This is a genomic window from Citrobacter sp. CK191 (assembly GCF_030333435.1).
GTDB lineage: Bacteria > Pseudomonadota > Gammaproteobacteria > Enterobacterales > Enterobacteriaceae > Citrobacter_B > Citrobacter_B koseri.
Map to the genome: position 1 here is coordinate 396853 of NZ_JAOWFX010000033.1, position 55727 is coordinate 452579.

The window sequence follows — 55727 nt, forward strand, 5'->3', positions numbered from 1 at the left end:
GTGCGTTATCTCAATCCACAAACCAAAGTGGCGGATAAATGCGACTTTTGCGCCGAATCTCGCCTGGCAAAGGGGTTCCCGCCGATTTGCGTGAATGCTTGCCCGGAGCACGCATTGATTTTTGGTCGTGAAGACAGCCCGGAAATTCAGACCTGGCTGAAGGAGAACAAATTCTATCAACACCAACTCGCAGGCGCCGGAAAACCGCATCTGTATCGCCGGTTCGGTCAACATTTGATTAAAAAGGAAAATGTATGAACGCGTCGCAGAATGCTGAACAGTTCCATGTCCAACTGGCGAACTATGTCCCCGTGTTTTCTCCCGAATACTGGCCTGTCTGGTTAGTCATCGCCGGACTGATGCTGGTAGCGATGTGGCTGGTGTTGGGGCTGCATGCCATGCTGCGGTTTCGCGCCGCCAACAAAGCCGCGGCCGGTCACGGTGAAAAGGTTTACCTGTACTCAAAAGCGGTGAGATTGTGGCACTGGTCGAACGCGCTACTGTTTGTGCTCCTGCTCGGCAGTGGGCTGATCAATCATTTCTCGCTGGTTGGCGCGTCGGTGATGAAGAGTCTGCTGACGGTGCATGAGATCTGCGGTTTTCTGCTGCTGGCGTGTTGGCTGGGTTTTGTTTTGATCAACATGCTGGGCGGCAACGGACACCATTATATTATTCGCCGCGAGGGCTGGATTGGCCGGGCGATGAAGCAGACCCGCTTCTATCTGTTCGGCATTATGCAGGGTGAGGAACATCCGTTTCCCGCCACCACACAGTCTAAATTCAACCCGTTACAGCAGGCCGCTTATCTCGGGGTGATGTACGGCCTGGTGCCGCTGTTGCTGATAACCGGACTACTGTCGCTTTATCCGCAGGCGGCGGGCGATCTGTTCCCCGGCGTGCGTTACTGGCTGTTGCAGGCGCATTTCGCGCTGGCGATCGTTAGTCTCTTTTTTATCTTCGGTCATCTTTACCTTTGCACGACAGGTCGTACGCCCGGTGAGACCTTCCGCTGCATGGTTGATGGCTATCATCGGCACTAACGGATGATCATTACGCGAGAGGATTTACGTACCTGGCGAGTCGGGCCCGTCATCTATCGTTGGTTTGTCCGTCGCTTTCCGAATGGCGGCAGCTACGCCGACGTGCATCGGGCGCTGAGCAGTGAAGGCTATCTCGACTGGGCAAATAGCCTGGTGGAATATGCCTGGTCGCGCTGGCTGGATGAGGAGAGCTTTGCGCGTCAGGATATCAGCGCGATGGACAGCCTGGTGAGTGCGCAATCGCACCACGGTAATAGCGAACACATTGCCTGCGCGGACGATAACGTTCATCTGGGATGTGCGGGCGATAACGTCAAAATTGCCAGCGTGGGGTACGCTTCGCAGATTGCCAGCGCGGGGTACTGCGCGCGCATTGGCAGCGCAGGCTACAACACGCATATAGGTTGTTCCGGCGATCGCGCGCGGGTGGCGGTGGCAGGGAACTCAACCCGCGTAAGCTGCGCCGGTGACGGGAGTCGTATTGCCAGCGCGGGAATGCGGGTGCGCATCAGCACGCTGGGTGACAGGAGCAATATTGCCAGCAATGGCGATCTGGCGCAGGTTGTCAGCTTTGGCGCCAATGCCAGAATTGCCAACAGCGGAGAGAATGTCCATCTCGTTACCAGCGGTGACAATGCGGTCATCGCCAGCACCGGGCACGTTGACTCCCTGATACTGGGGCCCGGCGGCTGTGCTGCGCTGGCGTATCACGATGGCGAACGTACCCGTTTCGCCGTTGCCATTGAAGGCGAGAACAACATACGCGCCGGGGTAAAATATCGCCTCAACGAACAACATCAGTTTGTTGAGTGTTGAGCCGTTTATCGGATAGCGAATCGTCGACGGGTGAATCTCTCCAGGCCAAAACAGAGCAGGTAATAGACCAGTCCGGTAAAGATAAAAATGGCCGCCGGGTAAATCTGTACCCGGTTATTCACCTGACCGGCGACGGTAGTTAGTTCAGGAACATTGACGATAAACGCCAGCGACGTGTCTTTCAGCAGGCCGATAAAAATGCCGGTCAATGACGGCATTACATTGCGTAGCACTTGGGGAAGCAGAATGAGCCATAATGCCTGAAACGGGCGAAATCCCTGCACTACCGAGGCGTCGTACTGCCCGGCAGGAAGCGCGTTTATGCCGGCATAAACGGAGTGCATCACCGATGCCGCAGTAAACCAGGCCAGCGCCAGCGTGACGGTAACGGCGCCGGGAAGATCGCTTCCGGTAAGCATTGGCAGCAAATACCACATCCAGAAGATCACGAAGATCAGCGGAATGCCGCGAATAAATTCTGCCCAGAGAAACAGCCCATTACGGATAACGCCCGGAAATCGCCAGGCAAGACAGGCGAGAACCACCCCGCCGGGAAGCGCCAGCACGCCAGCACCCAGCGCCATCAACAATGTGAGGAGCACGCCGCCGGGTTGACCATCAGCAGCGCGTCCCCACAGCAGGTAATCCAGATTGTCGGTAATGACCGAAATATTAGCGATCATGGTGTGGACTCCTGATGCTGAAAATACGCGTTTTGGGTTTCACTCTTTTGGCCGGGGCGGGGTTTAGCCGCGCCAGTAGCAGACCCAATACAATGCCGGTCAGCAAATAGAGCGCGGTGCCGACGGCAAAGGCTTCCAGAGCATGGGCGTTATAGCTTTCAATTTGTCGCACCTGATAGGTCAGTTCGGCAAAGCCGATACCGCTGGCAAGCGATGAGAGTTTCATCAGATTAAGGTATTGTCCCACGATGGGTTGCCAGGCGTTTGCCAGCCCCTGGGGGAGCAGAATATGGCGGAGGGTCGTCCATGCGGAAAAACCTTGCGATACAGCGGCCTCTCGCTGCCCGGCGGATACCGCCTGCAACCCCGAGGCGATCTCCTCAACCAGGAAGGCCGATGTGAATACCCCCAGCCCCCATGCGGAGCAGAGAAATTCTGGCGTCAGCCACCAGACATCGCCAGGCAGGATCGACCAAAAATGATCGGTATTAACGAAATCAATCACGTCACGGGGCAGAAAATTCCACGCTGCGAAGTACCAGAACATCAACTGCACAAGCAGAGGCGTATTGCGAAACAGCGAGACCCAGGCGGCGACCAGACGGCGACCGAATGCGTTGCCGGAGAGACGTAGCGCGAGCAGGATAATCGCCAGCAGTGTCGATAGCAAAACGCCTGCCAGCGTGACCCAGAGCGTGGTCAAAAAACCCGAGATGACCCATTGCAGAGGTTGCCCGCTCAGCACCCCCTGCCAGTCCAGAGTAAGCATTATAACGATGACTCCTGGTGTAACGGATCGAGCACTTTCTTCAGGAAGCGCTGGGTTCTGGGGTGCTGCGGACGGGTAAAAAATGCTTCAGGCGAGGCGACTTCCAGAATATCGCCGCCATCGATAAACACGACACGGTCGGCAATTTCGCGAGCGAAGTGCATCTCGTGCGTAACGACGATCATGGTGATCCCGCTGTGGGCAAGATTCTTCATGACCTGTAAGACTTCGCCGATCATTTCCGGGTCCAGCGCGGATGTTGGCTCATCAAAAAGGATAATTTGCGGAGAGGAGGCCAGCGCGCGGGCAATGGCGACGCGCTGCTGCTGTCCACCAGAGAGCTGGGCGGCAAATGCGTCGGCTTTTTCAGCCAGACCCACCTGATCCAGCAATTCGCGGGCTCGCTGTTTGGCGGCCTCTTTATTCCAGCCATGCACATATTCCAGCGCCAGCGTAATGTTCTGCTGCGCCGTCAGATGGGCGTAAAGGTTGAATTGCTGGAATACGAATCCAATGCGGCTGCGTAACTGGCGCAGCGCTGCGCCCTTGAGCTGACCAATGGGCTTATCATCGATAAAAATATCGCCGCCGCTTAATGACTCAAGCTGGTTGATGAGTCGAATAAGCGTGGATTTTCCCGAACCGGATGGCCCAAGGATGGTAACGACTTCTCCGGGTTCCACCGTCAGATTGACACCGTTTAATACCCGGTGCCCGTCGTACTGTTTGATCACATCGCGCAGTTCAACGCGCGCCTGACGCAAATGCGTAAAATCCGCAGCCGAAGCTGCGGAGCGGGTAAACAAACCTGAGAGCATATTACTTCGCTTCTATTTTAAAGGCGCGCGGCTGTGGATTTTTGGTTTCGGGGCCGAACCAGACGTCATAGATTTTGGCCGCCTGTCCGGTGGACTCGAGCTTCAGCAGTTCATCGTTCACCGCCTTTAACAACGCGGGTTCGCCTTTTTTCACCCCGACGCCGATTTCCTCTTTACTCAGCAGGTCGGGTAGGATTTTAAAGTTGGCTTTGTCCGGCGCCCCGCTTAACAGGCCCGCCAGAATGGTGCTGTCCTGGGTGATCGCCTGAACGTTGCCATTACGCAGCGCAGTCAGCGCCAGCGGGATATCATCATAGGCCAGCACGCGGGATTGCGGGAAACGCTGGTGCAGCGCCTGTTCCCCCGTTGTTCCTTTCACCGCGCCAATTCGCGCGCGGCTGTACTCATCCAGCTTGTCGGGGGAGGTCGCCGGAACCAGGAATTGTTGCCCGGTGACAAAATAGGGAACGGAAAAGTCGATAACCTGGGCGCGCTCCGGGGTGATGGTAATATCCGCGACGATCAGATCGGCCTTACCCGATTGCAGTAACGGGATACGGTTGGCTGGGTTGGTGGCGACCAGTTCTAGTTTGACTCCCAACGATTTGGCCAGCGCTTCAGCAAAATCAACGTCGTAACCAACGATTTTATGCGTTTGCGGATCGACGGAGCCAAACGGCGGGTTCGCATCGAACGTGGCCACTTTCACTACGCCGGCGGCTTTAATATCCGCCAGTTGATCGGCCTGGGCGGGTAATGCGGCAATACCGGATGCGAATAGCGCACTTAATGCCAGTAATGTTTTTTTAGTGCTGTGAATTGTCGTTGCCATCATCTTCTTTGATATCCCTGTAGAGACGCTAAATAATTCATGTCGCGGTCAAAAAGGCCGCTGCATTCGCGACATGATTGGGTTTGTCTTTTTACGCTCCCACAACTCGCCGTCGTCACCAAATAAGAAAAGATTCTTATCTATATACAAAAAGATATTAGTAAAACAGATGTTAATAGTCGGTGAATTAAAATGGGATGGTCTAATGCAATAAATGCACAAGGATGGCAGGATTTCGTATTTCATTTTTTCACGCGAATGCGCTGCAATAAAACGCATCCAGCATACAGACAGAGGGGCGGAGAAGATGAATGGGTTTAAACGTCTTTGGCATACTGTGGTGAAGGCACGTCCACAGACCCGACAGTACGATGCGGAGCCTCATCTTCAGCGTATTGTTGAGTCTGTTCTTCCTGTCGCCAGCCTGTATGGCGTGGATATCGCCAACATTGATCCGGAGTGGTTCCGTGATAAAACAGAACGCTGAACATCGACAAACGCGCGAGGCATACTGGAACGAAATCTGCGCGCTTTCTGCGGCTTAATCCTGAATAAAAAAACCGGCATCACGCCGGTTCTGTCGTTATATTTTGCAGGCATCGCCGCAGTCATCATCCGCAATAACCGCCCGGGCTTTTTTATCTGCGTCTTCCAGACGTTCAGCGTTACGCTCTTGCGCTTCCTCCAGTCCGTCAAAGACCAGATTGTCGAGATCAATATCCATCAATCACCTGTTTAGTTCAGTGTTTGCCAGCTTTCCAGTATAGGGCAAAATCTGTGATTGATGCACCTTGCGCTATTGGCGATCGGTGCGGTTGCCAGCAGGGAAAGCGGAAATCCCGCCATCCCTGCCAATAGGTTACTGCTCGGTGAGTTCCATATCCGCGATAAAGGGGAGATGATCGCTTGCCGACGACCAGGTGAAAGCAGGGGAGTTATGCGGAATTTCTATTTTCTTCACATCCCATTTTTGCCCCTTGAAAGTGAAGATGTGGTCAATATCAATCGCCGGGTTAACCGCAGGCCATGTACGATAATCCGTCCCCTGTTTCTCAACCGGATTAAAGAAATAGCCAATTTCTTTTAACGGCTGTTCGTCACGGGTAGAGTTGAAATCGCCAGCCAGAATTTTTATTGAAGAGGCGATATCTTTAAAATCGGATGACGCATCGCCAATACTGACATCCAGCAGATGGCGGACTTGCTCAATTCGCATGGTGGGATCTTTTTGCCAGTCAAGGTGGGTAACCATGACCAGTACCGGCGTATCGAAACCTGGAACCGCAATTTGCGCCAGTAATGCTACCCGTTGTTCTGCATCGCCTGAGGGTAAATTGATAACCTGAGTATGCTGAATTTTGTATTTCGATAAAATGCCGAGCCCGTATTCACCACCATCAAAATCCAGCGCCTTACCAAAGGCATAGTGATAGTTATTTGCATCAGCGATCGTTTTCAATTGATCAATCTTTTGGCTTCTTGCGGTTTTATTATCAACCTCTGGAACCGCAATGATATCGGCTGCAATTTTTTTGATAGCGGCATTAAGCGACGTGAAATCAGCTACATTTTCGGACGCTTCATTTTTGCCGATGTTATAGGTCGCAATTCTTAAATGAGGCTTGTTGTTTTCATAAATCTTATCCGGGACACCGCCTTTCTGAACGGCGAGAATTTCATTACCGGCAAGTTTTTCACTGGCTATAGCGTGTGTGGAAAGGCAGCTTAGCGCGAGGAATGTCAGTGTAAAGATGTTTTTCATAACGAATAGAGGCCTTGTTTATTTGCTGTTGTCGCCACTATAACGCGCATAAAAATAGGTTACTGTGAGACTTTGCACAAACTTATATTGTTTTGCGAAATAAGTGATTAAAGTACATTCACCAGAATTTTAAATGTGAATGAAGGCCGTAACGGTTTACTTGACCCGCAGAGCCTTTCGGGTAACTGTATGTAATGTTGCAAAAATCTGAATTTCACCTGTAAAAAAAGGAATAACGAAGAGATGTATGGCCGTGAGTATCGAAACGGGCGTCGTCGCATGGCACCGTTTTTAGCAATCTCTTGCATTACTCTGCTGTATGGCGCGAAAGGGTATGCCAGGCCGGATATGGAGCCGCTGGGACCGAATATCGCCGATCGGGGTTCCGCGTTTTACCATTTCAGGGTTGAAAATTTCGACTCCGCCGACGGAAAAAGGCACTACAAGGTCTGGACCGGCGTTCCTGATAAAACGCCGCCAGCGTCGGGTTATCCGGTTCTGTATATGCTGGATGGCAATGCGGTGATGGATCGCCTGACGGAGGACTTGCTGAAACAACTGGCGGAAAAAACGCCCCCCGTTATTGTCGCCATCGGCTACCAGACCCACTTACCCTTTGATCTGAACGGCAGAGCCTATGATTATACGCCCGCGCTGGAAGTGAAAAGCGGGGCGGAGGGGCGCTATCGTCGACCGGGTGGCGGCAGTGGGGACTTCCGTCGACTGCTGGAGACGCGTATCGCGCCGCAAACGGAACAAGGGATCAACATCGATCCTGAACGACGCGGCGTATGGGGACACTCCTACGGCGGCTTATTCGTCCTTGATTCGTGGCTGTCGTCGTCATTTTTTCAGTTTTACTACAGCGCCAGCCCATCGCTGGGAAGAGACAATTCCTCGTTGTTAACCCGGTTAACCACAATGGATGCCGCGAAAAATTGCCATAAGCGTTTATTTTTCATGGAAGGTTCCGCTTCACCGGGGAAAAATGCGCAGACTCCGGTTTCCGATATCCTGAATAAAACCCGCGACGCCGTTTCCGCCCTGCAAAAAGACGGGCTTGCGGTTGCCTGGTGGAATTACCCGGGATTGACGCACGGGCCGATGTTCACCGCCTCTTTTCAGAGCGCGTTACTGAATATGAGCGCGGAGGAGACTCCCGGGGCAGCGCGCTGCGATTAACCGGGCAGTGAGTGAAGAGGGCGGCGGGAAGCCGCCCTTAGCCATTACGCTATGATGCGAGTCTGGTGGTCGTCAGAAGTGTAGCCCCACCTGCATGTAGTAGGTGCGGCCAGGTTCGTTATAGGTGTTCGCACCGGCTCCCCACAGATACGCGCCCGTGGTGGCGTTACCGGTAGTCTGGGCATTTCCTTCACGGAAGTGGCGCTTGTCGAACAGGTTATCGATCCCTGCGGTTACATCCACATATTTCGTCACCGCGTAAGTCGCACTCATGCCCACCAGCGCATAAGGCGATACCTGTCGGGTTTCGCTGCCCGAAGTGGGGTTCCCTTGATAAGTGTATTTTTTCGGTTTCTGGCGGCCATACCACGTCAGCGTACCCTGCACCGACAGATCGTTAGCGGCCTGCCACTCCAGCGTTGAGTTGATGGTGTATTTGGGAATAACCGACAGGTAATCTCCGCTCTTCTTATTCTTGTTCTCGATGATATAGGTGAAGTTATTTTTCATCTTCAGCGTATCGGCGAGCGGGAAATTGAACGTCCCTTCCAGCCCCTGAACGACGGCTTTTGGCACGTTTTCCCATTGATAAATATTTGCGGAGGTGGCTTTGCCCGCAACCGAGTCACCGGCTGCAATCTTGTCATGGTAGTCGTTGCGATACCAGGTCAGCCCGGCCTGCACTTCATCATGATTATATTCAATCCCTACCTCTTTATTGACGCTGGTTTCTGCTTTCAGGTCGCGGTTGCCTTGCAGATAGCAGGCGCCGCCGCCGTAGCATCCCTGGCCTTTACTGAACAACAGGTAATTGGGGTTGGTCTGATACAAATTTGGTGCTTTCCATGCGCGGGCAATACCCAGTTTCAACGTGAAGTCGCCGCCCAGTTCCTGGGAGAGGTTCAGTGACGGACTCCAGTTACTGCCGCTAATACTCTGGTGGTTGAAGCGAACGGCAGGAGTCAGACGAGTGCTGTCCGTCAGTTCAAGGTTATCTTCCGCAAAGATGCCGTAAATATCCGCTGAGCTGTATTTGCTGCGCCCGATATCGGCAATCCCCGGAACCGAGCCCCCGCCGGTGGTGGATTCGGTATTCGACGACGGATCTTTCATCGCCTGGTGGTTAAATTCCGCGCCAAAGGTCAGCGTCTGGCTAACCCACAGGTCAAGCGGAATATTCACTTCCGAGTGCAGGTTGGTGTCATACAACGAAATGGTCGAGAACCCTTCATTTGACGGGCTGAAAATCCCCGAGATGCCGCCAGAGAGGCCTTCATTGAGGCGGGTATTACGCGTTTTTTCAAACTGCACATAGTTATTGGTGGTGACGCCGCTGTCCCAGGCGCCAGTATATTTCAGGCTGAGCGTCTGGCGGTAGAGAACGTTTGTTTCTTTGCCATAATATTTTTTTACCAGCGCGTTGCTGTTGGTGTTTTGCGTATCACCGGCATACAGGTTGCCGTGGCGACTGTAGCCGGCCCCTAGTTCCAGCGCCTGCATCGGCATAAATTCCCAGCGCAGAGCTGAATTGATGTCTTTATTGATAAAACCTTCACGGCCAGCGGGGTAGCTACCGGCATAAGAACCGATACGCGGGGTCGTGTGGTTTTCGTTGATATCCTGGGCATCAGCCTGCGTTTTATTCCAGTTACCGTAGACTCGCAGGGTCAGATTATCCGCCAGCGCGCCGCTTAAACTGCCGTTATAGCGTTTGGTGCTGCCTTCGGATTTGTGCTGTGGAAAGTTGTAATAGGTATTTAAACTGCCGTGCCATTCGTCCGTCGCCGGTTTGGTGATGATATTGACGACCCCGCCCATTGCGCCACTGCCGTACATCGCGGCGGCCGGGCCACGGATGACCTCAATGCGCTCGATCATTTCTGGCGGCACCCAGTTGGTGTCGCCACGGGTATCGCGCTCATCGCTCCAGCCATAGCGCACCGAGTTGCGGCTGGAGACAGGCATACCGTCAATCAGAATCAGAGTGTTCTCCGGCCCCATGCCGCGGATATCAATCTGGCGGTTATTCCCGCGTTGTCCGCTGTTAGAGTTCCCGGTGAGATTGACGCCCGGCATGGTGCGAATGATCTCAGCGACGTCGCGCTGTATCGGCCGTTTTTTAATGGCTTCGCTGTCAATGATAGAGACGCCGGGGGCCTGGAGCGTCTGTTCTTTGGCCGTCACGACCATGGTTTCGCCGCTGTTTATTTCTTTGTCGCGGGCAGCCTGTTTCTCAGGTGGGTTACTGGCGTTTGTTTGTTCTGCTTTCTGGTTTGCCGCTGTTTTGATGTCGTCAGCCTGTACCGCAGGAATTGCCAGACTCCCTGCAATAAGCGAACTCAAAAGCGATAATTTATATGCCTTTTTTATCATGATATTAATCACTTGCCATTGTTAAAAGAGAAATTGCGTGAAATAATTTATTAGCAATATTTCTCATTTGCAATGCAATAATGATTATCATTTACATTTTTAGGCGTGCGAGCGCGCTGCCATTAGCGGCAATTTTAGGTTATTAAATAGAATAAAATCAGTAAGATAATTAATATCAGGGCAGCAGGCGTGAAGGGACAGTTGCGGTTGTTGGTCTGTACAATGGTCAAACCATGAATTCAGGAAAGATTTGTGGGAACAGTGTGCTGTGTGGATAAAGAATGGTGCGTCTGAATGGACTCGAACCATCGACCCCCACCATGTCAAGGTGGTGCTCTAACCAACTGAGCTACAGACGCAGGATGGTGCGTTCAATTGGACTCGAACCAACGACCCCCACCATGTCAAGGTGGTGCTCTAACCAACTGAGCTATGAACGCAATGTTGCAGGTGACAACGGGGATGAATATTAGCGGCAGAGCCGGAATGAGGCAAGAGGGAAAACGTAATTTTCTTCCTGATTTCACTCGATTGCAGAGGAAACGCGCAAAATGTCGAGAGAATAGCCGCCGTTCGGCGGCTATTGCTGATTTATCGCGCAGCGCGCTGCAAAATAATCGCTGATGACTGGCGTTGCAGGTATCGCATACGCAGCATCATCATAATAGCCGCAGACGTCAGGCCGATAATAAAGCCCATCCAGAACCCGGCCGGTCCCATGCGATCCACCACCAGATCGGTCAGCGCGAGGATATAACCGCTCGGTAATCCCAGCACCCAGTAAGCTGTAAAGGTAATAAAGAAAATCGACCGCGTATCTTTATAACCACGCAAAATACCGCTGCCGATAACCTGGATCGAATCGGAAATTTGATACACCGCCGCCAGCAGCATCAGTTGCGCGGCGAGCGTGACCACTTCAGGATTGTCGTTATAGAGCAGGGCGATAGGCTCACGTAACGTCACGGTAAAAATTGCGGTGATAACGGCCATGCAAACCCCGACGCCCAGTCCGGTTCTGGCGGCTGTCTGGGCATCCAGCGTTGAGCCCTGGCCAAGTCGATAGCCCACGCGGATGGTAACCGCAGCCGCCAGCGACATCGGCAATACGAACATCAGCGAACTGAAGTTCAGGGCAATCTGGTGGCCTGCGACATCCACAATACCCAGCGGTGAAACCAACAGCGCCACCACGGCAAACAGGGTGACTTCAAAAAACAGCGCCAGGGCGATCGGCAAACCTAGCTGTACCAGACGTTTCACGACCGCCGTATCCGGCTTGCTGAATCCGCGCTCGTTGCGGATATCGCGCATTGAACGCGCACGTTTCACATACGAGGCCATCGCGATAAACATCACCCAATAGACCGCCGCCGTGGCAACGCCGCAGCCCACGCCGCCGAGTTCCGGCATACCGAAGTGGCCATAGATGAATATATAGTTCACCGGAATGTTGACCAGCAGGCCAAGGAAGCCCATGACCATGCCGGGTTTGGTTTTTGCCAGACCTTCGCACTGGTTACGCGCAACCTGAAAGAACAGGTATCCCGGCGCGCCCCACAGGAGCGCGCGAAGATAGCCCACGGCTTTATCCGCCAGCGCAGGATCAATGTTATGCATAGAACGGATAATGTATCCGGCATTCCATAGCACAAACATAATGAGAACGGACACACAGCCCGCCAGCCAGAAGCCTTGTCGCACCTGGTGAGCGATGCGTTCGCGGCGGCCAGAGCCGTTGAGCTGCGCGATAACCGGGGTCAGAGCCAGTAACAGCCCATGACCAAACAGAATGGCGGGCAGCCAGATAGATGTGCCGATAGCGACGGCAGCCATATCCGTGGCGCTGTACCCGCCAGCCATCACGGTATCGACGAATCCCATCGCGGTTTGGGCGATTTGCGCAAGAATCACCGGTATTGCCAGAGCTAATAACTGACGCGCTTCACTGATATACTTCTGCACGTATACACCTATTATTTGTTGTTATTTGAGAGACTAAAAAAGCCGCCTTAAATGGCAGCAAGAAGAAAATGCAGGGGAAATTTCAGTCTATTGTAGCGAGGAATACGTAATTCTCCAGTGAAAAAACAGGTGCTTTTAGCGCTTTGCTGGCAACCTGATTTTCCACCTGCTATTGTGCTGGGCAGAGATGTATTAACTGATTTCAGGAGTTGCAGGTATGTTTACAGGTATTGTGCAGGGCACCGCGAAACTGGTGTCGATTGATGAAAAACCGAATTTCCGCACGCATGTCGTGGAATTACCTGAACACATGCTGGACGCGCTGGAGACTGGCGCATCGGTGGCGCACAACGGCTGTTGCCTGACCGTCACTGAAATAAACGGTAATCAGATCAGCTTTGACCTGATGAAAGAGACGTTACGCATTACCAATCTTGGCGATCTGAGCGTCGGCGATCTCGTTAACGTGGAGCGTGCGGCGAAATTCAGCGATGAGATTGGCGGGCATTTAATGTCGGGTCACATTATGACCACGGCTGAAATTTCGAAAATTCTGACCTCTGAGAATAATCGTCAGGTCTGGTTTAAAGTTCAGGACCCGCAGCTGATGAAATATATCCTGTATAAGGGATTCATCGGCATCGATGGCATCAGTCTGACGGTAGGGGAAGTGACGCCAACGCGCTTTTGCGTTCATCTGATCCCGGAGACGCTGGAACGCACCACGCTGGGTAAGAAAAAACTGGGCGCTCGCGTCAATATCGAAATTGATCCGCAAACCCAGGCGGTTGTTGACACCGTCGAGCGCGTGCTGGCGGCACGGGAAAGCGCGGCGAATCTGCATGCAGGCGACGCGTAACCCGACGTAAAAACCCCCGCAGCGCGGGGGTTATCAGGATTAGCGGGGAATACGCAGGCCGTGTTCGACGCCGCGAGAAAAAACCACCTGCCATAGCTGTATATCACGGGCGCGAAACGCCCCGGCGCATGCATTCAGATAATAACTGAACATGCGTTTAAACCGTTCGGTGTAATTATCTGCAATTTCCGGCCAGCCGTTGATAAAGCGAGAATACCAGGCCATCAGGGTGGTGTCGTAATCTGCGCCAAAGTTGTGCCAGTCTTCCATCACGAAATGCGATTCGCTGGCATTCGCAATCTGGCGAACAGACGGCAGGCACCCGTTCGGGAAAATATACTTATTGATCCACGGGTCGACATTATTATCCGTCTTTTTGGAACCGATAGTGTGGAGCAGGAAAATACCGTCCGGTTTCAAATTACGGTCGACCACTTCAAAATAGGTTTTATAGTTCTTCGGCCCGACGTGTTCAAACATACCAACGGACACAATGCGATCAAACTGATCGTTAAGGTCGCGGTAATCCTGTAGCCGAATAGAAACGTCCAGACCTGCGCAACGTTCCTGGGCCATCTTTTGCTGCTCGGCGGAAATCGTGACGCCAACGACGCTGACGTCATAATTGGACGCCATAAACTGGGACAAGCCACCCCAGCCGCATCCGATATCCAGCACGCGCATACCCGGCTGCAACTGTAGTTTTTCACAAATGAGCTTCAGCTTCGCTTGCTGGGCGGATTCCAGTGTGTCGGCATCTTTCCAGTAAGCGCAGGAATATTGCATATACGGGTCGAGCATGCGGGAGAAAAGATCGTTGCCGAGATCGTAATGTTCTTTCCCGACTATCCAGGCGCGTTTTTTACTTTGTAAGTTGAACAGGCGTGCGCCCGCGATACGCAGCGTATCTTTGAAATGGTGGGGGAGTTGGTTTTCGAGCCCGGCTCGTAAGACTTTACTAAAAAACATGTCCAGTCGGTCGCATTCCCACCAGCCATCCATATAACTTTCACCTAACCCCAGCGATCCTTCCTGTAATACACGTTTGAAAAAATCGGGGTTTTTAACACGAATATCCGCTGGGGCAGTGCCATTGATGGCGATACCCGCACGGCCCAGCAATTCGTTGGTGATACGATACCAGTCATCATCTGGTACGCTGACTTCTTCTATACACGATGAACTCATAGCTTCTCCATCACTTGGTCGGTGATCAGAACCTTAAAACAGCGTAGACGCTTTTTGGGCTTTGTGAGAAATCTCACGGAATAATTCCGCGAGTCTATTATCCGACGTAGAACAGAGGAAGGGAGGAACCCTTACCGAAAAGGCCATCCGTGGTGAAACGGGAACGCTCCGGTTCCCGTTAACGCATAATAATTATCGTAATATTAACAACCGAAATTTAGTATAGGCCTCAAAATTCGATGATACAACCGAAAATTGTTAGCGAGCTAATTACCTGTTGTTGAACATTTTTAGTGAGATTCGCTGTGCGCAACTTCGGTGTTTGCTGCGCGCGCGGCCGGTTCCTGCGCCTGAAGTTGCAGCCAGTATCCCAGCGCCGCCAGAGCCACCGTCGACAGCATTACGCTGGTGGTGGTAAGCAGCGGCGTACTGATCAGCCACGAAACGACCAGGCTTGCCAGGAAACACAGACCCAGTTGCAGCGTGTTCTGTAAGGCTGCTGCGCGTCCGGTCGCTTGTGGGAAGGGGCGCAGCGCCTGGGCGACCACGATAGGGTAGATCGCACCGTTCGCGATAGCCATCACACAGAATGGAATCAGGATCTCCGTCAGCGAAACATGGCTGATGAAGCTGGCGCCCCAGGTGGCGACCACGCTCAGCGCATAGAGAACCAGTAACCAGGGCAACAGCTGTTGACCCTGCCATTTTTGCAGCGCCGCGCGGCAACCGTAACCGCCCACCAGGAACGCGATGGTCTGCGGTACATAGCTCAGGCCAATCACCGCCGGGCTATAGCCCATTTCGCTGAGGATAAACGGGGAACCCGTCAGCCAGGCAAAAAAGCTGGCGGAGCAGGCGGCGTAAATCAGGACGTTGCCGCGATAAGTTTGTGAACGCAGCAGGCTGGCGAAGGTCAGTTTTTCCTGGCTGTGGTCATGTGCTTTTGTTGTTGGCTTTAAGCGTAAGGCGGGCAGCATCAATATCAGCGTAATGATGAACAGCGTGGCAAAAATGGCCTGCCAGGAAAAATGCGTCAGGATCCAACTGCCGAGTAAAGGCGCAAGGGCGGGCGATAAACCGACCAGCGGCATAATGGTGGCGAAGATGCGATTAATTTTTTGCGTTGGATAATAATCCGTCACCAGCGCCTGCCAGATCACCGTAGCGGCACAAACTCCCACCGCCTGAATAAAACGCAGTACCAGCAGCCCGGTAGCGCTTTCGACCCACATCATCCCCAGACTGCCCAGCGCAAAGATGGAGAGACCCAGCAGCAAAATGGGTTTACGCCCGTAACGGTCTGACAGCGGCCCCCACAGCAGTTGCGCGACGGCGAAACCGGCCAGGAACAGACTGAGGCTGGCGCTGACAGCCGCCGCCGGTGTTTGCAGGTCGGCCTGAATTGCCGCGAACGCAGGCAGATACATATCTGTTGCCAGAAAGCCCAGCACGCTGAGACCCGCCAGCCAGACTAAAAAACCTTTTCCGGGTTGCATAATTGTTTCTCTTTTCCAGAAGTAAGACATTGCCGCTGAGTGTAGGGAGTGAAATTCTGCTTGTGAAACGCTAATATTTGGCTACTGGATTCAAAATTTTTGCAGGCAGAATATGTGGTCAGAATATTCACTCGAAGTGGTTGATGCCGTTGCCCGTAATGGCAGTTTTAGTTCTGCGGCGCAGGAGTTGCACCGCGTGCCTTCTGCGGTGAGCTACACCGTCCGTCAACTGGAGGAGTGGCTGGCGGTGCCGCTTTTCGAACGACGCCATCGGGACGTTGAACTGACCCCCGCCGGGGCATGGTTTTTAAAGGAAGGGCGCTCTGTTATCAAAAAAATGCAGATCACCCGGCAGCAGTGCCAGCAGATAGCCAACGGCTGGCGGGGGCAACTGGCGATTGCGGTCGACAATATTGTTAAGCCGGAGCGCACCCGGCAGATGATTGTTGATTTTTATCGTCATTTTGATGATGTGGAATTGCTGGTCTTTCAGGAGGTATTTAACGGCGTCTGGGATGCGCTGTCGGACGGGCGCGTGGAGCTGGCTATCGGCGCGACGCAGGCCATTCCGGTTGGGGGACGCTACACCTTTCGCGATATGGGGATGCTGAGCTGGAGCTGCGTGGTCGCCCGCCATCATCCGCTGGCGTCAATGGCTGGCCCGCTCAGTGACGACACGTTGCGCAACTGGCCGTCGCTGGTCCGGGAGGATACCTCGCGTACGCTTCCGAAGCGCATCACCTGGCTGCTGGATAACCAAAAACGCGTGGTGGTGCCGGACTGGGAATCTTCAGCGACCTGCCTTTCCGCGGGACTGTGTGTGGGAATGGTGCCGACCCACTTTGCTAAGCCGTGGATCGACAGCGGGAAATGGGTGGCGCTACAGCTTGAGAATCCGTTTCCTGATGCGGCGTGCTGTCTGACGTGGCAGCAGAACGACACGTCGCCCGCGCTGGCCTGGTTACTGGACTATCTGGGCGACAGCGAAACACTGAATAAAGAGTGGTTACGGGAGCCGGAAGAGGCTCCCGCAGAAGGGGATTAACGGCGATAGTCGCGGAACGGGCCATCGGTGACAGAGCGACGCTCAATCAGACGCGGATGCACCTCAATGGACTGCGATTCTTCGCGTTTGTTGACGATACGGTCAAGCAGCATATTGAAGGCCGTTTCACCCAGAGAATCTTTCGGCTGGTGAATCGTCGTCAGCGCAGGCGTAAAGTAACGCGCGTTGCGCACGTTGTCGTAGCCGATGACCGAGATATCCTGCGGTACGCGCAGCCCCATCTCGTCAGCGGCGCACAACGCGCCCATCGCCATAATGTCGCCACCGCAGAATACGGCCGTCGGGCGGTGAGACTGGGAGATCATTTGCTGCATCGCGCGGTAGCCTGATTCCGGCTCGAAATCACCCTGAACGATCCAGTTTTCTGGTACGTTTATCAGCGCTTCTTCCATCGCTTTCATAAAGCCAGCCAGACGACCTGCGCCGGTGTTGCGTTCCATTGGGCCGGGGATCACGCCAATTTCACGGTGGCCGCGTTCAACCAGATAACGACCGGCCATATAGCCACCTGCAAAGGCGTTATCAATGACCGTATCGGTAAAGTCCGCTTTGGCTTCGCCCCAGTCCATCACCACCATCGGGATATGGCGATACTCTTCAAGCATAGAGAGCAGGGACTCAGGGTATTCGGAACACATGACCAGCAGGCCATCCACGCGTTTTTGCGCCATCATGGAGAGGTACGCGCGCTGCTTTTCCAGGTTGTTCCAGGCGTTGCCCAGAATCAGCGTATATCCTTTCTGGAAACAGTTCTTTTCAACGGCTTCGATAATTTCAGCAAAATAGGCGGCTTCGCTGCTGGTCGCCAGCAAACCAATCGATTTGGTGTGGTTAACCTTCAGGCTGCGGGCAACCGCGCTGGGAGAGTAGTGCAGTTCTTTAATGGCTGCCCATACCGCGTTGCGCGTCTCTTCCGCAACGAAGCGCGTTTTGTTAATTACGTGTGATACGGTTGTAGTGGAAACGTTTGCTCGCTTCGCCACATCTTTAATTGTTGCCATTACATCTCACTCCAGACCATATCCTGAACTCCTGAAAATACTGTAAGTAAACGTTTGCCTTTACACACCTTGATCGCAACGTCAGGGTTGCGGCACGCCGGGAAAACGACACGGAACATCAGGAAGGGGGCAATGGCCGGTACGCTAATCAAGTAAGCGTGGAATTTTGTCTGATCTTGACGAAAAGGGGAAGAGTTAAAAGCGCTTATCAATATAAATCATGGGAGATTTTTGCATTCAAGTGTGTAAAAATGCGCAATATCACTTTTTGTGTGGGAATAAAAAGGAGAAAACTTGATGAGCACCGATCTGAAATTTTCGTTAGTGACCACCATTATTGTGCTGGGCCTGATTGTCGCGGGCGGTCTGACTGCCGCACTGAACTGATTTACCTCTGAGGGAGAGCATTCTCCCTCTGTCTTTCCTCTCTCTTCTTCCTCATTTTTAACCAAATCGTAAAAGTCTTTTGCTATTTTGCTTACTTTATTAGTTTTGTGATTGATGTCATGCTTTTGACTCTTTTGCGTGCCCCGTGACGGCACGAAGCTGCGGAGTCGATGTATGAAAATAAATTATCCCTTACTGGCGCTGGCAATTGGCGCATTTGGTATTGGAACCACCGAGTTCTCTCCTATGGGCTTGTTGCCCGTTATCGCTCGCGGCGTGGATGTCTCGATTCCTGCGGCCGGAATGCTAATCAGCGCGTATGCCGTTGGTGTGATGGTCGGCGCGCCGTTGATGACGCTGCTGCTTTCCCATCGCGCACGTCGTAATGCGCTTATTTTTTTGATGGCGATTTTTACCCTCGGAAATGTGCTGTCGGCCATCTCGCCGGATTACACTACGTTGATGTTGTCGCGGATTCTGACCAGCCTGAATCACGGCGCTTTCTTCGGTCTGGGGTCGGTGGTGGCGGCCAGCGTCGTGCCCAAACATAAACAGGCCAGCGCGGTCGCCACCATGTTTATGGGGCTGACGATCGCCAATATTGGCGGTGTTCCTGCGGCGACCTGGCTGGGGGAAACCATTGGCTGGCGTATGTCCTTCATGGCGACGGCGGGGCTGGGCGTAATTTCAATGATTAGCCTCTTTTTCTCGTTGCCGAAAGGCGGTGCGGGAGAGCGCCCTGAGGTACGCAAAGAGCTGGCGGTGCTGTTGCGACCACAGGTGTTATCGGCATTACTGACCACCGTTCTGGGCGCAGGCGCGATGTTTACGCTCTATACCTATATCGCCCCGGTGCTGCACAGCATTATGCATGCAACGCCTGCTTTCGTTACCGGTATGCTGGTACTGATTGGCGTTGGCTTTTCTATCGGCAACTACCTGGGGGGAAAACTGGCGGATCGTTCGGTTAACGGCACCCTGAAAGGATTTTTGCTGCTGCTGATGGTGATTATGCTGGCGATCCCGTTCCTGGCGCGCAATGAAGTGGGCGCCGCTATCAGCATGGTGGTATGGGGGGCGGCGACGTTCGCGGTGGTTCCGCCTTTACAAATGCGCGTCATGCGGGTTGCCAGCGAAGCGCCAGGCCTCTCTTCATCGGTCAATATCGGTGCCTTTAATCTCGGTAATGCGCTTGGCGCAGCGGCGGGGGGCGCAGTGATTTCCGGTGGTTTGGGCTACAGCTTCGTACCGGTGATGGGGGCGATTGTGGCAGGGCTTGCGCTGTTGCTGGTCTTTGTCTCTGCGCGCAGACAGCCTGAAGACGTTTGCGTGGCGAGCTGAGCGCAGCATTAAAACGCAGAAGGGACTCCCTTCTGCGTTATTCTCTTTATGCCGCGAAGTTTTTCGCCACAAACTCCCAGTTTACCAGCGCCCAGAAGTGCTCCAGGTAGCCAGGACGGGCATTGCGGTAGTCGATATAGTAGGCATGTTCCCACACATCAACGGTCATCAATGGCGTGGCGTCGGTGGTCAGCGGCGTACCGGCATTCGACGTAGAGACGATAGCCAGTTTCCCATCCGTCCCTTTCACCAGCCAGGTCCAGCCGGAACCGAAGTTCTTAATTGCGGCGTCGGTGAACTGCGCTTTGAAATCGGCAACGCTGCCGAAGGACGCGACAATGGCGTCAGCCAGTTTACCCGTTGGTTCGCCGCCAGCATCAGGCGCCAGGCAGTTCCAGTAGAAGGTGTGGTTCCAGACCTGGGCCGCGTTATTGAAGACACCGCCTTCAGCGCTGCGAACGATCTCTTCCAGTGATTTCCCCTCAAACGGCGTGCCTTTGATCAGGTTGTTAAGGTTGGTCACATAGGTCTGATGATGTTTGCCATAATGATATTCCAGCGTCTCAGCAGAAATGTGCGGTGCAAGAGCATCTTTGGCATACGGTAATGCAGGTAATTCAAACGACATTGCTTCTCTCCTTATATTTATATTAGGTGCGCACAATAACCTTATTGTACGTAAGGATAGGGTAGCAAATTGAAAGGTGATACAAAAGAAGAACTTACCCTGTAGCCATACTACAGGGTAACGTTTTATCGAATGGTTTTCGGCGTCATGACCCGGCGTGCGCCCACGTAATGGCGCTGCCAGTAATCTTCGCTAAGAGAGGTAATCTGTATTTCCTGACCGCTGCGCGGAGACTGAATAAATTTGCCGTTGCCAACGTAAACGCCAACGTGATCGGCAGTACCGCGACCCTGAGTACGGAAGAACACGAGATCGCCATTTTTCAGTTCGCCACGTTCAATCGGCGCGGCATCACGCAAATGATACATTTCATTTGCAGTACGCGGGATGCGGAATTTCACCAGATCCTTATACGCGTAATAAACCAGACCGCTGCAATCAAAACCGGTTCGTGGAGACGTTCCGCCCCAACGATACGGTTTGCCAATCTGATTCATTAATTTATTCATCGCCGTGTTGGTGGCTTTCTGCATTTTCGCTTTATGCGCATCGGCAATGGCAAGCGGGGCGCCTTTTACTTTGACACAATGCGGCTTACGACCCTTGCGCGGCGTACATTTTTCCGTCCAGGTTACGGCGGCGGTTTGTGTGGTGGCGGGTTTGCTACGACGGCTTGCGGTTTTGCTGGTTTTGGTGGTTTTCGCAGGGGAGGCAATACGTTTTTTCGAAGTGGAGGCCGTTTTACTTTGGGTTTTACTCACGGCTTTTTTTGCAGTCTTCGTTTTTTTCTTGCTGGTCGCGGTGTTCTTCTGCTTATCTGCCGTTTTCGTGACATGCGCGGCAGGCGTCGCCCTGGCTTGCCGGGAAGCATGCGCCATTGACGTAAAAGGGAGCGTGGTAAAAAGCAAAGCACAGAGCGTGATCGAGATCCGGTTTATCCGCGCCACTGAGCAATCCTCTGGTTAAGGGCAGGTCGAATTCATGCCTGCGTATGATTTACAAAACGCATCGATTCTAATCTATAAAATCCCCGGAAGTTAATAGCTTTTGTCATCTAAAATCGCGTTTCGTTATTGAGTGCAAAAAAAAGCAGCAACAAAAGCGGAAACGGGTCAACAGATAAACAATTCCATACTGTTTAAGTGGATAAGAGATATTTAGAATGCAACTTAAGGCTTCAGAAGATAAAATAGTAAAGCGTGATGAAAATGTTATTTTCCGTTGCCAGCCTGACCCGCTACAATGTCAGACTACTGCCGTAAAGAAGTTTAAGGAAGCAAGACAATGAGCACCACTATCGAAAAAATCCAGCGCCAGATCGCTGAAAACCCGATTCTCCTGTACATGAAAGGCTCTCCAAAACTGCCAAGCTGTGGTTTTTCCGCGCAGGCTGTTCAGGCGCTTTCTGCCTGTGGTGAACGTTTTGCCTATGTCGATATTCTGCAAAACCCGGACATCCGCGCCGAGCTGCCGAAATATGCTAACTGGCCGACCTTCCCGCAACTGTGGGTGGACGGTGAGCTGGTTGGCGGCTGCGATATCTTAATTGAAATGTACCAGCGCGGTGAGTTGCAGCAGTTGATCAAAGAGACTGCGGCAAAATACAAAACCGAAGAGCCTGACGCTGAGTAATTCAGCCGAAATAAAAAAGCGACCATCTGGTCGCTTTTTTTTTTGCTGAAAACGTGCTTGCCTGATGGCGCGTCGCTTATCTGGATGCGCGGGCACCGCCACCCGACACGATTATGCCTCTTCTGGTACTGGCAACGGCCAGCCGCCAAGACGCTTCCAGCGGTTAACGATTTCGCAAAACAGAACGGCCGTTCGTTCGGTGTCGTATAGCGCAGAGTGCGCCTGCGTTCCATCAAACGCCATTCCCGCCGCCAGACACGCTTTTGACAGCACGGTCTGTCCCAGCGCCAGGCCGCTCAGGGCCGCAGTGTCAAAGGTCACGAAGGGGTGGAAGGGGTTACGTTTCAGCGAAGCGCGCTCAGCGGCGGCCATCATAAAACTGTGATCGAACGTGGCGTTATGGGCGACCATGATCGCACGATTGCAACCGCTGTCTTTAATTCCCTTGCGCACCATTTTGAAAATAGCATGCAGCGCATCGTACTCGCTGACCGCGCCACGCAGCGGGTTAGAAGGATCGATTCCGTTAAAGGCAAGCGCTTCGGGCTGTAAGTTTGCGCCTTCGAACGGCTCAACATGGAAATGCAGCGTCGTGTCCGGCATCAGCCAGCCTTGTTCATCCATTTTCAGCGTGATGGCGGCAACCTCAAGCAGCGCATCGGTTTTGGCATTGAATCCCGCCGTTTCGACATCAATGACGACAGGATAAAAACCACGAAAACGGTCGCACAGACCGGAAAGTTGAGCGTTATCGGACATCTGGATCTCTTAATACGGAAAAATTGCAGCGCGCATTATGGCAAATTTTACGCTGAGATGCAGTAAAACAACGGGCACAGAGAGTCTGTGCCCGGCGGGAGATTAGTTGCCCAGACCGCGACCAGCGTCTTTGGCTTCAATCAGCTCAATTTTGTAGCCATCAGGATCTTCAACAAACGCGATGACGGTGGAGCCGCCTTTTACCGGACCCGCTTCACGCGTGACGTTACCGCCGTTCTGGCGAATGCGCTCGCAGGCTTCGGCAGCATTGTCGACGCTCAGGGCGATATGGCCATAGGCCGTGCCCAGCTCGTACTTATCAACGCCCCAGTTGTAAGTTAACTCGATCACCGCTTCTTCGCTTTCCGGGCCGTAACCCACGAATGCCAGTGAGTATTTGTATTCCGGGTTTTCGCTGGTGCGCAGCAGCTTCATGCCCAGTACGTTGGTGTAGAATTCGATGGAACGCTGCAAGTCGCCAACACGCAGCATGGTATGAAGTAAACGCATCTTTTTCCCCTCAAAAGTGCTGAATGGTCAATACATTCAAAATGTTGTTCTAGTATAGCGGCGTTTTTACGCCGCTACCAACGCAGGATTACAGGGTAGGATAGTCCGTGTAACCTTCCGCGCCGCCGCCGTAGAAGCTTTCTGCGCGTTGTGGGTTCAGTTCTGCTTTGCGTTGCAGACGAGCCACCAGGTCCGGGTTAGCAATATATGCCCGGCCAAACGCGACGGCGTCGATCAGGCCCTTATTGAGCAGGTCTTCCGCTTTTTCCGGCGTATAGGCGCCTGCGCCAATGATTGGGCCGTGGAAGCGGGCGCGAACTTTCTCACGGAAGGCGTCAGTATACGGTTCGCCGCCAGCCCAGTCAGGTTCGGACATGTGCAGATAGGCAATGCCGCGTTTACCCAGTTCCTCAATCAGATAGAGCGCATCGGCTTCTTCATTCGGGCCATTATCGACATTCTGGAATGTGCCGATAGGGGAAACACGGATACCAATTCGATCTGCCCCCCATTCCTGAATACCGGCATCGACGACTTCCAGCACCAGACGCGCGCGGTTCTCAACGCTGCCGCCGTACTGGTCAGTACGATGGTTTGACGTCGGGGAAAGGAACTGGTGCAGCAGATATCCGTGGGCGGAATGCAGTTCTACCAGGTCGAAACCGGCTTCACGCGCATTGGCGATAGCCTGACGGAAATCGTTGACGATGACTGGGATCTCGTCGGTTTCCAGCGCGCGCGGCATTGAGGTGTCGACACGAATGGCCTGACCGTTTTCATCGCGCAGCGAGGTACGGGTGCCAGCGCCGATCGCAGACGCGGAGACAGGGGGCTGGCCGCCGGGTTGCAGGCTGGAATGAGAAATTCGACCGGTATGCCAGAGTTGAACAGCAATGTGCCCCTGTTCGGCATGAACGCCAGCGGTAATTTTTTTCCATGCCTCGATCTGTTCCGCGCTGTGCAGACCCGGCGCGCCCGCATAGCCTTTCGCCTGTGCGGAGATCTGCGTCGCTTCGCTGATGATTAGCCCGGCGCTGGCACGTTGACGATAATACTCGGCCATTAACGGGGTGGGAATGTCGCCCGGTTCAATGCTGCGCAAACGCGTCAGAGGGGCCATGAACACACGGTTTGCTGCCGTAATTGCGCCCACTTTCAGCGGGGTAAACAGTTTCTCAGATGACATAATGGCTCCTGGTATAAGTAGACCGGTCGTCTAGTGATAAGGAAAATAAAAACGCCCGTTAAGCCGCAGGCGTTGCGATAATCGTTTTTACATGTGCCAGCGCGCTTTCAAGCGGGGCGGCACTGCGAGAAATTTTGGCGTGCAGATTCGCGCCTAACCACAGCGCATACAGGATCTGCGCCTGTTGCAGCGGCTCGCCAGCAAAAGAGAGACAGCGGGCTTCGCGTCCTTTTTCCAGCGCTTGCGCTAACAGCGTAATAATATGCCGCGCGCCTTTGTCCATCGCAGTGCGCATATCTTCTGAGAGATCGCACACTTCGGCGGACAGCTTTACGGTCAAACAGCCGCTGATAGTGCCTTGCTGGCAAAACTGATTCAGGGTTTCCTGATAGTAAGCCAGAATGCGGTCACGGTAGTTGCCCGCACCGGCGTCAAAATGCGTTGCCAGCCGCTGATGATATCCGGCGTAATGCCGTTCCAGCATGGCGACGCCAAACGCTTCTTTGGAACGAAAATAGTGATAAAACGACCCCTTCGGCACTTCGGCGGTTTTGAGCAGCTCGCTCAATCCCATTCCGGTGAAGCCACGCTGCATACAAAGCTGCTCGCCGGTAGCCAGAAGATGTTCGCGGGTATCATGTTCAGTCTGTTTGTTCATGCCGCTGAGTGTAATAGACCAATCGGTCTAATGCAAGTCAGGTTGCCAGAAAGCCAGTTAGCGTCTTCAATAAGCATAAGTGCTTTCGTTGAGGAGAGAGTGTGGCCGAGCAGTTAGAGTTTTTTCCCGTCCCAAGCCCGTGCCGGGGGATCTGTCAGTCGGATGAGCGCGGATTTTGTCGCGGCTGTCTGCGCAGTCGGGATGAGCGTTTCAACTGGCAAAAAATGAGCGACGCCGAGAAGCAGAACGTGTTGCGGCTTTGTCGCCAGCGTCTTATGCGCAAATTACGCGCAAACAAACCGAACCCGCAGGAAGAACCTCAACAACCCTCACTCTTTTGAAACCGTAATTGCGTATACTCGCTAAACATCTATATATGAGGAAGCGGTTATGGTTCAGCGTATCACTATTGCCCCGCAAGGCCCGGAATTTTCGCGCTTCGTGATGGGTTACTGGCGTCTGATGGACTGGAATATGTCTGCGCGTCAGCTGGTCAGCTTTATTGAAGAGCATCTTGATCTGGGCGTCACGACCGTTGACCATGCGGATATCTACGGCGGTTATCAATGTGAGGCCGCGTTTGGCGAAGCGTTGAAACTGGCGCCGCACCTGCGTGAGCGGATGCAGATCGTAACGAAGTGTGGTATCGCCACGACCGCCCGGGCTGAAAATGTACTCGGCCATTACATCACTGACCGCGACCACATTGTTGCCAGCGCTGAACAGTCCCTGAAAAATCTGGCGACCGACCGTCTTGATCTGCTGCTCATCCATCGTCCCGACCCGCTAATGGATGCGGACGACGTCGCGGAAGCATTCCAGCATCTCCACCAGAGCGGAAAAGTGCGCCACTTTGGCGTCTCTAACTTTACCCCGGCCCAGTTTACGCTGCTGCAATCGCGTCTGCCGTTTACCCTTGCCACGAACCAGGTTGAGATTTCACCGGTTCATCAGCCGCTGCTACTGGACGGCACGCTGGATCAGCTACAGCAACTGCGTATTCGACCGATGGCGTGGTCCTGTCTTGGCGGCGGTCGTCTGTTTAATGATGATGAATTCGCGCCGCTGCGCAACGAACTTGCCGCGATCGCGGAAGAGCTGAACGCGACCACGATAGAGCAGGTGGTATATGCGTGGATTTTACGTCTGCCGTCTCAGCCGTTGCCGATTATCGGCTCCGGTAAAATTGAGCGCGTACGCGCAGCGATTGAGGCGGAGTCTCTGACGATGTCGCGTCAGCAATGGTTCCGTATCCGCAAAGCGGCGTTAGGTTACGACGTACCATAATGCTGCATTTTCGGCTTTCCGTTCAAAATTGTGTCACTGGTTTACACTTAACCGGGTAAACACATTTGACGGAGGTCTTATGAAGCGTTTGAGTCTGGCAATGTTAACCCTGCTGGCCTGTGCGGGCGCACAGGCCGCCAGTGAAGAAGTGACGATGAATCTGGTGACTTCGCAAGGCGTCGGGCAGTCGATTGGCAGCGTAACCATTGCCGAAACGGATAAAGGGCTGGAGTTTACTCCCGACCTGAAAGCGCTGCCGCCGGGTGAACATGGTTTTCATATCCATGCTAACGGCAGTTGCCAGCCTGCGATTAAAGAGGGTAAAGCCTCGGCGGCAGAGGCGGCGGGCGGGCATTTCGACCCGCACAATACCGGGAAGCACGAGGGGCCGGAAGGCGCCGGGCATATGGGCGATCTTCCCGTGCTGGTGGTCAATAATGACGGGATAGCCACCACGCCTGTTACTGCGCCGCGCCTGAAATCTCTTGATGAAATCAAAGATAAAGCGCTGATGATCCACGTCGGCGGCGATAACATGTCCGATCAGCCGAAACCGCTTGGCGGTGGTGGCGAGCGTTACGCCTGCGGCGTCATCAAATAGTCAGGACGTCAGTGAACCCTGCGGCGGCGCTTGCTCAAGCTGTGACAGCGAGCAGTGTAATCGCCAGATGAGCGCCGCCAGTTCCTGAGCCGCAGGTTGATGATGATGCGACAGCGTGTTGCAAATACGCTGTAGCTCCTGGAGCGTGGCCGCCAGCGGTCGTTGCTGTACGCCGCGCTCGCTCATCACGTCGCGCAACAAGGCAATACAGATATCCCGGACGCGCGAAAGCGGGTCGGAGCGGGTTTCCCAGGCACGCAGTTGCCACACCACATGTGAACAATTCAGCAGTACCACTCCCCAGCGTAACAGCCAGCGTCGCGCCAGTGCATCCTGGCTATTGCTGAGTTGACTGACGTGATGATAGGTCAGCGATTCAAACTCATTCTCGCTGTGCGATGGATGACGACTGAGCTGATCGACAAAATCTCTGCGCAATGCGCGGATATGGCGACGGCTTTTGCGGGCATCCGAACCCGGACGCAGGATCGCAAAGGCCAGCCACGACAGCGCGACCCCGGCAATCTTAGCCGTATTGTCATTAAGAAAATCAGCAAAGTTATACACGGGGGGATTGGTGACGGCGATAAACGATCCCATAAAAACGATCAACTGCCCCCAAAGTCCGGCGAGTTTCGGCATTTGCAGCTTCAGCAGTTGCATCGTGGCCAGCAAAGGAAATAGAAACAGCAAAAACTGCCAGAGATCGGTTATCTGCACCATCAAACCGAATTTGACGACGAAGCTGAACAACGAGAGCAGAATCAGCGTGCGCATCAATAAAGAGAGTGATTTAAACGGCGTGGCGACGGCGGAATAGAGCACGCAACTGATGGCCGCCAGCGTTAATGCCCCTGAACCGGATTCCCATTGTGAACCGATACTCCACGCGCCAATCACCATGAGGGTGGTAAATGTGCGCAATCCGCTCCATATCGCTTCGGCGTTGTCCGTATGGCGGGCCAGACCGGGGCTGCGCGTTACTTTGATCTCATCGACTGCGGCGCCGTTTTCCAGCAACCGTAGCTGATGGCTGTTGTGTAAGTAGAGCTGGCAGAAATAGCGCAATCGCTGCCAGAAGGCGACGTGGCGGTAATCCTGTCGGTTTTTCGGATGTAGCGGGGCAATAATGCGCGCGACGGTATAACTGTCGGTATGCGGATTAGCCAGCGCGGCCAGCAGTTGTTCAATCACATCGCGGGTCTGCTCCGGCGGGTTGGGCCAGTTCAACAACATCCTGCGGAGGCTGGAAATGACGCTGGTCAGGCGAAGCTGCTGATGTAGCAGAGCGTTAAGCAGCGCGTTCTGGCGACGAAAACGGTAGTGACTCCAGAATGCCTGAATGCGCAGCAGGTTCATCGTCAAAATTTGGCCGATAACCCCTTCATGGGCGGAACGTATTGCATCGGTGGTTTCCGGCTGCCAGAGCAGGCTGGCGTGCTCCAGCAGCCGTGCGTGCATATTTTTCAGCGCGGTCAACAGCGCCGTGCCGTCAGAGGTGCTGGGCAGGATCATCATCATCATGCCGCCGCAAAGAATACCGACGATCACCTCGCAGACCCTGGCCTGGGCGATATCCCACAACTGTGTGACCTCGATGATGTTGACCATGGGAAAGGCGATGATGGCGGCCGTGTAACCCGCCAGCTGGAAGGCGTAGGCGACGTTATTGGTGAAATGGGCGCAGGCCCAGGTGCAAAAGCCAATCCAGGCCGCCATGCTTAATAAAAAGAGCCAGGGTTCGTTTAGCGTGTGACCTGCGATGATGAGCGCGGCGGTGGCGCCAAGTAAACTCCCGGCAATACGCCCCAGACTTTTACTGATCACGCCGCCTACCGTCGGAAAACTTACCACGGCGGCAGAGGTCATCGCCCAGTATGGCTCATCCAGGTTGATGTAGTAGGCGAACGTCAGCGCCAGGCACATGGCGAGGGTATTGCGCAATGCATAGCGCCATTGCCCAGAGGTTGCTTTGAACCAGGGCGTATCGCGCCAGGTCAGGTGAGGGAGCTTCATTAGCGCTGACCGATAGCCACGCTGCATGTTGTGCCCGAAACCAGCGTGACATCATGGGGTAACGCATCAAATTCGATACGCACCGGTACGCGCTGCGCCAGACGAACCCAGGGAACGTTAGGTTTAATGTCAGGGACCAGGCCGGAATCGCTCTCCACGCTTTGATCATAAATCGCCCGGCCAATACTGGCGACGTGACCCTGTAACTTTACGTTGCCGCTGTAGAGGGTGATCTGCGCCGGAGCGCCTTCGCGAATATGGCGCAGTTTCGTCTCTTCGAAATATCCCATGACGTAGAACGAGTGGCTGTCGACCAGCGCAAACAGCGGTTGGCCGGTGGAGGCGTAATCCCCCGTGCGCGTTGAGAGGTTTGTCACCCAGCCCGCGACCGGCGCGCGAACGTCGGTCTGGGCTAATTGCCATTGCGCCTGTTTTAATGACGCTTCCGCCGCTTCGACGCTGGCCTGCATCGCTTTAACGTTCAGGTTTGCGGTGTCCATATCTTCGGCAGAGATGTAATTTTGTGATAAATGGCGACGCCGGTTGGCTTCATTATTGGCTTTCGCTAAATCGGAGCGGGCTTTAGCCAGTTCTGCCTGCGCATTAAGCTCAGCGATGTGAAAAGGGGTCTTATCAATAGAAAAGAGCAGATCGCCTGCATTCACGAACTGGTTATCTTTTATATTGAGTTTGGTGATGCTGCCGGAGACCTGAGGCGTAATGCTCACCTGTTCCGCCCGTACTTTACCGTCGCGCGTCCACGGAGACTGCATGTAGTAATTCCATAGCCACCAACCGGCCAGAACCGCGATGGCCGCAACCACAATCGTTGAAAAGTATTTCATTGTTTTAAGCGACATAATCACCACGCAATCAGCAAAATAAGGCTCAGGCACACGCAAAGTGCAAATATCGACAGATCCATCAGCAGGGGATGCCAGATTTCACCCGAGTAAATCCAGTCGCGTAGCAGGCGATGCGCCAGCAGCCAGATAACAAATCCAAGCGCGAATGCTTTGAAAAGCGGAGGGAAATAGACAGATGCGCCGATCACCAGATCTTGTAGGGGCAATCCTGTTGCAGTGGGTATAAACGTCACAAGCAAGAATCCTTTGCGTTAAACAGCGTTGCTATAGGTTTAGTAAAAACCGAGGTACAGCACGTCTTTTCCGCATAATGTCTGAAAAAATGTCTACCTGTAAGCAAATTTAGCAATACATTTGTTTTGAGCATATAAATGCTGCACACTATTCTAAAATCAGTATAATATCTTAGCAAGCTAATTATAAGGAGATGAAATTGGAATCGCCACTAGGTTCTGATCTGGCACGGTTGGTGCGCATTTGGCGTGCTCTGATTGACCATCGCCTGAAACCTCTGGAGTTGACGCAGACACACTGGGTAACGCTGCATAATATTCACCAACTTCCGCCAGATCAGTCGCAAATACAGTTAGCCAAAGCGATTGGCATTGAACAACCGTCTCTGGTGCGTACGCTGGATCAGCTTGAAGACAAAGGGCTTATCTCACGACAAACCTGCGCCAGCGATCGTCGCGCCAAGCGAATTAAGCTGACGGAGAAGGCGGAACCGCTCATCACAGAGATGGAAGCCGTGATCAATAAAACGCGTGGAGAGATTCTGGAAGGGATTTCGCCGCAGGAACTTGAGCTGTTAATTAAGCTGATTGCGAAACTTGAGCACAATATTATTGAGTTGCAGTCTCAGAACTAAGAGCAGAAGAAAGGCGTGTGGCCAGAGGCTGACCACACGTCTGTTGGATTAGCGCGGAGAAACAGTAACCTGGCTGCCGTTGCTGGCCAGAACAACACGCTGACCTGCGGAGAAACGGGTATCGCCCTGTTTCTGTACCACCATGATGGTGTTGCCGTCATCCTTACGGATTTCCAGTTCCACACCCTGAGTTTTGTTCATCGCGCCCTGGACGCCTTGTCCCGCTACGCCGCCAGCGACTGCGCCAGCGGCCGTCGCCAGTGAACGACCCGTCCCGCCACCGATGGTATTACCGAGGAAACCACCGAGCACTGCACCACCGATAGCGCCGATCACGTTGGAATCATCACCGCCCTGGATTTGCACCGGACGGACGTTAACGACAGTGCCGTATGTGACATTCTGCACTTGTTTCGCCTCGGACGCGGTATAGACATCACCGGACAGGCTATCGTTATTCACACAACCCGCTAAAGATAAGCCCATCAGTGAAACGATCAGCACACGTTTAATCATCTATAAATCTCCTGTTCACCATGAAACGCCACAAAGCATCCCTCATGGTTAAATTATATGGCATATACGACCGTAAAGGCACATGTTCTGCTGGAACAATGTGAAAATCATAATCAGATTTGGGTTAACCAAGTATAAACGAATCATCCATGAGATTTATCAGAACAGAGTGTCAGCGTCTGCATCGAAGGGTAAAAATGCTTAATGAAGCATGGTATTAGCGGAAACTTTGTGGTTGAGTGGTAGCGCTAAAATCATGCTTAACACGCTAAAAGGAAGATGTATGAAATCGGGCCGTTTTATCGGCGTTATGTCTGGAACCAGCCTTGATGGCGTCGATGTTGTGCTGGCGGCAATTGATGAAACGATGGTCGCACAGCAGGCGAGCCTGACCTGGCCCATCCCCGTTCATCTTAAACAAGCCATTCTGGATATTTGCCAGGGGCAACAACTCACGCTTTCCCAGTTTGGCCAGTTGGATACGCAACTCGGGCAGCTTTTTGCCGACGCGGTGAACGCGCTGCTGGCGCAGGAAAAACTGCGGCCGCGGGATATTGTCGCCATCGGCTGTCATGGTCAGACGGTCTGGCATGAACCTACCGGCGCCGCGCCGCATACCTTACAAATCGGTGATAACAACCAAATTGTCGCGCGAACCGGGATAACGGTTGTCGGTGATTTTCGTCGTCGCGATATTGCGTTGGGCGGGCAAGGCGCGCCGCTGGTTCCCGCGTTCCACCAGGCGTTGCTGGCGCACCCGACAGAGCGTCGAATGGTGCTGAACATTGGCGGTATCGCCAACCTGTCTTTGCTCATACCGGGTCAACCGGTAAGAGGGTACGATACCGGGCCAGGCAATATGCTCATGGATGCCTGGATCTGGCGGCAGTGCGGTAAACCTTATGATAAAGACGCGCAATGGGCCAGTGAAGGGAAAGTGATAATTCCGCTGCTGCAAAATATGTTGAGCGATCCCTATTTTTCAGCGCCCGCGCCGAAAAGCACCGGGCGTGAGTATTTCAACTATGGCTGGATAGAACGCCACCTTTCGGCCTTTCCTGGCCTCGCTCCCCGCGATATTCAGGCAACGCTGGCTGAGCTGACCGCAGTGACAATTTCTGAACAGGTTCTGTTAAGCGGCGGCTGCGAGCGGCTGATGGTGTGCGGCGGCGGGAGTCGTAACCCTTTGCTGATGGCGCGTCTGGCCGGGTTGCTGCCGGGTACGGAAGTTACCAGCACGGATGAAGCCGGGATCAGTGGCGATGATATGGAAGCGCTGGCGTTTGCCTGGCTGGCGTGGCGCACGCTCGCCGGGTTGCCGGGGAACCTCCCTTCGGTGACGGGGGCCACAGAATCCAGCATTCTGGGGGCCATTTTCCCGGCGAACCCACGAACTCAGAGTTAACTGAATTTTTCCGGGCCTGTCTGCCGTTAAACTGAAAGGGTTAGGAAGGGCGTATTTGCCCTTCGGACCAGGAAAGTCTTCGGGATATGTCTATGAAAAAACTGCTCATTGTATGTCTGCCTGTGCTCCTGAGCGGTTGTAGCGTCTACAACCAATTGCTTGAGCGTATGCAAACGGACACGCTGGAATATCAGTGTGATGAAAAACCGCTTACCGTAAAAATGAACAATACCCGGCAAGAGGTGAATTTTGTTTACGACAATAAACTGCTGAACCTCAAACAGGGCATGTCTGCGTCGGGAGCACGTTACACGGACGGCATCTACGTCTTTTGGTCAAAAGGCGATGGCGCAACGGTCTATAAACGCGACAGAATTGTGCTGAATAACTGCCAGTTACAAAACCCGAAGCGTTGAGATTTTCACCTGGGCGGCGCACAATAGCGCCACCCACTGACAATCCGTAGCGAACACCATGTCTGATAACGACGAATTGCAGCAAATCGCGCATCTGCGCCGTGAATACACCAGAGGCGGCCTGCGTCGCAACGATCTTCCCGCTGAACCGTTAACCCTTTTCGAACGCTGGCTGGGTCAGGCATGTGATGCCAGACTGGCGGACCCGACCGCGATGGTGGTCGCCACCGTCGATGAAAACGGCCAGCCTTATCAACGCATTGTGCTGCTTAAACATTACGATGAAAAAGGGATGGTGTTTTACACCAACCTGGGCAGCCGTAAGGCGCATCACCTCGAAAATAATCCGCGCATCAGTCTGTTGTTCCCGTGGCATATGCTGGAACGGCAGGTGATGGTGACTGGCAAAGCGGAACGCCTTTCCACGCTTGAAGTGGTGAAATACTTCCACAGCCGCCCGCGCGACAGCCAGATTGGCGCCTGGGTGTCTAAACAATCCAGCCGAATCTCTGCGCGCGGCATTCTGGAAAGCAAGTTCCTTGAGCTGAAGCAGAAGTTCCAGCAAGGGGAAGTCCCGTTGCCCAGCTTCTGGGGCGGATTCCGCGTCAATATTGAACAGATGGAGTTCTGGCAGGGCGGCGAGCACCGTTTACACGACCGCTTTTTATACCAGCGCGAAAACAACGCGTGGAAAATTGACCGGCTTGCTCCTTAAACCCCGAAATTTGTTGTGTTAAGCGCTAGCGCTGCGTGCGCCAGCGCTTTATTCTATATACCTTTCGCGTCTGGCGAAAAGTCGTGTACCGGCAAAGGTGCAGTCGTTTTATACATGGAGATTTTGATGGCAAGCAGTAACTTGATTAAACAATTGCAAGAGCGGGGGCTGGTGGCCCAGGTAACGGACGAGGAAGCGTTAGCAGAGCGACTGGCGCAAGGCCCGATCGCGCTCTATTGCGGCTTCGACCCTACCGCTGACAGCTTGCATTTGGGGCATCTTGTTCCATTGTTATGCCTGAAACGCTTCCAGCAGGCAGGTCACAAGCCTGTTGCGCTGGTAGGCGGCGCGACCGGTCTGATTGGCGACCCGAGCTTTAAAGCCGCTGAGCGTAAACTGAACACCGAAGATACTGTGCAGGAGTGGGTGGATAAAATCCGCAAGCAGGTTGCACCGTTCCTCGATTTTGACTGTGGTGACAATTCCGCCATTGCCGCGAATAACTACGACTGGTTTGGCGGCATGAATGTGCTGACCTTCCTGCGCGACATCGGCAAGCACTTCTCCGTCAATCAGATGATCAACAAAGAAGCGGTGAAGCAACGTCTGAACCGTGACGATCAGGGCATCTCCTTTACCGAGTTCTCCTATAACCTGTTGCAGGGTTATGACTTTGCCTGCCTGAATAAATTGCACGGCGTTACGCTGCAAATCGGCGGCTCTGACCAGTGGGGCAACATCACCTCCGGTATCGATCTGACCCGTCGTCTGCATCAGAACCAGGTGTTCGGCCTGACCGTACCGCTGATCACCAAAGCAGATGGCACCAAGTTTGGTAAAACCGAAGGCGGCGCGGTATGGCTGGACCCGAAAAAGACCAGTCCGTACAAGTTCTACCAGTTCTGGATCAACACCGCAGATGCTGACGTGTACCGCTTCCTGAAATTCTTCACCTTCATGGACATTGCCGAGATCAATGCGCTGGAAGAAGAAGATAAGCACAGCGGTAAAGCGCCGCGTGCCCAGTATGTGCTGGCAGAGCAGGTCACGCGCCTGGTGCATGGCGAAGAAGGTCTGGTTGCGGCGAAACGTATCACTGAAAGCCTGTTCAACGGTAATCTGAGCGATCTCAGCGAAGCCGATTTCGAACAACTGGCTCAGGATGGCGTGCCGATGATCGAGATGGAAAAAGGCGCCGATCTGATGCAGGCGCTGGTGGATTCCGAACTGCAACCGTCTCGTGGTCAGGCACGTAAAACCATCGCCTCTAATGCGGTGACCATCAACGGTGAAAAACAGTCAGACCCGGAATATTTCTTCCAGGACAGCGACATTTTATTCGGGCGCTACACGCTGTTGCGCCGCGGTAAAAAGAATTACTGTCTGATTTGCTGGAAATAATAAAAAAGTCAGCAGGGGCGTGGGAAACCACGCCCCTTTATTATTTTAGGGTTATGGTAAACATGAAGAATATCCTCGCCATCCAGTCGCATGTTGTGTTCGGCCATGCGGGCAACAGTGCTGCTGAATTTCCGATGCGCCGTCTTGGCGCGAATGTCTGGCCGCTGAATACCGTTCAGTTTTCTAACCACACGCAGTATGGCAAATGGACAGGATGTGTTATGCCGCCCGAACATTTGACTGAAATTGTTCAGGGTATTGCGGATATCGATAAACTTCAGACGTGCGATGCGGTTCTTAGCGGCTATCTGGGTTCCGCAGAGCAGGGTGAGCATATTCTGGGGATTGTCCGTAAAGTAAAAGCGGCGAATCCACAGGCGAAATATTTCTGCGATCCGGTCATGGGGCATCCTGAAAAAGGGTGCATCGTGGCGCCTGGCGTCGCTGAGTTCCACGTTCGCCATGCGCTCCCGGCCAGCGACATTATCGCGCCCAATCTGGTGGAGCTGGAAATTCTCTGTGAACATGCGGTCAATAATGTTAATGAAGCTGTACTGGCTGCCAGGGAGCTGATTGTGGAAGGGCCGCAAGTCGTGCTGGTTAAACATCTCGCCCGGGCAGGATACAGCCCCGACCGCTTTGAGATGTTGCTGGTGACGGCGGATGAAGCCTGGCATATTAGCCGTCCGCTTGTTGATTTCGGGATGCGTCAGCCAGTGGGTGTCGGGGATGTGACCAGCGGTTTGTTGCTGGTAAAACTGTTGCAGGGCGCAACGTTGCAGCAAGCGCTTGAACACGTTACTGCGGCGGTATATGAAATTATGATCGCCACGAAAAATATGCAGGAATACGAGTTGCAGGTGGTGGCCGCGCAGAATCGCATTGCTAAACCTGAACACTATTTCAGCGCGACGCAGCTGTGAGTTTTACCGAAGCGCCCGGAGGCGCTAACGCTTACCGGGCCTACGGGTTGTTCTGTAGGCCGGATAAGGCGCAGCCGCCATCCGGCGCAACAACCATTAGTTCAAACCTTCCGCCTTCAGCGCTGCCGCCACGCAGGGGCGTTCAGCGACCCGCGCCATATAAACGTCGATATGGCTTAATCCTTCCATATTCAGCTTCACCGCTTTCGCCCAGCGCAACACGGTAAAAAGGTAGGCATCTGCGATCGTGAAACGCTGGCCGCAAAGACACAGGCCTTCCTGGAGCGCATCATTCACGTAGCGCAATTTTTTCTCCAGCTGCGCACGGACAATCGGTTTATATTCCTCTGGCGTATCCGGGCGGAAGAGTGGCGTAAAACCTTTGTGCAGCTCCGTGGCAATATAGTTGAGCCATTCCAGCGTTTTGTAGCGGGAGATGGTGCCTGTCGGTGCCAACAGCTGACGATCGGGCACGCTATCTGCCAGATATTGCATAATCGCAACGCCTTCGGTCAGTAAGGTGCCATCGTCCAGCAGCAGAGCCGGAACCTGTCCTTTTGGGTTTACCGCGAAATAATCATCGCCGTTTTCCAGACGCTTTTTCGCCAGATCAACGCCATCCAGCGTGAAATCAATACCGCTTTCCCGCAGGGTGATGTGAGAAGCAAGAGAACAGGCGCCCGGTTTGTAGAACAGTTTCATCGGTAACTCCTTTTTGCTGAGGTTTAACGTATGGTAGTGCGGCATCAGGCAAAAAAAAAGCCGCTAACGCACGTTAGCGGCCTGAATATCAGTTTCCCTGAAAATTACGCGGTAGCGGTTTTGGCGGCCTTCGCGTTTTCTTCATCATCCTGAGTCATACGATTCAGTTTCGGCGCGGTGATAAGCATCAGCGCGGCGATAACCGCAGTGGCGACACCGATTTGCAGGAATACGCGACCGTAAACTTCCAGAGACATCAGCGGGTCAGTAACGTTTTCCGGCACCGCCATCATGCCAGCCACGTAGCCACCAATCAGGTTGGCGCCCGCCGTAGTCAGGAACCAGCTACCCATGATGAAGCCCATCAGACGCTGTGGAACCAGTTGGGCAACCATTGCCAGACCCAGGCCGGAGATCATCAGTTCACCGATACTTTGCAGACCGTAGCTGAGGATGAGCCAGTTAACAGACACAATGCCTGCATCTGTAGCGAATTTCGCGCCCAGCGGCAGAACGAGGAACGCGCCAGAGCACAGAACCATACCGATAGCGAATTTGGTCGGCATCGGCAGCGTATCACCCATCTTGTTATAGATGGCCGCCAGAATCGGGCTACCAATGATGATCCAGAACGGGTTCAGCGCCTGATACTGCTCCGGTTCAACCGCGATACCGAGGATAGTGTGTTCAACGTTACGGATTGCGAAGAAGTTCAGTGACGTCGGCATCTGGCTGTACAGCACAAAGAAGATAATCGCTTCCAGCATCAGGATGAATGCGACGATCATTTTACGACGTGCCGCGCCCTGCATCGCGAACGCTTCTTTACCAAAGATAATCACGATACCCAGAGCGATCACGCCCAGAACCATACGTGCAATGCCCTGGTTGTGCAGCAGCCAGGTCGCGATAGCGATCAGCACGATAACGCCTGCGATAGTCGCCAGCAATTTACCGAAATGTACCGCTTCGAAGTCTGGTTTTGAGCCGTAATCTTTAACCCAGCTGCGGCAGAACAGGAAGTTAACCACCGTGATGAGCATACCGACGAAGCTCAGGGCAAACGCCACGCTCCAGCCGAATTTTGCGGCAAGCCACGGCGTCGCCAGCATAGAGAAGAAGGAACCGATGTTGATGGACATGTAGTACATGGTGAATGCACCGTCCAGACGCGGGTCATCTTTGGCATAGCAGGTCGACAGCAGAGAAGACGGGTTCGCTTTGAACAGACCGTTACCTACGGCGATGGTCGCCATACCCATATAGACGATCGCAACATCATGACCGGACCAGGCGACCAGGCCATAACCAATCGCCAGTACGATAGCACCCAGCAGAATGACGCGTTTGGTGCCCAGAACTTTATCCCCTAACCAGCCGCCAATGGCGACCAGACCATACACCAGGGCGCTAAAGGAAGAGAAAAGGGTGATGGAATCCGCTTCTGACATACCCAGTTGTTTAACCAGGTAGACGGCCATAATTCCTTGCAGGCCGTAATAACCAAAACGCTCCCATAACTCAATAGAGAAAATGAGATAGAACGATTTCGGTTGTTTGAAAGCGTTCAAACTGACGCTTTCAGTTGGTTTATTGTTTGCAGTAGACACTTTTACCTCTTTTTTTACATCCCATATTAACGGGGGTGTTCTGGCGCGTGATGAGTCAAGTTCATCCGTCCGATTGTTATAGTGGGAGGGGAAACGGCAAGTAATGTTCACTATCTTTCCCTTCCATACAAGGGGTTTGTAATATTCTGTTACATATATCTTGCGTGGTGGAATCATCGGGACTGAGAAATGTTATGTAGCGTTAAATTTCTTCATTTGTAAAATGGCAGTTTTTTACACTACAGGGAGGGGCGAAAAAGCGGATGGTGGCGATATGTTCTGCTATTTGAGGTTTAAAGTAGTGATATAGGCCATTATCTGAAAAATAGCCAGTGTAATGTTTTGTATTGAAAAGGCATCATCAGGTCATCTGGTTGTAATTTTAACCGTATTTGATAAAAAATTTTACACGAAGTTATCAACGTGATCTGGATCACGTATAGATAGAAATTTCAGTTTCTAAAAAAACGATTAACCTGGTGAAGTGTTAAATCAAAAGAACATTGCATTAAGAAAGCGAAGCGGGCCGGTATCATAGTCGGGTAAACAGGTGAGCCGAAGTGGATAACAAATTGTTATGCGTCGGGGCGTACGGCGTCGCCCCTGGCGCATCAGATATCGACTTTCTCTTTGTATTCGCAAAGATCTTCAATAATGCAGGAGCCGCAGCGTGGTTTACGGGCAATGCAGGTGTAGCGGCCATGCAGAATTAACCAGTGGTGGCAATCGACTTTAAATTCCGCTGGAACGACCTTGAGCAGTTTTTCTTCCACCTGCTCGACGTTTTTACCGGGGGCGAACTGTGTCCGGTTACAGACGCGGAAAATATGCGTATCGACAGCGATAGTTGGCCAGCCAAATGCGGTATTGAGCACCACGTTGGCTGTTTTACGCCCGACGCCGGGCAGCGCTTCCAGAGCCGCCCGATCCTCTGGAACCTCGCCATTGTGCAGTTCAAGCAACATCCGGCAGGTCTTAATCACATTCTCCGCTTTGCTGTTGAACAGGCCGATAGTCTTGATATACGACTTTACGCCCTCGACGCCAAGCTCCAGCATGGCCGCCGGGGTATTGGCGATGGGATAAAGCTTTGCGGTTGCTTTATTCACGCTGACGTCCGTGGCCTGTGCTGACAGCAATACGGCGATGAGTAGCTCAAACGGCGAGGTGAAATTTAACTCCGTTGTGGGGTGCGGATTGTTGTCACGCAGGCGCGTTAATATTTCCAGTCGTTTTGTTTTGTTCATTACACATTCCCTGTTTCACCTGACGGAAGCTCAGCGGCAACGGCTTCGGCGCGGCGTTTTTTCATTTTCTCGTCAATAAGGTACTTCACGGCCAGCATCAGCCCCAGGCCAATAAAAGCGCCGGGCGGCAGCATCGCCAGCAGGAAAGGCGAGTCGGTATGAAAAATCTCCACGCGCAGCACTTTCGCCCAGTCGCCCAGCAGACCGTCAGCGCCATCAAACAACGTGCCATTGCCGATGATTTCACGCATGGAGCCGAGGACAAACATGGCGCCGGTCGCCCCCATGCCAATGGAAAAACCGTCCAGCGCGGACAGCGCCGGGCCTTTTTTCGCGGCAAAAGCCTCTGCGCGCCCCACAACGATGCAGTTGGTCACAATCAGCGGAATGAAGATCCCCAGCGACTGATACAAACCGAAGGCATAAGCGTTGATCAGCATCTGTACTGCACTGACCACGGACGCGATGATCATTACGTAGATTGGGATGCGGATTTCCGCTGGCGTCCAGCGGCGCAGGGCGGAAATTGTCAGGTTGGTCAGCGTCAACACCAGCGTGGTGGCGAGGCCGAGGCCTAATGCGTTCGTGGCGGTGGAGGTCACTGCCAGTAGCGGGCACATACCAAGCAGCTGTACAAGCGCTGAGTTGTTTTTCCACAAGCCCTGAACGATAACGTCTTTAATTTCGCTCATGGTTTATTCTCCACAGGCGGTAAGTTGAGGAAGTTGCGCCGGTAAGGTCTGCGCGTACAGGCCCGCACGTTTCACCGCGTTGACCACTGCCCGAGGGGTAATGGTTGCGCCGGTAAACTGGTCAAAATCACCGCCGTCTTTTTTCACGGCCCAGTGAGCATCGTTCTCAGCGCCGATCGTCTTCCCGCTGAAGTGGGTGATCCAGTCGGATAAGCGCAGCTCAATTTTATCGCCCAGGCCAGGCGTTTCATGATGTTCTGTCACGCGTGTACCCAGCACTGTGCCGCTGAAATCAGCGCCAACCAGAAGCTGTATGGCGCCAGAATAGCCGTCCGGCGCCGTGGCTTCAAGAATGGCGGCGACGGGCTTATCGTCCTGACGGGCGATATAGATGCGGTGCGCACCTTTGCCCAGCGCCGGAGCATTCACCAGAAAGCAGCTGTCCTGCAAGGTATTATTGTAGCGATCGGCAGGCAGAACCTGATCAAATAACGCTTTTTGCTGGAGAACCGCCTGCTCGGCAATCGTCGATTTAGTGACCAGGTTAATGGCCGCCGTCAGCCCCGTCGAGCCTGCGGCAAACAGCGCCAGCGTGATACCGTGTTTACGAATCGTTTTCAGCATGGGGTGTCCTTAGCGATGCCCGTAGACGCGAGGTCGGGTGTAGTAATCAATCAAAGGCACCGTGATATTCGCCAACAGTACGGCGAACGCCACACCGTCCGGGTATCCCCCGAAACTGCGAATCAACCACACTAACAACCCCGCCAGCGCGCCAAAAATCAGACGACCACGATTGGTTGTCGAGGCGGTGACGGGATCGGTCAGAATAAAGAACGCGCCCAGCATTGTCGCGCCAGAGAGCAGATGCAACTGCGGAGACGCCAGTGAATCCCCGGCGAATGCCCATCCCAGAGTGGAGCAGACAGCCAGCGTCACTAAAAAGCTGACCGGAATGTGCCAGCGGATCGCTTTTTGCCAGAGCAGCCACACGCCGCCAATAAGCCAGGCGATGTTTACCCACTGCCAGCCCGCACCGGCCAGCATGCCGCTGTAGATGGGGTACTGCATAATCTGTTCAACGGCGTGCCCGGCATGTAACGAGGTTTTGAACGTATCGAGCGGCGTAGCCTGGCTGATGCCGTCAATGCCCATGCGTAACGTATTCATGTCGCCGCCGCTGGCGGTGTGTCCGGTGAAGATGACCTGCAACGCATCCAGAAGGCCTGGCGCCGTTGCGGCGATGTCATGCGGCGGGAGCCAGCTTGTCATCTGTACCGGGAATGAAATCAACAGAACGACATAACCAATCATCGCTGGGTTGAATGGGTTTTGCCCCAGACCGCCGTAAAGCTGCTTGGCGATAATGACGGCAAATACGGTGCCCAATACCACCATCCACCACGGGGCGAGAGGTGGTATGCTCACAGCGAGCAGCAAACCGGTCAGCAATGCTGAATTGTCTTTTAAGATAGCGGCGATCGGCTGTTTACGCAGTTGAAGCACGGCGGCTTCTGCGGCCAGCGCGCTGACTGCGGCCAGTATAATCTGGAACAATGTGCCCCAACCGAAAAACCATAGCTGAGTGGCAATCCCCGGCAGCGCGGCGATTAACACCAGCATCATGATACGCGATGTCTGGCGCTGGTTATGGGTATAAGGCGAGCTTGCGATTCTGAATACCATTTATTCCTCGTTAACAACCTGCTGCTGTGCTGCTTTTTTTGCCTGAACGCGGGCAATCGCCGCTGCGACGGCGGCTTTGCGCGGGTCGACCGGTTCGGCGGGTTCCGCAGCGGCCTGCTGTTCCTGCTTACGCGCTTTGGCGCGGGCAATTGCCGCTTCGACAGCGGCTTTGCGCGGGTCGATCGGTTCGGCGGGTTCCGCAGCGGCCTGCTGTTCCTGCTTACGCGCTTTGGCGCGGGCGATTGCCGCTTCGACGGCAGCTTTACGCGGGTCGACCGGTTCGGTAGGTTCCGCAGCGGCCTGCTGTTCCTGCTTGCGCGCTTTGGCGCGGGCAATTGCCGCTTCGACGGCGGCTTTGCGCGGGTCGACCGGCTCGGCGGGTTCCGCAGCGGCCGGTATGTTCTCCGCCTGTCTGGCGCGCGCCTGCGCTTTACGCGCTTCACGGGCAGCAATAACCGCGCTGTTATCCGGCTTCTCTCCCGCGTTAATAACAACAGGCTGAGTTGCCTGTGCCTGTTTCTCTTTTACGCGCGCCAGCGCTGCGGCGATGGCATCCTGATCTTTTGCCGCAGGTTGTGCGGCCGCATTTTTATGGCGCTCAAGGCGTGCGGCTTTCTCACGCTCCAGTCGCGCCTGTCTGGCCTCAAAACGCGCTTTCGCTTCAGCCGCGCGTTTTTCTTCTTGCGCGATCGCGTAAATCTCCGCTTTTTCCTGACGGAAATACTGCACAAGCGGAATACTGCTGGGGCATACCCAGGCGCAAGCACCGCACTCAATGCAGTCGGCAATGTTATGCGCGGTGGCTTTATCGTGCTGTTGGCCTTTGCTGAACCAGTACAACTGCTGGGGCAACAAATCGGCGGGACAGGCATCAGCACAGGCGCTACAGCGGATACAACCTTGCTCTTCCGGCGTTTCGCCCATTTCCGTGGCGGAAGGCGCGAGAAGGCAGTTAGTGATCTTCACAACGGGAACATCAAGCCAGGGCAGGGTAAAGCCCATCAGCGGGCCGCCCATAATCACCATTTGATCGGCTGAAGAACAGAAGCCCGCATCATTAAGCAGGTGGCTGACAGGTGTCCCCAGCCTGGCCCAGACGTTACCGGGACGGCTGACGGACTCTCCGGTCAAGGTCACAACGCGCTCGGTGATCGGTTCCCCGTCAATCACTGCGCGTTTGACGGCATAAGCCGTACCAACGTTTTGCATCAGCACGCCGATATCAGAAGAGCGGCCGCCGTGCGGAACCTGTTTCCCGGTCAGGATCTGGGTAAGTTGTTTTGCGCCGCCGGAAGGGTATTTCGTTGGGATAACGCGTAACGCGATATCATGCGCATCGGCCAGAACGGCACGCAGCATTGAAATGGCCTGCGGCTTGTTATCTTCGATGCCTATCAGGACCTCACGCGGTTGCAGAATATGGGCAAGGATACGGATGCCTTCCACCACCTGCGCGGCGCAATCCTGCATTAAGCGGTCATCAGCGGTGATATAGGGTTCACACTCCGCCGCGTTGATGATCAGCATTTCAATCTTATCGCCGCCGCCCTGTAATTTGACGCCGGTCGGGAACCCCGCGCCGCCGAGTCCGGCAACGCCGAACTGGTGAATCCGGGTAATTAGCTCTTCGCGGCTGCGGCGCTGATAATCCGCCCAGCCGTCGCGTTCGATCCAGCGATCTTCGCCATCGGCATCAATCATCACGCTAAGCTCAGCCAGGGCCGACGGGTGCGCGGTAGAGTGGGGCGCAATCGCGATAACTTTCCCGGACGTCGGCGCATGGACGGGCAGCATGCGGCCGCGACCACGGGTCAGCGGCTGGCCTCGCAGGACGCGATCGCCCACGTTAACGCACAGCTCGCCCTCAGCGCCAATATGCTGCTTAAGAGGAATGATAAAGCGCGGCGCCAGTGGAACCTGTCGCAGAGGCGTACCGTTTGACTGGGTTTTCATTTCCGGCGGATGAATGCCGCCATCGAAATCCCAGATTTTATCTTTTCTGAATGCAGAGAATAACTTAAGCATGCTGTTCCACGGGAATGATACGAACGGGAATGGTGTTCAAATCCCACTTCCAACTGTCAGGTGTTTCCGCTACCGGGCGTAATTCAATGCATTGCGTCGGGCACGGGTCAACGCACAGGTTACAGCCGGTGCAGAGATCGCTCATGACCGTATGCATCGCGCGCGTGGCGCCCACAATGGCATCCACCGGGCATGCCTGAATACATTTAGTGCAGCCGATGCAATTGTTTTCATCGATGACCGCCAGCATACGCACTGGCGCAACTTCTTGTTCATCACCATCGATAGGTTGCGGATCGACGTTCAGTAACGTTGCGATTTTCAACATTACCGCTTCGCCGCCCGGCGCACAGCGGTTAATTTTTTCACCCTGACTACCGATGGCTTCAGCATAAGGGCGGCAGCCAGGATAGCCGCACTGCCCACACTGGCTCTGCGGTAAAATTTCGTCGATTTTTTCGACAACGGGATCGTCTTCCACGGCAAACCGGCGGGAGGCATACCCCAGGATGGCGCCGAATGCCAGGCCCAGCAGGCTCACGGCGACTACGGCAATCCAGATAGCATTCATTACAACTTCACCAAACCACTAAAGCCCATAAAGGCCAGAGACATTAAACCTGCGGTAATCAGCGCAATCGCGTTACCGCGAAAAGGGGCAGGGACGTCTGCCACGGCGAGGCGCTCGCGAATCGCCGCGAACAGCACCATCACCAGAGAGAAGCCGACGGCGGCGGAGAAACCGTACAACGCCGACTGCAAAAAATTATGACCGAGGTTAATGTTCAACAGCGCCACGCCAAGCACCGCGCAGTTGGTGGTGATGAGCGGCAGGAAGATCCCCAGCAGACGGTACAATGCCGGACTGGTTTTACGCACCACCATCTCAGTAAATTGCACTACTACCGCGATGACCAGAATAAATGCCAGCGTCCGCAGGTAGATGAGATCGAGCGGAATCAAAATCCAGGTGTCAATCAGCCAGGCGCAGATAGACGCCAGCGTCATCACAAACGTGGTGGCGAGCCCCATACCCATTGCGGTTTCCAGCTTTTTGGAAACCCCCATAAACGGGCAGAGACCCAGAAACTTGACCAGTACAAAGTTATTGACCAGCACAGTTCCGACAAAGAGCAGCAGGTAATCAGTCATTTTTCGGCCTGAAATAAAAAAGCCGCCTATTATCTGTCAATCCACAGCAGGCGACAACAGGTTAACTGTAAGGGTATTACGGGTTCACAAACGTTGCTTTAACGCGCGCCGAGCGTTTGAAATAGGGTACGATCAGCGCGGCCGCCAGTAACGGGAACAACAACTGGCGAACCGCAAACGCGTCTGAGACTGGCGAAAAGGCAAAGGCTTTAATTGCCAGCAAGACCGACACCAGCAGCCAGATAATATAATGTTTAGGCACGCAGTGGCGGCGCTTGAAGAAGGCGATGGTCAACCATAAGGTGTAATACCACATTGCGATGGCGGTAATAAACGAAACGCCCCACAACAACAGGTTGCCGGTACTTTGCTCACTGAGCATATGGAATGTCTGCGGCGTAGCCAGCGCAGTAGCATAGAGCAATAACGCGAGCGAGGCGCTCAGTAACGCGACTAACAGCCAGGCCAGTGGGCCAAGCAACCAGCCCCCGATGCGTTGTGCCGGTGTTGTGGTCATATCTTCTCCAGATTTGCCAGCGCGAACAGGCAGACTATTTCATTTTGGGGCCAGTATTATAAAGCTTTTAACGCCGATCGCTACTTTCTTTATTGTACGTAATGCCAGACTGATTTTGGCACCTGACCGACATCATACAGACGACCGCCCGAGACCAGTTCCGCGCGACGATGATCTGCGGCGCGATACATATTGATGATCTCCCGATCGTCAGAGAGGGTGTAGTTAAGGTGATCAAACAGTTTTTCCAGGCTCTCAAGCGAACTGATTTTGCGGAATTTTAATAAATAATCCTGAACTGTCATAAATAGCGATCCATATTAAACAAATAACACCAACGGAGTAGTGAATATAAAAATAAACAAAACGACACCGAAAAGAATAATCGGCGCGCAAGGGTAAATAAGCGTATTCTTACGTGTCATGAATCAGGTGAGCAGAGCACCTGCCGGAAGGGTAACGCGCTTCATGACAACTGGCAATAAGCGTGCGGCCAGCAGACGGCATATTTCGCTTTTTTTGCCGCTTTTCATCTTTTCCTGATTTTTCTGGCTGTAAACCGAAACCATTTCTGACGATATGCTGCTATGCCGCAACTGGCCAGAACACGCTTATTTTTTCTGAACGGAGACCGTCGGTTCAGGGGGCTGGTAATTATCGATATGGCTGGCGACGCCTAAGAGGATCACTGAGACAACGAGAACAATCCAACCGGTTAATTCAATAAGGCGATTCATTACTGACGACATTTTTTTGCTTTGATTTATCCATAAACACAGGATGCAAATGTTACTCATCAATAAATAAGACGGCAAGGGTGTCGGGAACGATTTCAGCGACTTTTTCGCCGCAGGAGAGCCCGAAGTCACTGATGTTTGACTTAAGTTAAGCAACAACCTTTATAACCTGGCGGTTATTAAACTATTGTGAGTGGTTAAGGGATAGTGTGAAATGACCCCGTTCTGACATGAGAGGCAAAGACATGAGTGACAACATCCGGGTAGGGCTAATTGGTTATGGTTATGCCAGCAAGACTTTCCATGCGCCCTTAATCGTGGGGACGCCGGGTCTGGAACTGGCGGCGGTTTCCAGTAGTGATGAAACAAAAGTGAAGGCGGACTGGCCTTCTGTGGCGGTTGTCTCAGAGCCTAAGCATCTTTTTAACGATCCGAATATCGACCTTATCGTCATTCCTACGCCCAACGACACCCATTTTCCGCTGGCGAAAGCCGCGCTTGAAGCGGGAAAACATGTGGTTGTGGATAAACCCTTTACCGTGACACTGTCACAAGCCCGTGAGCTCGACGCCCTGGCGCGCAGCCTGGGACGCGTGCTTTCTGTGTTCCATAACCGCCGTTGGGACAGTGATTTCCTGACGCTGAAAGGATTGCTGGCCGATGGCGTTCTGGGGGAAGTGGCTTACTTTGAATCCCATTTCGACCGTTTCCGCCCGCAGGTACGCGATCGCTGGCGCGAACAGGGCGGCCCTGGCAGCGGTATCTGGTACGATCTGGCGCCGCATCTGCTGGATCAGGCGATCAATCTGTTCGGTTTGCCGGTCAGCATGACGGTGGATCTGGCGCAGCTTCGTCCTGGCGCGCAGTCGACGGATTATTTCCACGCGATATTATCCTACCCGCAGCGTCGGGTGATTCTGCACGGTACGATGCTGGCAGCGGCAGAATCAGCACGTTATATCGTGCATGGCTCACGCGGCAGTTACGTGAAATATGGCCTCGATCCACAAGAGGAACGGTTGAAAAACGGTGAGCGACTGCCGCAGGAAGACTGGGGTTACGACATGCGTGACGGCGTGTTGACGCGCGTGGAAGGCGAAGACCGTGTGGAAGAGACCTGGCTGACGGTGCCGGGTAATTATCCGGCTTATTATGCGGGCATCCGTGACGCGTTGAATGGCAACGGTGAAAACCCGGTTCCGGCGAGCCAGGCGATCCAGATTATGGAGTTGATTGAGCTGGGGATTGAATCAGCGAAGCATCGCTCTACGCTGTGCCTCGCGTGATGACGGTGTACTCTTCTGGCGCCGGGTGTTGCCGGATGGCGGCGTAAACGCCTTGTCCGGCCTACGGCTGTGCAGTTGTAGGCCTGATAAGCGCAGCGCCATCAGGCGTAGGTGTTGCCGGATGGCGGGGTAAACGCCTTATCCGGCCTACGGTTGTGTCGTTACAGGACTGATAAGCGCAGCGCCATCAGGCGTTGCGTGCTTAAACCGCTGCGACTTTCTCACGCAATGCGCGTTTTTCCGCTTCGCTTAAAAACGCCATTTCCAGGCCATTGATCTGCGCCTGACGAATCTGCTCGCGGGTTAATCCTGCCGCCGGCGCCGCTACCGTGTATTCGTGAATAATATCCACACCCTGTACCGCGGGATCATCCGTATTCAAACTTGCCAGCACGCCATGCTCAAGGAACGTTTTCAGCGGATGCGCAGCCAGCGAGGCAACGGTGCTGGTCTGGATATTAGACGTCAGACAGGATTCGATACCGATTCGCTGCTCGACCAGAAAATCCATCAGCGCGCGATCTTCCACGGCCTTCACGCCATGACCGATACGTTCGGCGCCCAGTTCGCGAATGGCCTGCCAGATGCTCTCCGGGCCCGCCGCTTCGCCAGCATGTACGGTAATATGCCAGCCCGCATCACGCGCGCGGTTAAAGTGAGAGAGGAACAGACTGCCCGGGAAGCCAAGTTCATCGCCCGCTAAGTCAAGCGCGGTAATGTGATCGCGGTGCGCCAGCAGCGCTTCCAGTTCCTGCTGACAGGCAGCCTCGCCGAAAGTACGGCTCATGATGCCGATCAGACGAGCTTCAACGCCAAAAGTCTGGCACCCTTCACGTACGCCAGCGATGACCGCTTCGACCACGCCAGCCACAGGCAACTGGTGCGTCATCGCCATATAACCCGGAGAAAAACGCAGTTCGACATAATGCAGGCCGTTGCGGGCGGCATCTTCAATATTTTCAAAGGCCACGCGACGACAGGCATCCAGCGACGCCAGAACTTTAACGCCCCAGTCGAGCTTTGCCAGAAAACTGACCAGGTCAGGCTCCGTTGAGGTGATCTGCACATGCGGAATGAGCGCGTCAAGCGTTTGTGCCGGAAGGGCTAAATTGAACTGGCGGCCAAGATCAAGAATAGTTTGGGCACGAATGTTGCCATCAAGGTGGCGATGAACGTCAGTTAACGGAAGGGAAGTATCAATCATGGTCGCACTCTTTTTTAATATAAAAGTGCTCGCCATTATAAAAATAAAACGGGCGTAAAATCTATGTTGCGCAATAAATAATTTTATTGCGCAATCATTGTCAGCGTATAGCGTGGATCGCGTTGATCAGCCCGTTAACGCCTTTTTCGAGCTTCGAACGTGGACAACCGGCATTAAGACGAACAAACCCGCGACCTTCTTCGCCATAAGTATACCCAGGCATGATGGCCACTTTCTGCTGATGAATCAGCGCATCCTGTAAGGCGTGGTCGTCAATATTCAGCGCGCGCAGATCAATCCAGGCCAGATAGGTCGATTGCGGAACCTGCCAGTTTAGCGTAGGGAACGCGGTGTTTAACGCATGTGCGATATAATTCAGGTTATCAGCAAGATACTCGCGCAGGGCATCCAGCCACGGCGCGCCCTGTTGATAAGCGGCAATGTGCGCGCTAAGCGCCAGAACGGCGGGTGACGACAGCCCGTCACGCCCCTTCAATACGCTGAGGTAACGATTGCGGCTTTCCTCATCGCCGATGAGCCCGTAGGCGCCGGTCAGCGCCGGAATGTTGAAGCTTTTTGACCCGGAGGTCAGCAGCGCCCAACGACCACGCGCCACATTGCTCCAGGGGATATGCGGCTGCGCGCCCCATACCATATCCATGTGGATTTCATCGGAGATGACCCGCACGCCGTGACGATGGCATAGCTCAGCCATCGTCTCCAGTTCATCGCGCGTCCATACCTTTCCGGTAGGGTTCTGCGGGCTGCACAGCAGGAGAATTTTACTCTCTGGCCGGGCGAGCACCGCTTCCAGCGAGGCCATATCGCAGTGCCAGCCGTCCGCGTTTTTCTGTAGCGTAACCGGCATAACGGTGCGCTGGTTGCCTTCGATGGCGTTATAGAACGCATCGTAAGCGGGGGTGTGAATCACCACCCCTTCACCGACGGATGACCACTGGCGGATCAGCTCCGACACCATGTAGATCACGGAGGAGCCGTACACGATCGACTGCGGGTCGACCGTGGTGTGGTGACGGGTTGCGAACCAGTGGGCGATCGCCCCTAAAAACTCATCGTTTTTCCAGCGGCTGTAACCCAGCACGCCGTGCGCCAGACGTTGGTTGATGGCCTCCAGGATGCACGGCGCGGTAGCGAAATCCATATCCGAGATCGTAAACGGGAGCAGGTCAGGGGCGCCAAAGCGATCGGCGACATAATCCCACTGCGTGCACCACGTACCGTGACGATCCACCACCTTTGAAAAATCGAACATATCGTTGTCCTTATGCCTCAACCGTGTTCATCAGACCCGCCATTTCATCCTTAACGGACTGTACCTGAGGGCCAATAACCACCTGTAAGTTATGTTGATTCAGCTGTACTACGCCGATAGCGCGATTGTCCTTCAGCGCCTGTACATTCACAAGCGACATATCCTTCACCGACAGGCGCAGACGGGTAATGCAGTTATCCAGGCTGACGATATTTTCACTGCCGCCAAGCGCGGCCAGAATCGCCGGGACGTTATAGCCTGATTTCCCTGGTGCGCCCGCCATGACTTTTTCAATATTGCTGGCGATTTCGGTATCGCGGCCCGGCGTTTTCAGATTAAAGCGCGTAATAGCGAAACGGAAGATGACGTAGTACACCGCGAACCAGATGGCGGCGACCACCGGAACCAGATACCACTTGGTTGACAGACCGTGCAGGATACCGAATACCACAAAGTCGATGATGTTGCCGTCGGTGTTGCCGATGGTGACGCCGAGGATCGCCATGATGGTGAATCCCAGACCTGTCAGCAGGGCATGAATCACATACAGCACAGGCGCGACGAACAGGAACAGGAATTCCAGCGGCTCTGTGGTACCGCCAACGACACAGGCGATAAGACCAGAAATCAGCAGCCCCTTAATTTTGTGACGATTTTCAGGACGCGCGCAGTGGTACATCGCCAACGCGGCGCCCGGCAAGCCGCCGAGGAAGGCAGGCATTTTACCCTGAGACAGGAAGCGGGTCGCACTTTCAGAGAAGCCGTGCGTTGTCGGGCAGCTCAGCTGCGCCTGGAAAATGGTCAACGCGCCGCTCACGCTATGGCCGCAGACTTCCTGCGTACCGCCCGCTTCGGTAAAGCGAATCAACGCGACCAGAATGTGGTGCAGGCCGAACGGCAGCAGCAGGCGCTCACCCGTACCAAAGATCATCGGACCGAAATCACCCGCGCTATTGATAATGTGGCCCAGACCGCTGATGCCCATTGCAAAAACAGGCCATACCAGCGGAATGACCAGCCCGACCAGTCCCATCACCACGGAAGAGACAATCGGCACGAAACGCGTACCGCCAAAGAAAGCCAGCGCATCGGGCAGACGAATATTGTGGAAACGCTCATGCAGCATCCAGACAACGATACCGGCGATCACCGCCCCCAGAATCCCCGTGTCGATAGACTGAATCCCGAGGATATTCTGTACGTTATTGGCTTTCAGAATGGCGGCGTCAGTCGTCGGCAGAATGCCTTTCGCCGTTAACCAGAAGTTCACGGCAAGGTTCATTACGGCATAACCGACGAAACCGGCAAACGCGGCGACACCTTTGTTTTCACGCGCCAGACCGAGCGGAATCGCGATACAAAACATCACCGGGAGGAAGCTAAAAGCGAACGAGCCGACTTTACTCATCCAGGTAAAGATGGCCTGTAGCACCGGGTTGCCCAGCGCCGGGAGCAGGGTGACGACATCGTGGCTGCTTAACGAGCTGCCGATCCCCAGCATGATCCCGCAGAAAGAGAGCAGCGCCACGGGCAGCATAAACGTTTTACCCAACTGCTGGAAAAATTCCCATAATGTTATTTTTGGTGTTGTCTTCGTCGTCATCTAACGACTCCTCGTGAAAAAGAAGGCTGTGGTCAATTATTTGAGCGAGAAGATAAAACGTTTTACCTAATTTTAGTGCGGCGCAAATCACATTATCGAACGATAATAAAGCGTATAAATATAAGTGATTGATAAAACGTTTTATCTGTCACGTTATCAGGGAGCTTTCTTTTTTCATGGCTATAGCCAAAAAAACCACCATCCATGATGTCGCGTTGGCGGCTGGCGTTTCCGTCAGTACCGTCTCATTAGTGCTCAGTGGCAAAGGGCGGATTTCGTCAGCCACCGGCGAGCGGGTTAACGCGGCGATTGAACAGCTGGGCTTTGTGCGTAACCGCCAGGCATCGGCGCTTCGCGGTGGGCAGAGCGGCGTCATTGGGCTGATTGTGCGCGATCTGTCTGCGCCTTTTTATGCGGAACTCACGGCCGGGTTGACAGAGGCGCTGGAAGCGCAGGGGCGCATGGTCTTTTTGTTGCACGGCGGTCAGGATGGCGAACAGCTGAGTCAGCGTTTCGCTATGCTCCTTAATCAGGGGGTGGATGGCGTGGTGATCGCCGGAGCGGCGGGTAACAGCGATGCGCTCCGGGAACGGGCAGAAGAAAAAGGGATTCCGGTGGTGTTTGCCTCGCGCGCCAGTTATCTGGAAGAGGTGGATACTGTCCGGCCGGATAACATGCAGGCGGCGCAGCTACTGACGGAACATCTGATTCGCCTTGGGCATCAGCGGATCGCGTGGCTGGGAGGGCAAAGCTCCTCATTAACGCGCGCGGAGCGCGTCGGCGGCTATTGCGCGACGCTGCTGAAGTTTGGGTTGCCTTTTCACAGCGACTGGGTGCTGGAGTGCGCATCCAGCCAGAAGCAGGCCGCCGAAGCCATTACCGCATTACTGCGGCATAACCCGACCATCAGCGCAGTGGTGTGCTACAACGAAACCATTGCGATGGGAGCATGGTTTGGCCTGATGAAAGCGGGGCGGCAGAGTGGTGAAATTGGCGTTGATCGCTATTTTGAACAACAGATCTCGCTGGCGGCGTTTGCTGATGTGGCGGAAAACGCGCTGGACGATCTGCCAATTATCTGGGCCAGCACGCCAGCCCGCGAAATTGGCTATACCCTTGCGGAGCGCATCCTGCAACGGATTGGTCATGAAGAGAGCCATTCGCGCAGCCAGACCATTTCCGCTCGTCTGGTGACGCAAAAATAGCGTGGCGGGACAGGTGTTTTAATGGCGGCCCGACGGGAAAATCCCGCCGGGCGCGGGACGTACAGAAAACTTACTGCTGAGGAATCGCCGGAGCGTCCGGCACGGAGAGCGCAGGCATACCAAACATGCCGACAAACTCTTCCAGCGTCATTTTTTGCCCGTTGAGCGTTACCTGACCATTGGCATACTGTAGGTTGGTGGCGATGGTATTATCCTGCAACGTGGTGATGCGGAACATTTGCCCCATCGCGGCTAACCCTTTGACTTGTTGATTCGCCAGCTTATCGGCATCTTCCTGCTGATAACCTTCCAGTCTGGCGACCTGAGTCATAAACTCAACGGCCATATCCATCGGGATCGTCAGCTTCGCGTCAAGAGATTTAACGGAACGATCCACTTCCTGAGTCAGCGTTTGCGGTTCTTCAGTGGTCGCGGCCGGATCTTTCAGGAACAAGGAGAGGTTCAGCGCGGTCTCGCCTTTAGCGTTTTTCCAGCTTAACGGCGCGACGGTAATCACCGGTTCGCCCTTCATCAGCAGCGGCAGGGCGCCAAAGAACGCTTCGGTCACTTTCTCCTGATAAAGTTCAGGATTTTGCACCACCTCGGGTTGCGTCATCAGCGCCTGAGTCTGAGCGTTATACTGGCGGCTAAACTGGTGCCAGGCTTCGCCATCGATCTGTCCCACTTTCAGCGTCAGCTTGCCGCTACCCAGATCCTGATTCTGCACTTTAAGGCTGTTCAGCGAGTAATCCAGCTGGCTATTGATGGTTTTGCCGTCGTTGACGAGATCGGACTTACCGTCGATCACCATGCCTTCCAGCACGGCCATCTCTTTACCTTCTACCGATACCGTCATTTTTTCCAGCGACAGCGTCTGGTTGCCAATACGCTCGCCGAAGCTGGCCAGGGTGCTGGAACCGTCGGTTTTCAGGTTATTAAAAGTAATCTGGACTTTCTGGTTATATTCGTTGACGGCATCCACCAGGCCGCTTTGCGCTTCGCCTGACAGTGAAACGACATTGCCGTCTTTATCGGCATTCAGCTGAAATTCCCCGCCGCTAAAGGCGACTTTTTCACCGTTATTTTCATAATTCAACGGCTTGAGCGAGATATCTGAGCGGGTATCGCCGCCATAACCAATCCGGGAATTAATCTCGACCGGCGTCTCGCCTTTTGCGATATCAAACAACGGTCTGGTGACGTCGTTGTTGACCAGGGTCGTCTTCACCGAGGCCATCGCAGGGATAAGGTTAAACGATTTCAACTGTGCGAACGGGAAAGGACCATGATCCACCGCTTCGTTCAGTACGACGCTTTGTCCTGGTTTCAGCCAGGGGTTTTCCTTGCCTTCGACAGGCTTCGCCACCAGCTGTAACTGGCTGCTGAAAATGCCGCGCTGGTAGTTTTGATAGCTCAGCTCAATGGCGGCTTCAGGCGCCGTGCGTTTAAGCTGCTCATTTGCCTGATTCACCATCTGTGCGAGATGCGTTTCCAGTTTTTTCCCGGTGTACCAGGCCCCGCCTGTCCAGACCACGCCCAGGGCGACGATCACACCTGTAGCTACCAGCGATTTTTTCATATCGATTATCCATAAAAATGAAACCAGGCGGATTAAACCGCCTGGAGAAGTTGTGAGCCTTTAACTAGCTTAGCAAGAGTTGTTAAAAAATTCAGTATGTTGCTACAGCTTGTTGTAAACCCTGGCCAAACGGCCCACGCCGCTGGCGTTGACCGGAGACTCATCAGCGCCGATAAACGCGGATTCGCCGGGTTTCAGCACCAGACGCTGCTCGCCCTTGCTCAGCACCGCTTCGCCTTCCACGCAGAACAGAATGGCGGCGCTCTGCTGGCTGATGGCCGTTTCCTGAGCGGAGAGGTCATGCAGCGAAAACGCGAAATCTTCCACCGGAATCGGGAAGTCCAGTTCCGCACCGTGTTTTACCGGCGTTGTCAGCAGCTGATCGGCTGGTTTGGCAACGAATTTGACGTTCGCGACCAGCTCAGGAATGTCGATATATTTCGGCGTCAGCCCGGCGCGCAGGACGTTATCGGAGTTCGCCATCACTTCCAGCGCCACGCCCTGCAAATAGGCATGAGGCGTTTCGGCAAACAGGAACATGGCTTCGCCAGGGTTCAGCTTGACCACGTTCAGCAGCAGTGGAGAGAAGAGGCCGCTGTCATCCGGGTAAAATTCGGATATGACGCGGATCGTCTGCCACGGTTCACCCTGTTGGCTGTTCAGCGCCGCTTTCAGCACCGCCAGCGCGCGGGATTTTTCATCGCCCTGCATATTGAGCAGGCTGGCGAACAGTTGGCTCAGGCGTTCGGCATTCGGCTCTTGCAGGAAGTGGGCAATGGCGGTATGCGCGCCGGAAACAGGTTGCAGCAGGGAGACAATCTCAGAGAACTCGCGGAATGCGTTCATCGCCAGGAACGGCGTCAGGGCAAAGACCAGTTCAGGCTTGTGGTTCGGATCTTTATAGTTACGCTCGGCGGCATCCATCGGAATACCGGCCGCATTCTCTTTCGCGAAACCAATTTCTGAGTTGTGTTTATTCGGATGAACCTGGATGGAAAGCGGCTGCGCGGCACACAGCACTTTAAACAGGAAGGGCAGCTCGCCAAAACGTTTTGCGACAGATTCGCCCAGCAGTGTGGCTTTATCGTGCTCAATCACGTCGCGTAACGAGACGGCTTTCCCGTCAGCGCCTTCAATTCGGGAGCTGCTCTTGGGATGGGCGCCCATCCAGAGCTCGGCCATTGGCTGCTGAGACGGATTCGCAATGCCGTAGAGTTCCGTTAACGCAGTTTTACTACCCCATG

General features: G+C 54.0%; 58 protein-coding genes, 2 tRNA genes and 1 pseudogene (2 of these 61 only partly in view). 21 read left to right on the forward strand and 40 right to left on the reverse strand.

All coding sequences use genetic code 11. From position 1 onward, the window contains the following. The 3 genes in view from OGV82_RS19320 to ydhT are tightly spaced (at most 3 nt apart) and all read left to right on the forward strand, a layout consistent with a single transcriptional unit that may run on beyond the window. On the forward strand, nucleotides 1-258 hold the final stretch of the coding sequence (locus tag OGV82_RS19320; RefSeq protein ID WP_071818897.1) for a 4Fe-4S dicluster domain-containing protein. 411 nt of this gene lie to the left of the window's left edge; the window shows 258 of its 669 coding nt (coding positions 412-669); its start codon lies off the left edge, out of view; it ends in the stop codon at nucleotides 256-258. Then, entirely contained in the window at nucleotides 255-1040 is a 786-nt protein-coding gene (gene phsC / locus OGV82_RS19325; protein ID WP_047457305.1) for a thiosulfate reductase cytochrome B subunit, read from the forward strand. Before OGV82_RS19320 ends, phsC begins: the two co-directional genes overlap by 4 nt. A 3-nt stretch (nucleotides 1041-1043) precedes the next feature. Next, nucleotides 1044-1856, forward strand: a complete 813-nt coding sequence (gene ydhT / locus OGV82_RS19330) for a protein YdhT (RefSeq protein WP_047457302.1) — start codon at nucleotides 1044-1046, stop codon at nucleotides 1854-1856. 5 nt (nucleotides 1857-1861) lie between these two features. Here ydhT and OGV82_RS19335 read toward each other — a convergent pair whose 3' ends face one another. Genes OGV82_RS19335 through OGV82_RS19350 form a run of 4 tightly spaced genes read right to left on the reverse strand, consistent with a single transcriptional unit; the run spans nucleotide 1862 to nucleotide 4961 of the window. Next, nucleotides 1862-2539 (reverse strand): amino acid ABC transporter permease, encoded by a 678-nt coding sequence (locus OGV82_RS19335; RefSeq protein WP_012132563.1) that lies wholly within the window; start codon nucleotides 2537-2539, stop codon nucleotides 1862-1864. Further along, on the reverse strand, nucleotides 2529-3308 hold the full coding sequence (locus OGV82_RS19340) for an amino acid ABC transporter permease (protein ID WP_047457298.1): 780 nt from the start codon (nucleotides 3306-3308) through the stop codon (nucleotides 2529-2531). Before OGV82_RS19340 ends, OGV82_RS19335 begins: the two co-directional genes overlap by 11 nt. Continuing rightward, complete coding sequence (locus OGV82_RS19345; RefSeq protein WP_047457295.1) at nucleotides 3308-4126, reverse strand: amino acid ABC transporter ATP-binding protein; 819 nt, start codon at nucleotides 4124-4126, stop codon at nucleotides 3308-3310. The genes OGV82_RS19340 and OGV82_RS19345 overlap by 1 nt, the downstream gene beginning before the upstream one ends. A gap of 1 nt (nucleotide 4127) precedes the next feature. Further along, nucleotides 4128-4961 carry an ABC transporter substrate-binding protein gene (locus OGV82_RS19350; protein WP_047457292.1) on the reverse strand — a complete coding sequence of 278 codons (834 nt, stop codon included), beginning with the start codon at nucleotides 4959-4961 and terminating at the stop codon, nucleotides 4128-4130. 304 nt (nucleotides 4962-5265) lie between these two features. On the opposite strand from OGV82_RS19350, the gene OGV82_RS19355 reads away from it, so the two are divergent. Continuing rightward, on the forward strand, nucleotides 5266-5445 hold the full coding sequence (locus OGV82_RS19355) for a hypothetical protein (RefSeq protein WP_024130375.1): 180 nt from the start codon (nucleotides 5266-5268) through the stop codon (nucleotides 5443-5445). Between the two features lie 96 nt (nucleotides 5446-5541). Here the strand turns inward: OGV82_RS19355 and OGV82_RS19360 are convergent, their stop codons facing one another. Both OGV82_RS19360 and OGV82_RS19365 read right to left on the reverse strand, forming a co-directional pair. Beyond that, nucleotides 5542-5682 (reverse strand): hypothetical protein, encoded by a 141-nt coding sequence (locus tag OGV82_RS19360; protein ID WP_101724182.1) that lies wholly within the window; start codon nucleotides 5680-5682, stop codon nucleotides 5542-5544. A gap of 135 nt (nucleotides 5683-5817) precedes the next feature. Then, the gene (locus OGV82_RS19365; RefSeq protein ID WP_047457289.1) at nucleotides 5818-6720 is read right to left on the reverse strand and encodes an endonuclease/exonuclease/phosphatase family protein; all 903 of its coding nucleotides are present in this window, start codon (nucleotides 6718-6720) and stop codon (nucleotides 5818-5820) included. Nucleotides 6721-6963: 243 nt separating this feature from the next. On the opposite strand from OGV82_RS19365, the gene OGV82_RS19370 reads away from it, so the two are divergent. Beyond that, nucleotides 6964-7902: an alpha/beta hydrolase gene (locus OGV82_RS19370; RefSeq protein WP_024130374.1), complete on the forward strand. Its 939-nt coding sequence runs from the start codon at nucleotides 6964-6966 to the stop codon at nucleotides 7900-7902. 72 nt (nucleotides 7903-7974) lie between these two features. On the opposite strand, the gene OGV82_RS19375 is transcribed toward OGV82_RS19370, so the two are convergent. From OGV82_RS19375 to mdtK, 4 genes are all read right to left on the reverse strand, one after another. Continuing rightward, a complete protein-coding gene (locus OGV82_RS19375; protein ID WP_047457285.1) occupies nucleotides 7975-10275 on the reverse strand; it encodes a TonB-dependent siderophore receptor in 2301 nt (766 codons plus the stop codon). 282 nt (nucleotides 10276-10557) lie between these two features. Beyond that, nucleotides 10558-10634, reverse strand: a tRNA-Val gene (locus OGV82_RS19380). Between the two features lie 4 nt (nucleotides 10635-10638). After that, nucleotides 10639-10715, reverse strand: a tRNA-Val gene (locus tag OGV82_RS19385). 151 nt (nucleotides 10716-10866) lie between these two features. Further along, entirely contained in the window at nucleotides 10867-12240 is a 1374-nt protein-coding gene (gene mdtK / locus OGV82_RS19390) for a multidrug efflux MATE transporter MdtK (RefSeq protein WP_047457282.1), read from the reverse strand. 217 nt (nucleotides 12241-12457) lie between these two features. On the opposite strand from mdtK, the gene OGV82_RS19395 reads away from it, so the two are divergent. Continuing rightward, nucleotides 12458-13099 (forward strand): riboflavin synthase, encoded by a 642-nt coding sequence (locus OGV82_RS19395; RefSeq protein WP_012132549.1) that lies wholly within the window; start codon nucleotides 12458-12460, stop codon nucleotides 13097-13099. Nucleotides 13100-13138: 39 nt separating this feature from the next. Here OGV82_RS19395 and cfa read toward each other — a convergent pair whose 3' ends face one another. Further along, complete coding sequence (gene cfa, locus OGV82_RS19400) at nucleotides 13139-14287, reverse strand: cyclopropane fatty acyl phospholipid synthase (protein ID WP_012132548.1); 1149 nt, start codon at nucleotides 14285-14287, stop codon at nucleotides 13139-13141. Between the two features lie 290 nt (nucleotides 14288-14577). Beyond that, nucleotides 14578-15783, reverse strand: coding sequence for a purine nucleoside transporter PunC (punC, locus tag OGV82_RS19405; protein WP_024130373.1), 1206 nt, complete (start codon nucleotides 15781-15783; stop codon nucleotides 14578-14580). A 112-nt stretch (nucleotides 15784-15895) separates the two neighbouring features. Between punC and punR the strand changes: the two genes are divergently transcribed. After that, nucleotides 15896-16828: a DNA-binding transcriptional activator PunR gene (punR, locus tag OGV82_RS19410; RefSeq protein WP_012132545.1), complete on the forward strand. Its 933-nt coding sequence runs from the start codon at nucleotides 15896-15898 to the stop codon at nucleotides 16826-16828. On the opposite strand, the gene purR is transcribed toward punR, so the two are convergent. Continuing rightward, on the reverse strand, nucleotides 16825-17850 hold the full coding sequence (purR, locus tag OGV82_RS19415) for an HTH-type transcriptional repressor PurR (RefSeq protein WP_047457279.1): 1026 nt from the start codon (nucleotides 17848-17850) through the stop codon (nucleotides 16825-16827). The two genes, punR and purR, sit on opposite strands and share 4 nt — an antisense overlap. A gap of 297 nt (nucleotides 17851-18147) precedes the next feature. Here purR and cydH point away from each other — a divergent pair, with 297 nt between their 5' ends. Both cydH and OGV82_RS19425 read left to right on the forward strand, forming a co-directional pair. Then, nucleotides 18148-18237, forward strand: a complete 90-nt coding sequence (cydH, locus tag OGV82_RS19420; RefSeq protein ID WP_096753851.1) for a cytochrome bd-I accessory subunit CydH — start codon at nucleotides 18148-18150, stop codon at nucleotides 18235-18237. 174 nt (nucleotides 18238-18411) lie between these two features. After that, entirely contained in the window at nucleotides 18412-19578 is a 1167-nt protein-coding gene (locus OGV82_RS19425) for an MFS transporter (RefSeq protein ID WP_101744287.1), read from the forward strand. A gap of 46 nt (nucleotides 19579-19624) precedes the next feature. On the opposite strand, the gene sodB is transcribed toward OGV82_RS19425, so the two are convergent. Both sodB and OGV82_RS19435 read right to left on the reverse strand, forming a co-directional pair. Further along, nucleotides 19625-20206, reverse strand: coding sequence for a superoxide dismutase [Fe] (gene sodB, locus OGV82_RS19430; protein WP_047457276.1), 582 nt, complete (start codon nucleotides 20204-20206; stop codon nucleotides 19625-19627). 125 nt (nucleotides 20207-20331) lie between these two features. Beyond that, the gene (locus OGV82_RS19435; protein WP_047457273.1) at nucleotides 20332-21153 is read right to left on the reverse strand and encodes a C40 family peptidase; all 822 of its coding nucleotides are present in this window, start codon (nucleotides 21151-21153) and stop codon (nucleotides 20332-20334) included. 337 nt (nucleotides 21154-21490) lie between these two features. On the opposite strand from OGV82_RS19435, the gene grxD reads away from it, so the two are divergent. Next, on the forward strand, nucleotides 21491-21838 hold the full coding sequence (gene grxD / locus OGV82_RS19440) for a monothiol glutaredoxin 4 (protein WP_003832760.1): 348 nt from the start codon (nucleotides 21491-21493) through the stop codon (nucleotides 21836-21838). Nucleotides 21839-21949: 111 nt separating this feature from the next. On the opposite strand, the gene rnt is transcribed toward grxD, so the two are convergent. The 4 genes from rnt to OGV82_RS19460 all read right to left on the reverse strand — a co-directional run bounded on the left by rnt (nucleotide 21950) and on the right by OGV82_RS19460 (nucleotide 24951). Beyond that, on the reverse strand, nucleotides 21950-22597 hold the full coding sequence (gene rnt, locus OGV82_RS19445; RefSeq protein ID WP_047457270.1) for a ribonuclease T: 648 nt from the start codon (nucleotides 22595-22597) through the stop codon (nucleotides 21950-21952). Between the two features lie 102 nt (nucleotides 22598-22699). Next, nucleotides 22700-23107 (reverse strand): lactoylglutathione lyase, encoded by a 408-nt coding sequence (gene gloA / locus OGV82_RS19450; protein WP_024130371.1) that lies wholly within the window; start codon nucleotides 23105-23107, stop codon nucleotides 22700-22702. A gap of 88 nt (nucleotides 23108-23195) precedes the next feature. Continuing rightward, complete coding sequence (locus OGV82_RS19455; RefSeq protein ID WP_047457267.1) at nucleotides 23196-24293, reverse strand: alkene reductase; 1098 nt, start codon at nucleotides 24291-24293, stop codon at nucleotides 23196-23198. 58 nt (nucleotides 24294-24351) lie between these two features. Further along, nucleotides 24352-24951, reverse strand: a complete 600-nt coding sequence (locus OGV82_RS19460) for a TetR/AcrR family transcriptional regulator (RefSeq protein ID WP_047457263.1) — start codon at nucleotides 24949-24951, stop codon at nucleotides 24352-24354. A gap of 101 nt (nucleotides 24952-25052) precedes the next feature. On the opposite strand from OGV82_RS19460, the gene OGV82_RS19465 reads away from it, so the two are divergent. The 3 genes from OGV82_RS19465 to sodC all read left to right on the forward strand — a co-directional run bounded on the left by OGV82_RS19465 (nucleotide 25053) and on the right by sodC (nucleotide 26839). Further along, complete coding sequence (locus tag OGV82_RS19465; RefSeq protein WP_047457260.1) at nucleotides 25053-25292, forward strand: DUF1289 domain-containing protein; 240 nt, start codon at nucleotides 25053-25055, stop codon at nucleotides 25290-25292. A gap of 49 nt (nucleotides 25293-25341) precedes the next feature. Continuing rightward, nucleotides 25342-26238 (forward strand): aldo/keto reductase, encoded by an 897-nt coding sequence (locus tag OGV82_RS19470; protein WP_012132531.1) that lies wholly within the window; start codon nucleotides 25342-25344, stop codon nucleotides 26236-26238. Nucleotides 26239-26317: 79 nt separating this feature from the next. Next, complete coding sequence (sodC, locus tag OGV82_RS19475) at nucleotides 26318-26839, forward strand: superoxide dismutase [Cu-Zn] SodC (protein ID WP_012132530.1); 522 nt, start codon at nucleotides 26318-26320, stop codon at nucleotides 26837-26839. Here sodC and OGV82_RS19480 read toward each other — a convergent pair. The 3 genes and pseudogenes from OGV82_RS19480 to OGV82_RS19490 form a co-directional block, all read right to left on the reverse strand. Then, nucleotides 26815-28855: pseudogene (locus tag OGV82_RS19480) on the reverse strand (FUSC family protein). The gene sodC and the pseudogene OGV82_RS19480 overlap by 25 nt on opposite strands. Further along, nucleotides 28855-29715 carry an efflux RND transporter periplasmic adaptor subunit gene (locus OGV82_RS19485; RefSeq protein ID WP_047457254.1) on the reverse strand — a complete coding sequence of 287 codons (861 nt, stop codon included), beginning with the start codon at nucleotides 29713-29715 and terminating at the stop codon, nucleotides 28855-28857. Before OGV82_RS19485 ends, OGV82_RS19480 begins: the two are co-directional and overlap by 1 nt. A 2-nt stretch (nucleotides 29716-29717) precedes the next feature. Further along, the gene (locus OGV82_RS19490; RefSeq protein WP_012132527.1) at nucleotides 29718-29954 is read right to left on the reverse strand and encodes a DUF1656 domain-containing protein; all 237 of its coding nucleotides are present in this window, start codon (nucleotides 29952-29954) and stop codon (nucleotides 29718-29720) included. A 194-nt stretch (nucleotides 29955-30148) separates the two neighbouring features. On the opposite strand from OGV82_RS19490, the gene slyA reads away from it, so the two are divergent. Beyond that, the gene (gene slyA / locus OGV82_RS19495) at nucleotides 30149-30589 is read left to right on the forward strand and encodes a transcriptional regulator SlyA (RefSeq protein ID WP_012132526.1); all 441 of its coding nucleotides are present in this window, start codon (nucleotides 30149-30151) and stop codon (nucleotides 30587-30589) included. 48 nt (nucleotides 30590-30637) lie between these two features. Here slyA and slyB read toward each other — a convergent pair whose 3' ends face one another. After that, on the reverse strand, nucleotides 30638-31105 hold the full coding sequence (slyB, locus tag OGV82_RS19500) for an outer membrane lipoprotein SlyB (RefSeq protein ID WP_012132525.1): 468 nt from the start codon (nucleotides 31103-31105) through the stop codon (nucleotides 30638-30640). Between the two features lie 283 nt (nucleotides 31106-31388). Here slyB and anmK point away from each other — a divergent pair, with 283 nt between their 5' ends. The 5 genes from anmK to pdxY all read left to right on the forward strand — a co-directional run bounded on the left by anmK (nucleotide 31389) and on the right by pdxY (nucleotide 35965). Continuing rightward, on the forward strand, nucleotides 31389-32510 hold the full coding sequence (anmK, locus tag OGV82_RS19505) for an anhydro-N-acetylmuramic acid kinase (protein ID WP_024130367.1): 1122 nt from the start codon (nucleotides 31389-31391) through the stop codon (nucleotides 32508-32510). 86 nt (nucleotides 32511-32596) lie between these two features. Then, entirely contained in the window at nucleotides 32597-32926 is a 330-nt protein-coding gene (mliC, locus tag OGV82_RS19510; RefSeq protein WP_012132523.1) for a C-type lysozyme inhibitor, read from the forward strand. A 58-nt stretch (nucleotides 32927-32984) separates the two neighbouring features. Continuing rightward, complete coding sequence (pdxH, locus tag OGV82_RS19515; protein WP_012132522.1) at nucleotides 32985-33641, forward strand: pyridoxamine 5'-phosphate oxidase; 657 nt, start codon at nucleotides 32985-32987, stop codon at nucleotides 33639-33641. 126 nt (nucleotides 33642-33767) lie between these two features. Further along, nucleotides 33768-35042, forward strand: a complete 1275-nt coding sequence (tyrS, locus tag OGV82_RS19520; protein ID WP_047457251.1) for a tyrosine--tRNA ligase — start codon at nucleotides 33768-33770, stop codon at nucleotides 35040-35042. Between the two features lie 62 nt (nucleotides 35043-35104). Beyond that, complete coding sequence (gene pdxY, locus OGV82_RS19525) at nucleotides 35105-35965, forward strand: pyridoxal kinase PdxY (RefSeq protein ID WP_047463693.1); 861 nt, start codon at nucleotides 35105-35107, stop codon at nucleotides 35963-35965. Nucleotides 35966-36061: 96 nt separating this feature from the next. Here the strand turns inward: pdxY and gstA are convergent, their stop codons facing one another. The 12 genes from gstA to blr all read right to left on the reverse strand — a co-directional run bounded on the left by gstA (nucleotide 36062) and on the right by blr (nucleotide 46333). Then, nucleotides 36062-36667, reverse strand: coding sequence for a glutathione transferase GstA (gene gstA / locus OGV82_RS19530; RefSeq protein WP_047457248.1), 606 nt, complete (start codon nucleotides 36665-36667; stop codon nucleotides 36062-36064). A 104-nt stretch (nucleotides 36668-36771) separates the two neighbouring features. Next, nucleotides 36772-38277: a dipeptide/tripeptide permease DtpA gene (gene dtpA / locus OGV82_RS19535; protein ID WP_047457245.1), complete on the reverse strand. Its 1506-nt coding sequence runs from the start codon at nucleotides 38275-38277 to the stop codon at nucleotides 36772-36774. 611 nt (nucleotides 38278-38888) lie between these two features. Continuing rightward, nucleotides 38889-39524, reverse strand: coding sequence for an endonuclease III (nth, locus tag OGV82_RS19540; protein ID WP_012132517.1), 636 nt, complete (start codon nucleotides 39522-39524; stop codon nucleotides 38889-38891). Beyond that, nucleotides 39524-40216: an electron transport complex subunit E gene (locus OGV82_RS19545; protein WP_012132516.1), complete on the reverse strand. Its 693-nt coding sequence runs from the start codon at nucleotides 40214-40216 to the stop codon at nucleotides 39524-39526. The genes nth and OGV82_RS19545 overlap by 1 nt, the downstream gene beginning before the upstream one ends. 3 nt (nucleotides 40217-40219) lie before the next feature. Continuing rightward, nucleotides 40220-40840, reverse strand: coding sequence for an electron transport complex subunit RsxG (rsxG, locus tag OGV82_RS19550; RefSeq protein ID WP_047457242.1), 621 nt, complete (start codon nucleotides 40838-40840; stop codon nucleotides 40220-40222). A gap of 9 nt (nucleotides 40841-40849) precedes the next feature. Then, nucleotides 40850-41902, reverse strand: a complete 1053-nt coding sequence (rsxD, locus tag OGV82_RS19555; RefSeq protein ID WP_012132514.1) for an electron transport complex subunit RsxD — start codon at nucleotides 41900-41902, stop codon at nucleotides 40850-40852. Further along, nucleotides 41903-43927 (reverse strand): electron transport complex subunit RsxC, encoded by a 2025-nt coding sequence (gene rsxC / locus OGV82_RS19560; protein ID WP_200052998.1) that lies wholly within the window; start codon nucleotides 43925-43927, stop codon nucleotides 41903-41905. Next, nucleotides 43920-44498, reverse strand: a complete 579-nt coding sequence (gene rsxB, locus OGV82_RS19565) for an electron transport complex subunit RsxB (protein ID WP_012132512.1) — start codon at nucleotides 44496-44498, stop codon at nucleotides 43920-43922. The genes rsxC and rsxB overlap by 8 nt, the downstream gene beginning before the upstream one ends. Further along, entirely contained in the window at nucleotides 44498-45079 is a 582-nt protein-coding gene (gene rsxA, locus OGV82_RS19570; protein WP_005121199.1) for an electron transport complex subunit RsxA, read from the reverse strand. The genes rsxB and rsxA overlap by 1 nt, the downstream gene beginning before the upstream one ends. 76 nt (nucleotides 45080-45155) lie before the next feature. Beyond that, the gene (locus tag OGV82_RS19575; RefSeq protein ID WP_012132511.1) at nucleotides 45156-45596 is read right to left on the reverse strand and encodes a DUF2569 domain-containing protein; all 441 of its coding nucleotides are present in this window, start codon (nucleotides 45594-45596) and stop codon (nucleotides 45156-45158) included. Nucleotides 45597-45685: 89 nt separating this feature from the next. Beyond that, nucleotides 45686-45901, reverse strand: a complete 216-nt coding sequence (ydgT, locus tag OGV82_RS19580; protein WP_024130361.1) for a transcription modulator YdgT — start codon at nucleotides 45899-45901, stop codon at nucleotides 45686-45688. A 306-nt stretch (nucleotides 45902-46207) separates the two neighbouring features. Further along, nucleotides 46208-46333: a division septum protein Blr gene (blr, locus tag OGV82_RS19585; protein WP_047457235.1), complete on the reverse strand. Its 126-nt coding sequence runs from the start codon at nucleotides 46331-46333 to the stop codon at nucleotides 46208-46210. 245 nt (nucleotides 46334-46578) lie between these two features. Between blr and OGV82_RS19590 the strand changes: the two genes are divergently transcribed. Further along, nucleotides 46579-47619 carry an oxidoreductase gene (locus OGV82_RS19590; protein WP_024130359.1) on the forward strand — a complete coding sequence of 347 codons (1041 nt, stop codon included), beginning with the start codon at nucleotides 46579-46581 and terminating at the stop codon, nucleotides 47617-47619. Between the two features lie 202 nt (nucleotides 47620-47821). Here OGV82_RS19590 and add read toward each other — a convergent pair whose 3' ends face one another. The 3 genes from add to malX all read right to left on the reverse strand — a co-directional run bounded on the left by add (nucleotide 47822) and on the right by malX (nucleotide 51699). Beyond that, nucleotides 47822-48823, reverse strand: a complete 1002-nt coding sequence (add, locus tag OGV82_RS19595) for an adenosine deaminase (protein WP_047457232.1) — start codon at nucleotides 48821-48823, stop codon at nucleotides 47822-47824. Nucleotides 48824-48923: 100 nt separating this feature from the next. Continuing rightward, a complete protein-coding gene (locus tag OGV82_RS19600; RefSeq protein WP_101744290.1) occupies nucleotides 48924-50096 on the reverse strand; it encodes a MalY/PatB family protein in 1173 nt (390 codons plus the stop codon). Nucleotides 50097-50106: 10 nt separating this feature from the next. Further along, complete coding sequence (gene malX / locus OGV82_RS19605; protein WP_012132501.1) at nucleotides 50107-51699, reverse strand: maltose/glucose-specific PTS transporter subunit IIBC; 1593 nt, start codon at nucleotides 51697-51699, stop codon at nucleotides 50107-50109. 176 nt (nucleotides 51700-51875) lie between these two features. Between malX and OGV82_RS19610 the strand changes: the two genes are divergently transcribed. Then, entirely contained in the window at nucleotides 51876-52904 is a 1029-nt protein-coding gene (locus OGV82_RS19610; RefSeq protein WP_012132499.1) for a Mal regulon transcriptional regulator MalI, read from the forward strand. 70 nt (nucleotides 52905-52974) lie between these two features. Here OGV82_RS19610 and OGV82_RS19615 read toward each other — a convergent pair whose 3' ends face one another. Next, nucleotides 52975-54483 carry a YdgA family protein gene (locus OGV82_RS19615; RefSeq protein ID WP_049011603.1) on the reverse strand — a complete coding sequence of 503 codons (1509 nt, stop codon included), beginning with the start codon at nucleotides 54481-54483 and terminating at the stop codon, nucleotides 52975-52977. A gap of 102 nt (nucleotides 54484-54585) precedes the next feature. Continuing rightward, on the reverse strand, nucleotides 54586-55727 hold the 3' portion of the coding sequence (manA, locus tag OGV82_RS19620) for a mannose-6-phosphate isomerase (RefSeq protein ID WP_101744291.1). Its footprint extends 34 nt past the window's final position; 1142 of the gene's 1176 nt are visible here — the last part of the coding sequence; its start codon lies off the right edge, out of view; the stop codon is at nucleotides 54586-54588.

What these genes read in the sequence shown, in the direction of transcription:
- OGV82_RS19395 (WP_012132549.1), top strand. Translation starts at nt 12,458, where the DNA reads ATGTTTACAGGTATTGTGCAGGGCACCGCGAAACTGGTGTCGATTGAT.
- grxD (WP_003832760.1), top strand. Translation starts at nt 21,491, where the DNA reads ATGAGCACCACTATCGAAAAAATCCAGCGCCAGATCGCTGAAAACCCG.
- OGV82_RS19615 (WP_049011603.1), bottom strand. Translation starts at nt 54,483, where the DNA reads ATGAAAAAATCGCTGGTAGCTACAGGTGTGATCGTCGCCCTGGGCGTG.
- OGV82_RS19350 (WP_047457292.1), bottom strand. Translation starts at nt 4,961, where the DNA reads ATGATGGCAACGACAATTCACAGCACTAAAAAAACATTACTGGCATTA.
- OGV82_RS19590 (WP_024130359.1), top strand. Translation starts at nt 46,579, where the DNA reads ATGAGTGACAACATCCGGGTAGGGCTAATTGGTTATGGTTATGCCAGC.
- rsxA (WP_005121199.1), bottom strand. Translation starts at nt 45,079, where the DNA reads ATGACTGATTACCTGCTGCTCTTTGTCGGAACTGTGCTGGTCAATAAC.
- sodB (WP_047457276.1), bottom strand. Translation starts at nt 20,206, where the DNA reads ATGTCGTTTGAATTACCTGCATTACCGTATGCCAAAGATGCTCTTGCA.
- OGV82_RS19345 (WP_047457295.1), bottom strand. Translation starts at nt 4,126, where the DNA reads ATGCTCTCAGGTTTGTTTACCCGCTCCGCAGCTTCGGCTGCGGATTTT.
- OGV82_RS19600 (WP_101744290.1), bottom strand. Translation starts at nt 50,096, where the DNA reads ATGTTCGATTTTTCAAAGGTGGTGGATCGTCACGGTACGTGGTGCACG.
- purR (WP_047457279.1), bottom strand. Translation starts at nt 17,850, where the DNA reads ATGGCAACAATTAAAGATGTGGCGAAGCGAGCAAACGTTTCCACTACA.
- OGV82_RS19360 (WP_101724182.1), bottom strand. Translation starts at nt 5,682, where the DNA reads ATGGATATTGATCTCGACAATCTGGTCTTTGACGGACTGGAGGAAGCG.
- OGV82_RS19455 (WP_047457267.1), bottom strand. Translation starts at nt 24,293, where the DNA reads ATGTCATCTGAGAAACTGTTTACCCCGCTGAAAGTGGGCGCAATTACG.
- ydhT (WP_047457302.1), top strand. Translation starts at nt 1,044, where the DNA reads ATGATCATTACGCGAGAGGATTTACGTACCTGGCGAGTCGGGCCCGTC.
- OGV82_RS19375 (WP_047457285.1), bottom strand. Translation starts at nt 10,275, where the DNA reads ATGATAAAAAAGGCATATAAATTATCGCTTTTGAGTTCGCTTATTGCA.
- punC (WP_024130373.1), bottom strand. Translation starts at nt 15,783, where the DNA reads ATGCAACCCGGAAAAGGTTTTTTAGTCTGGCTGGCGGGTCTCAGCGTG.
- blr (WP_047457235.1), bottom strand. Translation starts at nt 46,333, where the DNA reads ATGAATCGCCTTATTGAATTAACCGGTTGGATTGTTCTCGTTGTCTCA.
- OGV82_RS19485 (WP_047457254.1), bottom strand. Translation starts at nt 29,715, where the DNA reads ATGTCGCTTAAAACAATGAAATACTTTTCAACGATTGTGGTTGCGGCC.
- rsxG (WP_047457242.1), bottom strand. Translation starts at nt 40,840, where the DNA reads ATGCTGAAAACGATTCGTAAACACGGTATCACGCTGGCGCTGTTTGCC.
- gstA (WP_047457248.1), bottom strand. Translation starts at nt 36,667, where the DNA reads ATGAAACTGTTCTACAAACCGGGCGCCTGTTCTCTTGCTTCTCACATC.
- OGV82_RS19365 (WP_047457289.1), bottom strand. Translation starts at nt 6,720, where the DNA reads ATGAAAAACATCTTTACACTGACATTCCTCGCGCTAAGCTGCCTTTCC.
- cydH (WP_096753851.1), top strand. Translation starts at nt 18,148, where the DNA reads ATGAGCACCGATCTGAAATTTTCGTTAGTGACCACCATTATTGTGCTG.
- OGV82_RS19575 (WP_012132511.1), bottom strand. Translation starts at nt 45,596, where the DNA reads ATGACCACAACACCGGCACAACGCATCGGGGGCTGGTTGCTTGGCCCA.
- OGV82_RS19355 (WP_024130375.1), top strand. Translation starts at nt 5,266, where the DNA reads ATGAATGGGTTTAAACGTCTTTGGCATACTGTGGTGAAGGCACGTCCA.
- OGV82_RS19425 (WP_101744287.1), top strand. Translation starts at nt 18,412, where the DNA reads ATGAAAATAAATTATCCCTTACTGGCGCTGGCAATTGGCGCATTTGGT.
- ydgT (WP_024130361.1), bottom strand. Translation starts at nt 45,901, where the DNA reads ATGACAGTTCAGGATTATTTATTAAAATTCCGCAAAATCAGTTCGCTT.
- slyB (WP_012132525.1), bottom strand. Translation starts at nt 31,105, where the DNA reads ATGATTAAACGTGTGCTGATCGTTTCACTGATGGGCTTATCTTTAGCG.
- OGV82_RS19460 (WP_047457263.1), bottom strand. Translation starts at nt 24,951, where the DNA reads ATGAACAAACAGACTGAACATGATACCCGCGAACATCTTCTGGCTACC.
- OGV82_RS19335 (WP_012132563.1), bottom strand. Translation starts at nt 2,539, where the DNA reads ATGATCGCTAATATTTCGGTCATTACCGACAATCTGGATTACCTGCTG.
- rsxC (WP_200052998.1), bottom strand. Translation starts at nt 43,927, where the DNA reads ATGCTTAAGTTATTCTCTGCATTCAGAAAAGATAAAATCTGGGATTTC.
- OGV82_RS19370 (WP_024130374.1), top strand. Translation starts at nt 6,964, where the DNA reads ATGTATGGCCGTGAGTATCGAAACGGGCGTCGTCGCATGGCACCGTTT.
- add (WP_047457232.1), bottom strand. Translation starts at nt 48,823, where the DNA reads ATGATTGATACTTCCCTTCCGTTAACTGACGTTCATCGCCACCTTGAT.
- cfa (WP_012132548.1), bottom strand. Translation starts at nt 14,287, where the DNA reads ATGAGTTCATCGTGTATAGAAGAAGTCAGCGTACCAGATGATGACTGG.
- pdxH (WP_012132522.1), top strand. Translation starts at nt 32,985, where the DNA reads ATGTCTGATAACGACGAATTGCAGCAAATCGCGCATCTGCGCCGTGAA.
- rsxD (WP_012132514.1), bottom strand. Translation starts at nt 41,902, where the DNA reads ATGGTATTCAGAATCGCAAGCTCGCCTTATACCCATAACCAGCGCCAG.
- rnt (WP_047457270.1), bottom strand. Translation starts at nt 22,597, where the DNA reads ATGTCCGATAACGCTCAACTTTCCGGTCTGTGCGACCGTTTTCGTGGT.
- malX (WP_012132501.1), bottom strand. Translation starts at nt 51,699, where the DNA reads ATGACGACGAAGACAACACCAAAAATAACATTATGGGAATTTTTCCAG.
- rsxB (WP_012132512.1), bottom strand. Translation starts at nt 44,498, where the DNA reads ATGAATGCTATCTGGATTGCCGTAGTCGCCGTGAGCCTGCTGGGCCTG.
- slyA (WP_012132526.1), top strand. Translation starts at nt 30,149, where the DNA reads ATGAAATTGGAATCGCCACTAGGTTCTGATCTGGCACGGTTGGTGCGC.
- sodC (WP_012132530.1), top strand. Translation starts at nt 26,318, where the DNA reads ATGAAGCGTTTGAGTCTGGCAATGTTAACCCTGCTGGCCTGTGCGGGC.
- OGV82_RS19340 (WP_047457298.1), bottom strand. Translation starts at nt 3,308, where the DNA reads ATGCTTACTCTGGACTGGCAGGGGGTGCTGAGCGGGCAACCTCTGCAA.
- mliC (WP_012132523.1), top strand. Translation starts at nt 32,597, where the DNA reads ATGTCTATGAAAAAACTGCTCATTGTATGTCTGCCTGTGCTCCTGAGC.
- punR (WP_012132545.1), top strand. Translation starts at nt 15,896, where the DNA reads ATGTGGTCAGAATATTCACTCGAAGTGGTTGATGCCGTTGCCCGTAAT.
- nth (WP_012132517.1), bottom strand. Translation starts at nt 39,524, where the DNA reads ATGAACAAAACAAAACGACTGGAAATATTAACGCGCCTGCGTGACAAC.
- OGV82_RS19470 (WP_012132531.1), top strand. Translation starts at nt 25,342, where the DNA reads ATGGTTCAGCGTATCACTATTGCCCCGCAAGGCCCGGAATTTTCGCGC.
- pdxY (WP_047463693.1), top strand. Translation starts at nt 35,105, where the DNA reads ATGAAGAATATCCTCGCCATCCAGTCGCATGTTGTGTTCGGCCATGCG.
- anmK (WP_024130367.1), top strand. Translation starts at nt 31,389, where the DNA reads ATGAAATCGGGCCGTTTTATCGGCGTTATGTCTGGAACCAGCCTTGAT.
- phsC (WP_047457305.1), top strand. Translation starts at nt 255, where the DNA reads ATGAACGCGTCGCAGAATGCTGAACAGTTCCATGTCCAACTGGCGAAC.
- gloA (WP_024130371.1), bottom strand. Translation starts at nt 23,107, where the DNA reads ATGCGTTTACTTCATACCATGCTGCGTGTTGGCGACTTGCAGCGTTCC.
- OGV82_RS19545 (WP_012132516.1), bottom strand. Translation starts at nt 40,216, where the DNA reads ATGAGCGAAATTAAAGACGTTATCGTTCAGGGCTTGTGGAAAAACAAC.
- tyrS (WP_047457251.1), top strand. Translation starts at nt 33,768, where the DNA reads ATGGCAAGCAGTAACTTGATTAAACAATTGCAAGAGCGGGGGCTGGTG.
- OGV82_RS19610 (WP_012132499.1), top strand. Translation starts at nt 51,876, where the DNA reads ATGGCTATAGCCAAAAAAACCACCATCCATGATGTCGCGTTGGCGGCT.